The organism is Nocardia sp. NPDC003979 (genome assembly GCF_053605015.1).
Window position 1 is genome coordinate 1 of sequence record NZ_JBSGIJ010000017.1, and the last position, 55,596, is coordinate 55,596.

58 protein-coding genes and 4 pseudogenes (1 of these 62 only partly in view) are annotated in these 55,596 nt (G+C 65.9%); 30 read left to right on the forward strand and 32 right to left on the reverse strand.

Going from position 1 to position 55,596, the window contains the following annotated elements; all coding sequences use genetic code 11:
- Positions 1–663 precede the first annotated feature (663 nt).
- Together ACWEVR_RS26925 and ACWEVR_RS26930 are read right to left on the reverse strand one after the other, a co-directional pair.
- The gene (locus ACWEVR_RS26925; protein ID WP_452469218.1) at positions 664–1,473 is read right to left on the reverse strand and encodes a hypothetical protein; all 810 of its coding nucleotides are present in this window, start codon (positions 1,471–1,473) and stop codon (positions 664–666) included.
- Between the two features lie 101 nt (positions 1,474–1,574).
- Positions 1,575–1,838, reverse strand: a complete 264-nt coding sequence (locus ACWEVR_RS26930) for a hypothetical protein (RefSeq protein ID WP_378666709.1) — start codon at positions 1,836–1,838, stop codon at positions 1,575–1,577.
- A 426-nt stretch (positions 1,839–2,264) separates the two neighbouring features.
- On the opposite strand from ACWEVR_RS26930, the gene ACWEVR_RS26935 reads away from it, so the two are divergent.
- From ACWEVR_RS26935 to ACWEVR_RS26950, 4 genes are all read left to right on the forward strand, one after another.
- Positions 2,265–2,885 carry an endonuclease domain-containing protein gene (locus tag ACWEVR_RS26935; RefSeq protein WP_452469286.1) on the forward strand — a complete coding sequence of 207 codons (621 nt, stop codon included), beginning with the start codon at positions 2,265–2,267 and terminating at the stop codon, positions 2,883–2,885.
- A complete protein-coding gene (locus ACWEVR_RS26940; protein WP_378666705.1) occupies positions 2,839–3,351 on the forward strand; it encodes a GNAT family N-acetyltransferase in 513 nt (170 codons plus the stop codon). Before ACWEVR_RS26935 ends, ACWEVR_RS26940 begins: the two co-directional genes overlap by 47 nt.
- A gap of 943 nt (positions 3,352–4,294) precedes the next feature.
- Complete coding sequence (locus ACWEVR_RS26945; RefSeq protein ID WP_378666704.1) at positions 4,295–4,579, forward strand: PNPOx family protein; 285 nt, start codon at positions 4,295–4,297, stop codon at positions 4,577–4,579.
- Entirely contained in the window at positions 4,576–4,767 is a 192-nt protein-coding gene (locus tag ACWEVR_RS26950) for a hypothetical protein (RefSeq protein ID WP_378666702.1), read from the forward strand. The genes ACWEVR_RS26945 and ACWEVR_RS26950 overlap by 4 nt, the downstream gene beginning before the upstream one ends.
- 22 nt (positions 4,768–4,789) lie before the next feature.
- Here ACWEVR_RS26950 and ACWEVR_RS26955 read toward each other — a convergent pair whose 3' ends face one another.
- From ACWEVR_RS26955 to ACWEVR_RS26980, 6 genes are read right to left on the reverse strand one after another with little or no spacing between them, the layout of a single operon-like run.
- On the reverse strand, positions 4,790–6,526 hold the full coding sequence (locus tag ACWEVR_RS26955) for a GAF domain-containing sensor histidine kinase (RefSeq protein ID WP_452469219.1): 1,737 nt from the start codon (positions 6,524–6,526) through the stop codon (positions 4,790–4,792).
- Positions 6,527–6,585: 59 nt separating this feature from the next.
- A complete protein-coding gene (locus tag ACWEVR_RS26960; RefSeq protein WP_378666698.1) occupies positions 6,586–7,218 on the reverse strand; it encodes a response regulator in 633 nt (210 codons plus the stop codon).
- A 16-nt stretch (positions 7,219–7,234) separates the two neighbouring features.
- On the reverse strand, positions 7,235–8,164 hold the full coding sequence (locus tag ACWEVR_RS26965) for a universal stress protein (RefSeq protein WP_378666697.1): 930 nt from the start codon (positions 8,162–8,164) through the stop codon (positions 7,235–7,237).
- On the reverse strand, positions 8,161–8,820 hold the full coding sequence (locus ACWEVR_RS26970) for an SRPBCC family protein (RefSeq protein ID WP_378666695.1): 660 nt from the start codon (positions 8,818–8,820) through the stop codon (positions 8,161–8,163). The genes ACWEVR_RS26965 and ACWEVR_RS26970 overlap by 4 nt, the downstream gene beginning before the upstream one ends.
- A gap of 41 nt (positions 8,821–8,861) precedes the next feature.
- Positions 8,862–9,311, reverse strand: coding sequence for a hypothetical protein (locus ACWEVR_RS26975; protein ID WP_378666694.1), 450 nt, complete (start codon positions 9,309–9,311; stop codon positions 8,862–8,864).
- Positions 9,312–9,328: 17 nt separating this feature from the next.
- The gene (locus ACWEVR_RS26980) at positions 9,329–9,592 is read right to left on the reverse strand and encodes a hypothetical protein (protein WP_378666693.1); all 264 of its coding nucleotides are present in this window, start codon (positions 9,590–9,592) and stop codon (positions 9,329–9,331) included.
- A gap of 255 nt (positions 9,593–9,847) precedes the next feature.
- Here ACWEVR_RS26980 and ACWEVR_RS26985 point away from each other — a divergent pair.
- A pseudogene (locus tag ACWEVR_RS26985) lies at positions 9,848–10,736 on the forward strand (universal stress protein).
- Positions 10,737–10,815: 79 nt separating this feature from the next.
- Here ACWEVR_RS26985 and ACWEVR_RS26990 read toward each other — a convergent pair.
- The 3 genes from ACWEVR_RS26990 to ACWEVR_RS27000 all read right to left on the reverse strand — a co-directional run bounded on the left by ACWEVR_RS26990 (position 10,816) and on the right by ACWEVR_RS27000 (position 13,680).
- On the reverse strand, positions 10,816–11,733 hold the full coding sequence (locus tag ACWEVR_RS26990; RefSeq protein WP_452469220.1) for an Acg family FMN-binding oxidoreductase: 918 nt from the start codon (positions 11,731–11,733) through the stop codon (positions 10,816–10,818).
- A 73-nt stretch (positions 11,734–11,806) separates the two neighbouring features.
- Entirely contained in the window at positions 11,807–12,748 is a 942-nt protein-coding gene (locus ACWEVR_RS26995; RefSeq protein ID WP_452469221.1) for a universal stress protein, read from the reverse strand.
- Positions 12,749–12,804: 56 nt separating this feature from the next.
- Positions 12,805–13,680, reverse strand: a complete 876-nt coding sequence (locus tag ACWEVR_RS27000) for a universal stress protein (protein WP_452469222.1) — start codon at positions 13,678–13,680, stop codon at positions 12,805–12,807.
- A 204-nt stretch (positions 13,681–13,884) separates the two neighbouring features.
- Between ACWEVR_RS27000 and ACWEVR_RS27005 the strand changes: the two genes are divergently transcribed.
- From ACWEVR_RS27005 to ACWEVR_RS27030, 6 genes and pseudogenes are all read left to right on the forward strand, one after another.
- Positions 13,885–14,838, forward strand: a complete 954-nt coding sequence (locus ACWEVR_RS27005) for a CHAD domain-containing protein (RefSeq protein ID WP_452469223.1) — start codon at positions 13,885–13,887, stop codon at positions 14,836–14,838.
- A 23-nt stretch (positions 14,839–14,861) separates the two neighbouring features.
- A complete protein-coding gene (locus tag ACWEVR_RS27010; RefSeq protein WP_378666688.1) occupies positions 14,862–15,764 on the forward strand; it encodes a universal stress protein in 903 nt (300 codons plus the stop codon).
- A 37-nt stretch (positions 15,765–15,801) separates the two neighbouring features.
- A complete protein-coding gene (locus ACWEVR_RS27015; protein ID WP_378666687.1) occupies positions 15,802–16,347 on the forward strand; it encodes an Rv1733c family protein in 546 nt (181 codons plus the stop codon).
- Between the two features lie 19 nt (positions 16,348–16,366).
- The gene (locus ACWEVR_RS27020; protein WP_378666686.1) at positions 16,367–16,969 is read left to right on the forward strand and encodes a hypothetical protein; all 603 of its coding nucleotides are present in this window, start codon (positions 16,367–16,369) and stop codon (positions 16,967–16,969) included.
- A 464-nt stretch (positions 16,970–17,433) separates the two neighbouring features.
- Positions 17,434–17,691 carry an SHOCT domain-containing protein gene (locus ACWEVR_RS27025; protein ID WP_452469224.1) on the forward strand — a complete coding sequence of 86 codons (258 nt, stop codon included), beginning with the start codon at positions 17,434–17,436 and terminating at the stop codon, positions 17,689–17,691.
- 31 nt (positions 17,692–17,722) lie between these two features.
- Positions 17,723–18,720: pseudogene (locus ACWEVR_RS27030) on the forward strand (zinc-binding alcohol dehydrogenase family protein).
- A gap of 157 nt (positions 18,721–18,877) precedes the next feature.
- Here the strand turns inward: ACWEVR_RS27030 and ACWEVR_RS27035 are convergent.
- Both ACWEVR_RS27035 and ACWEVR_RS27040 read right to left on the reverse strand, forming a co-directional pair.
- A complete protein-coding gene (locus ACWEVR_RS27035; RefSeq protein WP_452469225.1) occupies positions 18,878–19,243 on the reverse strand; it encodes a glycosyl hydrolase family 65 protein in 366 nt (121 codons plus the stop codon).
- An 80-nt stretch (positions 19,244–19,323) separates the two neighbouring features.
- Positions 19,324–19,461: pseudogene (locus tag ACWEVR_RS27040) on the reverse strand (hypothetical protein); the annotation flags it as partial.
- 140 nt (positions 19,462–19,601) lie between these two features.
- Here ACWEVR_RS27040 and ACWEVR_RS27045 point away from each other — a divergent pair.
- From ACWEVR_RS27045 to ACWEVR_RS27080, 8 genes are all read left to right on the forward strand, one after another.
- Positions 19,602–20,600: an Acg family FMN-binding oxidoreductase gene (locus tag ACWEVR_RS27045; protein WP_067488129.1), complete on the forward strand. Its 999-nt coding sequence runs from the start codon at positions 19,602–19,604 to the stop codon at positions 20,598–20,600.
- Complete coding sequence (locus ACWEVR_RS27050; protein WP_378666683.1) at positions 20,554–20,793, forward strand: YgaP family membrane protein; 240 nt, start codon at positions 20,554–20,556, stop codon at positions 20,791–20,793. The genes ACWEVR_RS27045 and ACWEVR_RS27050 overlap by 47 nt, the downstream gene beginning before the upstream one ends.
- A 29-nt stretch (positions 20,794–20,822) precedes the next feature.
- Complete coding sequence (locus ACWEVR_RS27055) at positions 20,823–21,230, forward strand: DUF302 domain-containing protein (protein WP_067488334.1); 408 nt, start codon at positions 20,823–20,825, stop codon at positions 21,228–21,230.
- Between the two features lie 246 nt (positions 21,231–21,476).
- Positions 21,477–22,487: an Acg family FMN-binding oxidoreductase gene (locus tag ACWEVR_RS27060; RefSeq protein WP_067488131.1), complete on the forward strand. Its 1,011-nt coding sequence runs from the start codon at positions 21,477–21,479 to the stop codon at positions 22,485–22,487.
- 254 nt (positions 22,488–22,741) lie between these two features.
- The gene (locus ACWEVR_RS27065; RefSeq protein ID WP_378666679.1) at positions 22,742–23,239 is read left to right on the forward strand and encodes a hypothetical protein; all 498 of its coding nucleotides are present in this window, start codon (positions 22,742–22,744) and stop codon (positions 23,237–23,239) included.
- 409 nt (positions 23,240–23,648) lie between these two features.
- Complete coding sequence (locus tag ACWEVR_RS27070) at positions 23,649–24,608, forward strand: universal stress protein (protein ID WP_307656709.1); 960 nt, start codon at positions 23,649–23,651, stop codon at positions 24,606–24,608.
- A gap of 192 nt (positions 24,609–24,800) precedes the next feature.
- Positions 24,801–25,091: a spore germination protein GerW family protein gene (locus ACWEVR_RS27075; RefSeq protein WP_452469287.1), complete on the forward strand. Its 291-nt coding sequence runs from the start codon at positions 24,801–24,803 to the stop codon at positions 25,089–25,091.
- Positions 25,092–25,386: 295 nt separating this feature from the next.
- Positions 25,387–26,361 carry a hypothetical protein gene (locus tag ACWEVR_RS27080; RefSeq protein ID WP_133734196.1) on the forward strand — a complete coding sequence of 325 codons (975 nt, stop codon included), beginning with the start codon at positions 25,387–25,389 and terminating at the stop codon, positions 26,359–26,361.
- On the opposite strand, the gene ACWEVR_RS27085 is transcribed toward ACWEVR_RS27080, so the two are convergent.
- Together ACWEVR_RS27085 and ACWEVR_RS27090 are read right to left on the reverse strand one after the other, a co-directional pair.
- Positions 26,334–26,960, reverse strand: coding sequence for a hypothetical protein (locus ACWEVR_RS27085; RefSeq protein ID WP_452469226.1), 627 nt, complete (start codon positions 26,958–26,960; stop codon positions 26,334–26,336). The genes ACWEVR_RS27080 and ACWEVR_RS27085 overlap by 28 nt on opposite strands.
- A 99-nt stretch (positions 26,961–27,059) precedes the next feature.
- Positions 27,060–27,314, reverse strand: coding sequence for a hypothetical protein (locus tag ACWEVR_RS27090; RefSeq protein WP_133734197.1), 255 nt, complete (start codon positions 27,312–27,314; stop codon positions 27,060–27,062).
- Between the two features lie 1,411 nt (positions 27,315–28,725).
- Between ACWEVR_RS27090 and ACWEVR_RS27095 the strand changes: the two genes are divergently transcribed.
- From ACWEVR_RS27095 to ACWEVR_RS27120, 6 genes are all read left to right on the forward strand, one after another.
- Entirely contained in the window at positions 28,726–29,940 is a 1,215-nt protein-coding gene (locus ACWEVR_RS27095) for a nitrate/nitrite transporter (protein WP_067488338.1), read from the forward strand.
- 24 nt (positions 29,941–29,964) lie between these two features.
- Positions 29,965–33,660: a nitrate reductase subunit alpha gene (locus ACWEVR_RS27100; RefSeq protein WP_452469227.1), complete on the forward strand. Its 3,696-nt coding sequence runs from the start codon at positions 29,965–29,967 to the stop codon at positions 33,658–33,660.
- A gap of 49 nt (positions 33,661–33,709) precedes the next feature.
- Positions 33,710–35,380 carry a nitrate reductase subunit beta gene (gene narH / locus ACWEVR_RS27105; RefSeq protein WP_067488143.1) on the forward strand — a complete coding sequence of 557 codons (1,671 nt, stop codon included), beginning with the start codon at positions 33,710–33,712 and terminating at the stop codon, positions 35,378–35,380.
- A complete protein-coding gene (gene narJ / locus ACWEVR_RS27110; RefSeq protein WP_067488145.1) occupies positions 35,377–36,081 on the forward strand; it encodes a nitrate reductase molybdenum cofactor assembly chaperone in 705 nt (234 codons plus the stop codon). Before narH ends, narJ begins: the two co-directional genes overlap by 4 nt.
- Positions 36,068–36,799: a respiratory nitrate reductase subunit gamma gene (gene narI / locus ACWEVR_RS27115; protein ID WP_067488147.1), complete on the forward strand. Its 732-nt coding sequence runs from the start codon at positions 36,068–36,070 to the stop codon at positions 36,797–36,799. Before narJ ends, narI begins: the two co-directional genes overlap by 14 nt.
- Before the next feature lie 573 nt (positions 36,800–37,372).
- Complete coding sequence (locus ACWEVR_RS27120) at positions 37,373–37,666, forward strand: hypothetical protein (RefSeq protein ID WP_067488149.1); 294 nt, start codon at positions 37,373–37,375, stop codon at positions 37,664–37,666.
- 259 nt (positions 37,667–37,925) lie between these two features.
- On the opposite strand, the gene ACWEVR_RS27125 is transcribed toward ACWEVR_RS27120, so the two are convergent.
- The 5 genes and pseudogenes from ACWEVR_RS27125 to ACWEVR_RS27145 all read right to left on the reverse strand — a co-directional run bounded on the left by ACWEVR_RS27125 (position 37,926) and on the right by ACWEVR_RS27145 (position 41,497).
- Complete coding sequence (locus ACWEVR_RS27125; protein ID WP_378666676.1) at positions 37,926–38,126, reverse strand: hypothetical protein; 201 nt, start codon at positions 38,124–38,126, stop codon at positions 37,926–37,928.
- Positions 38,127–38,410: 284 nt separating this feature from the next.
- Entirely contained in the window at positions 38,411–38,875 is a 465-nt protein-coding gene (locus ACWEVR_RS27130; protein ID WP_067488151.1) for a pyridoxamine 5'-phosphate oxidase family protein, read from the reverse strand.
- Between the two features lie 498 nt (positions 38,876–39,373).
- Positions 39,374–39,722, reverse strand: a pseudogene (locus tag ACWEVR_RS27135) (transposase); the annotation flags it as partial.
- A 203-nt stretch (positions 39,723–39,925) separates the two neighbouring features.
- Entirely contained in the window at positions 39,926–40,216 is a 291-nt protein-coding gene (locus ACWEVR_RS27140) for a hypothetical protein (protein WP_133734198.1), read from the reverse strand.
- Positions 40,217–40,228: 12 nt separating this feature from the next.
- Positions 40,229–41,497 carry a saccharopine dehydrogenase family protein gene (locus tag ACWEVR_RS27145; protein ID WP_378666672.1) on the reverse strand — a complete coding sequence of 423 codons (1,269 nt, stop codon included), beginning with the start codon at positions 41,495–41,497 and terminating at the stop codon, positions 40,229–40,231.
- Between the two features lie 915 nt (positions 41,498–42,412).
- Between ACWEVR_RS27145 and ACWEVR_RS27150 the strand changes: the two genes are divergently transcribed.
- The 3 genes from ACWEVR_RS27150 to ACWEVR_RS27160 all read left to right on the forward strand — a co-directional run bounded on the left by ACWEVR_RS27150 (position 42,413) and on the right by ACWEVR_RS27160 (position 45,677).
- Positions 42,413–43,417: an alpha/beta hydrolase family protein gene (locus ACWEVR_RS27150; protein ID WP_067488339.1), complete on the forward strand. Its 1,005-nt coding sequence runs from the start codon at positions 42,413–42,415 to the stop codon at positions 43,415–43,417.
- 42 nt (positions 43,418–43,459) lie between these two features.
- Entirely contained in the window at positions 43,460–44,689 is a 1,230-nt protein-coding gene (locus ACWEVR_RS27155; RefSeq protein ID WP_378666671.1) for a saccharopine dehydrogenase family protein, read from the forward strand.
- 115 nt (positions 44,690–44,804) lie between these two features.
- Positions 44,805–45,677, forward strand: coding sequence for a PaaX family transcriptional regulator C-terminal domain-containing protein (locus tag ACWEVR_RS27160; RefSeq protein WP_452469228.1), 873 nt, complete (start codon positions 44,805–44,807; stop codon positions 45,675–45,677).
- Between the two features lie 15 nt (positions 45,678–45,692).
- On the opposite strand, the gene ACWEVR_RS27165 is transcribed toward ACWEVR_RS27160, so the two are convergent.
- The 9 genes from ACWEVR_RS27165 to ACWEVR_RS27205 form a co-directional block, all read right to left on the reverse strand.
- The gene (locus ACWEVR_RS27165; protein WP_378666670.1) at positions 45,693–46,145 is read right to left on the reverse strand and encodes a hypothetical protein; all 453 of its coding nucleotides are present in this window, start codon (positions 46,143–46,145) and stop codon (positions 45,693–45,695) included.
- Positions 46,145–46,891 (reverse strand): flavin-containing monooxygenase, encoded by a 747-nt coding sequence (locus ACWEVR_RS27170; RefSeq protein ID WP_452469229.1) that lies wholly within the window; start codon positions 46,889–46,891, stop codon positions 46,145–46,147. Before ACWEVR_RS27170 ends, ACWEVR_RS27165 begins: the two co-directional genes overlap by 1 nt.
- Positions 46,891–47,670 carry a flavin-containing monooxygenase gene (locus tag ACWEVR_RS27175; protein ID WP_452469230.1) on the reverse strand — a complete coding sequence of 260 codons (780 nt, stop codon included), beginning with the start codon at positions 47,668–47,670 and terminating at the stop codon, positions 46,891–46,893. Before ACWEVR_RS27175 ends, ACWEVR_RS27170 begins: the two co-directional genes overlap by 1 nt.
- Before the next feature lie 65 nt (positions 47,671–47,735).
- Positions 47,736–48,092, reverse strand: a complete 357-nt coding sequence (locus tag ACWEVR_RS27180) for an alpha/beta fold hydrolase (protein ID WP_452469231.1) — start codon at positions 48,090–48,092, stop codon at positions 47,736–47,738.
- Positions 48,093–48,159: 67 nt separating this feature from the next.
- Positions 48,160–48,540 carry an alpha/beta fold hydrolase gene (locus ACWEVR_RS27185; protein WP_452469232.1) on the reverse strand — a complete coding sequence of 127 codons (381 nt, stop codon included), beginning with the start codon at positions 48,538–48,540 and terminating at the stop codon, positions 48,160–48,162.
- Positions 48,541–49,244: 704 nt separating this feature from the next.
- Positions 49,245–49,685, reverse strand: coding sequence for a hypothetical protein (locus ACWEVR_RS27190; protein WP_067488167.1), 441 nt, complete (start codon positions 49,683–49,685; stop codon positions 49,245–49,247).
- A 376-nt stretch (positions 49,686–50,061) separates the two neighbouring features.
- The gene (locus ACWEVR_RS27195) at positions 50,062–50,487 is read right to left on the reverse strand and encodes a hypothetical protein (RefSeq protein WP_067488169.1); all 426 of its coding nucleotides are present in this window, start codon (positions 50,485–50,487) and stop codon (positions 50,062–50,064) included.
- A 129-nt stretch (positions 50,488–50,616) separates the two neighbouring features.
- The gene (locus tag ACWEVR_RS27200) at positions 50,617–51,840 is read right to left on the reverse strand and encodes a globin domain-containing protein (RefSeq protein WP_378666665.1); all 1,224 of its coding nucleotides are present in this window, start codon (positions 51,838–51,840) and stop codon (positions 50,617–50,619) included.
- Between the two features lies 1 nt (position 51,841).
- On the reverse strand, positions 51,842–52,315 hold the full coding sequence (locus ACWEVR_RS27205; RefSeq protein ID WP_067488172.1) for an RrF2 family transcriptional regulator: 474 nt from the start codon (positions 52,313–52,315) through the stop codon (positions 51,842–51,844).
- A 272-nt stretch (positions 52,316–52,587) separates the two neighbouring features.
- Between ACWEVR_RS27205 and ACWEVR_RS27210 the strand changes: the two genes are divergently transcribed.
- Both ACWEVR_RS27210 and ACWEVR_RS27215 read left to right on the forward strand, forming a co-directional pair.
- Positions 52,588–52,920 carry a cupin domain-containing protein gene (locus ACWEVR_RS27210; RefSeq protein ID WP_067488174.1) on the forward strand — a complete coding sequence of 111 codons (333 nt, stop codon included), beginning with the start codon at positions 52,588–52,590 and terminating at the stop codon, positions 52,918–52,920.
- Positions 52,921–53,164: 244 nt separating this feature from the next.
- Entirely contained in the window at positions 53,165–53,680 is a 516-nt protein-coding gene (locus tag ACWEVR_RS27215) for a ClbS/DfsB family four-helix bundle protein (protein ID WP_452469233.1), read from the forward strand.
- 207 nt (positions 53,681–53,887) lie between these two features.
- Here the strand turns inward: ACWEVR_RS27215 and ACWEVR_RS27220 are convergent, their stop codons facing one another.
- The 3 genes from ACWEVR_RS27220 to ACWEVR_RS27230 form a co-directional block, all read right to left on the reverse strand.
- On the reverse strand, positions 53,888–54,799 hold the full coding sequence (locus tag ACWEVR_RS27220) for a universal stress protein (RefSeq protein WP_067488178.1): 912 nt from the start codon (positions 54,797–54,799) through the stop codon (positions 53,888–53,890).
- Positions 54,800–54,847: 48 nt separating this feature from the next.
- Positions 54,848–55,297, reverse strand: a complete 450-nt coding sequence (locus ACWEVR_RS27225) for a CBS domain-containing protein (RefSeq protein WP_067488180.1) — start codon at positions 55,295–55,297, stop codon at positions 54,848–54,850.
- A 147-nt stretch (positions 55,298–55,444) separates the two neighbouring features.
- A protein-coding gene (locus ACWEVR_RS27230) for a zinc-binding dehydrogenase (RefSeq protein ID WP_133734200.1) crosses the window boundary here: on the reverse strand, positions 55,445–55,596 show its end. The gene runs 394 nt beyond the window's last position; the window shows 152 of its 546 coding nt (coding positions 395–546); its start codon lies beyond the right edge, outside the window — the gene reads right to left on this strand; it ends in the stop codon at positions 55,445–55,447.

Below are 55,596 nucleotides of genomic sequence, written 5' to 3' on the forward strand. Positions count from 1 at the left end.
TGGTGGTGTCAGAATTCGCGAACACGAAAATCTCGCTCGCGCAGGTGGTGTCGAGATTCACGCACAACTGGTGTCCAGGTTCGCGACCAAAACCAGCCGTCTTGTCCTCGGCGCCGGTGATCACGTGGGGATCGGTGCGGCTCGGAGTCAGGACCGTGCACGGGCCCCAGCCGTGGATGCTACTCCGCCGCAACCGGCCGATCCCCGACGAGCACACCCTGATTCACGGTGCATCCCGGGGTCCTGTGACCGATCCGGTGCTACGTGATGGTCGTCGGCTTTCTGTTCGTTGGGTGAGCGAGGCGGGCACCAGGCCGGAGAGGAATGTCCATCGCTCCCGCCGCGATTGCGGGCGTGGGTGTGGGCGTGGGGAGCCGAGAAGTTTCCGGGCCCACTGCTCTGGGTCGAACAGTTCGTCTTCGGACAGCCCGGTGGCGTGCTGGAGGGCCTGCGGATTCACCCGGTCGTAGGCACGGTTCACCCCGGTGGCGGCGTGTGGGCTCATGAGCATCCACTCTGCGCATATGCGCGTCGGTGTCCGCCACTGCATGTCAGATCCGGGGTGCTCGGCGACATCGAGGAGTCCCAGGTCCCGCAGCCCGCGCCACAACGATGCCCATTGCCCGAATGGTTCGCTCTCGGATTCGGGGTAGTCGAACACCATCAGCGGTCGGGCAGGGGGCTGGTGCGCACCAGCGCCAGCAGGGGAAGACCGAAGATGCGGGCGAAGTGGACGCGATGGTTGCCGTCGCTGCCCACGCTATAGATTGGCCCGGCCGAGCCTTCGACCCGTACGAGTTTCACCGGCTGTGCCCCGCCACCGATCCAGCGCCGCTCGATCCACGCTTCCAATTCCGCCGGGGTCGTGGCCTGATGTAGGGCCACGAAGACCTCGGCCAGTGAACGCCGAGTTGGGTCTGCGCACTTGAACATGCCCCACTCGAGATCGGCGGTGGACACGATCGGGGTTGGATCGATCCAGTCCAGGTATTCCGCTCGCGCGGCCGATCCAGAGTCCTTCTGCGGCACCGCTGCTGAACCGAACACGGCGATCTGGCCCACTTGCGGCGCTGAGGCGTTCACACCGGCGGCCCGTTCGCTGAGCCACGCCTGCAGTTCGGCGCCCGGGTCGGGGTCGGGGACGAACTTCATCCGCGCTGCGTGTGGGCCGGGTGTTGGCATGGTGTCGCGCAGTTCCACCAGGGCCTCGCGCAGCAGGGCACGCTGCGGCCCGTCGGCGGCGGCGCGCAGTTGGTGCATCCGTTGGTCTTGGGGAAGCTCGAGCTCGCAGTCCGTTGGCGCCGATTTGTTGTCGGCGATGATTTCCCGCGATATCGCCGAGCCGGCGTCAGTGGCGTCGAGCCCGAACCTGCCGAGGATGGCCTGCATCTCTTCCACGGTGGCGGACCAGCCGCGGATGTCGCGGGCGCCGATCCGCGCGGTGAACAAGCCCCTGGTCGTACGTTGGATCATGAAATGCCCGCCCCTGCATTGTCGTTCGATGGACGCGCTCGAGTATTCCCTGGTCCGGTGACAGCCGGACCAGGGACGTGTCGTCTGTGCAGGTCGGGTGGCTATTGGCCCTCGACGGTGGACGGCTCGGGTGTCGGGGCCGGCGGGCTTGTCTGGTTGGTGATGATGGTCCAGAAGATCAGGACGCCGAGCGCGCCGGCGCCGAAGAGGATCGCGCGGTTGCGGTACGTCCTGCGCTGAGGTGATGGTTGTCGGGAAAGGCAGATGAACAGGGCGCTCACCGCGGTGCATGCCACGATGATCAGGACGGGGACGAACGTGAGGGCGTTGGTGATGTCGGTGATGGATACCGTTGTTGTATTCACGTCGCACACGATGACGTAGGGGTTCTCCACCTTCCCCTGACCGTGGTCGGCGGTCGAGACATCGGAGACGGTTCCATGTGGGATGCGCGGGGTGAACGAGAGTCGTTGCCGAGCGACTCGACGATCCGCGTGATTGCGGATTCGGCCGAGGTCCCTGAGTCAGTGGCTTTCGCGGCCGCCGAACAGCCCACCCGGGGTCCGCTGGCGTTTCGTGCCGAAGTGCCGACAGAGGCCGACAAACTCCCCCCGAGCGCCAGGCGTATGACGCCTGAATTCGTGAACCGAGTTCTTGCGGCGTGGTCGTTGGTCCGGGCCGAGCTGGAAGCGAAGTGTGATCGGGGAGTTGATTGCATCGGCCGTGCGGCCGTCGGGACACCGGCGTGCTGCCGACACCTGAGTAAGCAGGAGCGACAGACAGCTGAGTTCATGCGGGAGGGAGCGCGTGTTTTCGTCGATCGGTGGCTACCCGCTCTGTGGCCCGCATGCTGGTTCTGGTCGGTGCCGGACGGCGGATACTGGGCAACTCCGACAGCGATCTACCAGTGGCAGAACGGCAAGTGTGCGATCTGCGCGGGCGCCGGGGACAAGGGCGGGCACTGGGGCATGGTGCTCGACCACGACCACAGAACCGGGCTTGTACGTGTTTGGCTTTGCCGCAATTGCAATGCCGTTGAGGGGCATTCGACCACGGACGGCCGATGGTTGAACTACCGCAACCGCCACAATCCTCGGTGTGCGCCGCTTGTACAGCAAACGCGGGTCCAAGACCCGGCGAGTACCGGGCCCCGGACAACTGACCCTCGAAGAACTGTAGACACTCCACCGCGCACGTCGAACTGGCGCCCGAATTTGCCATGCAGACCAGACCGAAGCCAGGCCGGGGCGATGACGCTGAAAGGGCAGGCTTCACAGGGGGTTCGAGGCTCTGACGTCGAGAGACTGGAGGTCACTGTGCCGAAATCGGTTGCCCGCGATGGGTCACGGACTCAGCATCGAAACCATGACCACAGCCGAGCACTTGATCGTGCGCCCGATCGGTCCAGGTGACGAGAGGGAATTTCTCGAACTCCGGTCGGCGATCACGCAGGACGGCACTGTCTTCGCCAAGGACTACCGACCAGGTATGGCCTGGTCGGAGTACCTTCTCGTTCAGGACCGTGCCCGTGCGGGGGAGGGCTTGGCCGAAGGCTCGGTGCCCTACACGTTCCTCGTCGCCGCCCTCGACGGCGTGTTCGTGGGCAGCAGCGATATCCGCCACCGGCTCACCGAGAAACTGGCCCGGTGGGGTGGGCACATCGGCTATATCGTCGCTCCGCGCTACCGCAGACTCGGACACGGGACAGAAATACTCCGCCAAACCCTCAGAATGGCAGCGGGTCTCGGTATCAGTCCGGCTTTGCTCACTTGTCGCATCGACAACGTCGGGTCGCGCGGGGTCTTCTCTGAACTATCAAGGCTGCGACTGGCTGTGACTCCGGCGCGCCTCCGTGGAACTGATGAACGGTTAGGCTGAGCTGGTAGCTGATGGGGCCGTAGGAAGTTCAGGCACGGTCATTCTCGGCGTTATTGGTGAGCGTGGAGGTGCGGCGCCTGGGAGTCCAGATCCACGAAAAGTCGCACCACACAACGAATCCTTCCCTCGCCGGACACACCCTCACCGGTGACCATCTGGATGGTGTGAGTTCCCACTGAAATATCAGTAGGTCGTTCCCGCTTCGGTGTCAGTACCTCGTCAGGGCTGACAGGCTGGGTTACGCTGCCGGGCAGATGGTTTTGCGTTCCAATGCTCTGACGTGGTCTGGTGTGCGTTGGGCGGGAGGTTGTGGACGGGGGACGCAGCTTCGCGGGCGCTGCGCCGAGCTGCTGCGGACCGGTTAGCCGAGCTGTCGCGGGTGGGTCGTTGACCAGCGGCCATGTGCGGTTGAGCGCAGAAAAACTGGGGGTTTCGGGGCGGCCAGCCGAGTAAGTCGGCGTTGTATCGGGCGGTCACGGCGAAGGTGAGTGCGGTTGATCGGGCAGGGCTGCGGGGTGGGGAGCGTGAGCGGTGCCGCTACAACGTGTTCCTCAAACGGCCCGTGCGACTTTGTGGACGACACGCCGAAAGAAGCGCAGTTTGCGCGCTGGTGAGACTGTGGAGGACGTGTCCGTGACGTCGAGTGCCTTTCGGCGTGTCACTGGCAGAAGATCTGGGAATACCGCTCACGCTCAACCTGTCTCGAACGCAGTTGGTGAAGGCTCTCAGCACGGCACATCGGCAGTCAGAGGCGGCCTGTGATGGAAAGGACCAGCCAGCAGAGCAGGCCGATCGGCCCACTACCTGTGGACCTTCGGCTTTAGGGGTGAGTGCGAGTCGACTGGTGGCATGGATGCTGGGCGGATAGTGATTGGAAAGCGAGGTCGGATTCGGTGCATACGGTCAACCGATTGGGTCGGGTCGTCGCCGACGGAGCGTTGTCGTGATCGATCTGGACGACGACGCTGAAGGGCGGTGCGAGGCGGTGGAGCTGAGCAGAGCTGAGGCGCTTCGGCTCTTGGCGGGAACACCGATGGGGAGAGTGGTCTATACGCGTGTGCGCCGCCCGCGATTCGCTTGGTCAACCCACCTGGTCGACGAGGACGGGCTGATCGTCTTTCACACGCGGCTGGGGTCTGCGATCGTCACCGGCCGCTCGCCTGTGGTGGTGACCTATGGTGCGGACGAGATCGACCCGCGACGTCGGATCGGTGGTCGGTGTCGGTGACCGGGCTGGCTCGCATTGTCGGCGACCCGAGCCGGGTGCAACGCTATGAGCGGCGCTTGCAGCCCTGGGTGCAGGGTTCCATGGACACCGTCATCACCATCGATCCCGACATCGTGTCCGGGATCAGACTGCTCGAGCGGCCGTCGGCCCCGTCGGATCAGCACTCGGGCCTGAGGGTTGGGCAGTAGTCGCCGCACGAGTCCGATTCGGTCACGGCAAAGGCACTGTCCAGCGCAGAACCGTTCCGCCTTCTGGGCGATTCTCGATACGGAACGTTCCCCCGGCGTTCTCGGCTCGGACGGCGAGGTTGGCCAGCCCGCTGCGGCGCGAGATGTCCTCGGCGACGCCGACGCCGTCGTCGGCCACTTCGATCGACACCTCGTCACCGACCCGCAGTTCGACCGAGACCAGGGTTGCCTGCGCATGGCGGACGACGTTGCTGACCGCTTCACGCAGGACCGCTTCGACGTCGTCGGACAGGGGCGGGGCCAGCACGGTGACCGGTCCGGCCAGCCGCACGGTCGTACGCAGCCCGGTGTCGGCGGTGGCCTCGACGATGATGCCGTGCAGGTGCTTTCGGTACTTCGAGGAGTCGGCGGTGTTGTTGCTCTGCAGATCGAAAATCGAGTGCCGGATGTCTTGGACGATGGATTGCACGTCGTCGATGGTCTCCATGAGCCTGGATTTGACCTCGGGTCCGCGAGCGCGCTGAACGCTGCCTTGTAGTGACAGTCCGACGGCGAAGAGCCGCTGGATGACGTGATCGTGCAAGCCTCGTGCGATGCGGTCACGGTCCGACAGCACGTCGAGTTCGCGCATGCGGCGCTGGGTGTCGGACAGTTGCAGGACCAGAGCGGCTTGATCGGCGAAAGCGGTGAGCATGGATGTGCTGGCCTCGTCCAGTGCTTGCGCATCGGCCGGACGGATGGTGGTCAGGACGCCGATGACGGTGTCTCCGACCCGCAACGGCACCACGACTGCCGGTCCGAACCGGGTCCTGGTGTCGGAGAAGAGGTTGTAGGGCAGCTTCTCACTGACCACCATCTTCTCTGAGCGGTAGGCGGCCCCGGACTGGGTGTCCTCCACGGCAAGACGCTGACCGATGATATCCGCGGCATCGACACCCGCCGCGGCAATCACGACCAGCTCGGTCACTTCCTCGTTCGGCACCTCCGGGTCCTCGGGCAGGGCGACGAAGGTGCACGCCGACTGCGTGAGGGTCAGTGCTTGCTCGGTGACCAACGACAGCGCTTCTTTCGGCTCCCCGCCGGCCAGGAGCGCGGTGGCCACATCCCTGGTCGCTTCGAGCCACTGTTGGCGCATGCGGGATTCCTCGTAGAGCCGGGCATTGGCGATGGCGATACCGGCCGCCGCCGCCAAAGCCTGCACGACGACTTCGTCGTCCTCGGTGAACTCCTGACCGCCAGCCTTCTCAGTGAGGTAGAGGTTGCCGAAAACCTCGTCGCGCACCTTGACGGGCACACCGAGAAAGGTGTTCATCGGGGGATGATTCGGTGGAAACCCGACCGAGGAGGGGTGCTCGGACAGGTCGGCCAGCCGGATCGGCTTGGGTTCCTTGATGAGCAACCCGAGCACCCCGTGTCCTCTGGGCAGGTCGCCAATGAGGACCCGGGTTCGATCGTCGATGCCTTCGTAGACGAACTCGGCCAGTTCGTTGCTGGTCTTGTCGTGCTCGCGCACGCCGAGGGCGCCGTATTGTGCATCGACCAGCTCGATGGCGGTGTGGACGATCGAGCGGAGGGTGTCGTCGAGGTCCAGGCCCGCGGTGACGACGAGCATGGCCTCGATGAGCCGGTCCATCCGATCCCGCACGTCGATGATCTGAGCGATGCGGTCTTGGACCTGGCTCAGCAGCTCACGCAGCTTCAGTTGTGACAGCGTCTCGGTGACCGGAATCTGCCGACCGGGCTGGCTCTGTTCATCCACGGCAGCATTCTTTCACGGCCGAGCAGGTTCGAGCGCCCTCTACGGAGGCCGCGAGAACGCTATTCCTCGAGCTTGGATGCCATCACCGCGGCCTGCGTGCGGCGTTCGACACCGAGTTTCGTCAACAGCCGGGAGACGTAGTTCTTGACCGTTTTCTCCGCCAGGAACATGCGCGCGGCGATCTGCCGGTTGGTCAGCCCTTCGCCGAGCAGAGCCAGCAAGGTCCGTTCCTGCTCGGTCAGGGTGGCCAACGGGCCGGTCTTCTCGGCAGCCTCGGCGCGGAGTTTGCTCATCAGCGCCGCTGCCGCGCGATTGTCCAGCAGCGACTTCCCGTCGCTGACATCGCGGATCGCGGCGATCAGTTCCAGGCCTTTGATATCTTTGATCACATAGCCGCTGGCTCCGGCCAGGATGGCGTTGAGCATGGCCTGCTCGTCGGTGAACGAGGTCAGGATCAAACACCGCAGGTCCGGGTTCGCCGAGAGAAGCTCACGGCACAACTCGATGCCGTTGCCGTCGGGCAACAACACGTCCAGGACGGCGACGTCCGGGCGCAGCGCGGGGATGCGGGCCAGTGCCTGGGAACAGGTCCCTGCCTCGCCGATGACCTCGAGGTCGGGCTCGAGGTCGATGAGGTCGGCTACGCCGTGCCGGACGATTTCGTGATCGTCGACCAAGAAAACCTTGACCATGAGTTCGGACCTTTCGTTAGCGTGACTGCTTCAGCCGACGATTTTGGGCCGCTCGCCGTTGGACGCTGTGTGCATGGCCACGGTCACCGGGCCGTGGGCGTGCAACAAGTACAGGCACCGACGCCTGGTCGAGGACCGCCCGGCACACCGACCCGAGGGCAAAGCCCGTCAGTGCGCTGCGTCCCCGGCTGCCCACGACGATCATTTGCGCGTCGATCGAGGCGTCGAGGATTCGTGTGGCCGGATCACCGTCGGAGAGGATCCGATGCACTGTGATCTGAGGGAATCTTTCGGCGTAACCGGCCAAGCTCGCCGAGAGCGTGGCCTGGGCCTGCTGTGCGGCGCTGTGCCCGGATTCGCGTTGGTCTGTTCGTGACCATACCATGAGGGCAAGGAGATCGACATTGCGTGCCGCAGCCTGCTCGAATGCGATGCCTACGGCGCGGACGCTGGCGGCGGACCCGTCGATACCGACCAGGATCGGGTGTGAGGGTGCCGGGGCGCGGCCGGGGGAGACCACGACGGCCGGGCAGCTCGAGCGCCGGACGAGCACGGCGCTGACCGAGCCGAGCACCGCTCGGTCGAACGCATCCATCCGCCGTGTTCCGAGTACGAGCAGACGCGCCGTGTGCGAGCGTTTGGCGAGCACAGACACCGGGGCAGGCCAGGCAAGCTCGGTCGTTATGTCGAGGGTGTCCGGCCCGGCGGCTTGCCGCGCTTGCTGCTCGGCCTCGGCCAGCGCGGTAATGCCTTCTTCTCGGTAGTGGTGGTTGTACAGCCTCAACTCGCCGAGTCGGCCGAGATCCCACCCTGTCCCGATGGCGTGCACCAGGTGAAGTGGCGCGCGGTGCAGCGCAGCTTCCTCGGCCGCCCACCGGACTGCGGACAGTGCGTGTGCGGAGCCGTCTACGCCGACGAGGACGGGCTTGTCACGGCGGGCCGTCATCGCCGGTGCTCCGCAACGACGTCTGTCGGCGCTTCGGCGCGCTGCTTGATGCCACGCAACATCTTGCGTTCCATCACCAGACTGGCCGGCACCATCACAACCGCATAGAGGCGCCGCAGCAAGCGCGAGGAGGGCCCGGTGAGCCGGTTCCGGCTGATCAACCGAGTGCCACCGGCGACGGGTGTCAGCAGGAACGTCCAGGTCCAGTCGCCCTCGTCAGAGGCCCACACAAGGGTGTGTGGTGGTTCGATGATCTGCGCCCGCATGGTCGGGCCCGAGTCGCCGAGGGTGAGCTCGTCACCGACGGCGAGGTGCTGGTAGGCAGGAACGATCTCATGGGAACTGTGCATGTCCAGGCCGAGGAGGTTCTCGATCCAATCGAAGGTGTACGCACCGGCCCGGCCCGGGCCCATCTGGACCAGCCACGGCCACACGGCCGCGGGAGGAGCGTCGATGGTCACCGCGCGGGTGGTCTGCAAGCCGGCGTCGGCAAGGAGGTCGTCGCCGGGCATCGCAGCGGTGGCCTCCTGCGACGTCGCGCCCCACATCGCATACCGCTGGGATCTGCCGAGCAGACACACACCCGCCACGATGGCTGCTATCGACACACCCCAGGCGGTCGTGGGCCAGGTGATCGTCGGTATCGGCTGTTCCATCGTCACTCCCAGGTTGTCGTTCACGCCCAGGTTGCGCGGCGCTAGGCCGGTGATGCACCGAAGGGGAAATGCGGGGTTCCCAGCCCCGAGGCCGGCCGGTGCAGCCGGTAGCCTAGCAGGCCTACCGCCAGGCCCAGCAGCCCGAAAACCGGCTGCAGCCAGTGGAACTGGCCGATCACCAACGGCTGGACGGCAACCCAGCCCGCCAGGAGCGCACCGCTGATCATCCCGGCGAGCGCGGCGCTCGGGCGGGCACGCAGAGCGAGTATCGCGGTCGTTGCCATCGGGACACCGACGATCGTGGCCAGCAGCAGCCCGGCCAGGACTGGGCTGCTGTAGGGAAGGCGGGGCGTGATCTCGGGGCCGAGGTCGGCTCCGCCGCTGATCAGGCCGAAGGCCCCGGCAAAGGCCCACAAGGCGACGAACGCGGCCGTGCCGATCAGGCCCGCGCGCAGGGCGCGCTGGGTCTTGCGCTGCTTGAAGGTAGACATGGTGTTTCTCCGGTGAGCTAGTCGATGCCGGCCGCGGCCGGGGGGCCTGCGGCGAATGCGGGTCGCACGCGCCATCCCCAACGCCCCAACCCCATCGCGAGGGTGGTGTAGAGAACGAAGGCGGGGTAGACCAGTGCGCTGCCGTAGTCGCGTGCCCATGGCCAGAGCCGGGGGAGTTCGACGACCGCGGCGGCCAGCAGCACACCGGCGACCGCGAGGGTCGGATGAGCGAGCGGGGCTGTTGTCGGGTCGGTCGAGCAACGATCACGTGGCGAGGGCATACATCGAGTCTGGCCGGGGCCTGCCCCTCACGGTGAGAGTCGCACTGCCCTTCCTCGCGGGACCAAAGTACGCCGGTGAGGGACTTAGTACTTCCCGGCTCGCTTCCGGCGGCCGCTCGCGTCGGCTCGGTGATGAAGGTCGTCCGGCCGGGCCGCGGTGACCTTGTTCCCTGATGCCGGGGGCTCTGTCCCGGTCATGCTCGGGGCTGATACCGGCGGTCCACCCACAGGAGCGCCACTACGGCAGAAACAATGATGTCGCACAACCGATCTCACTGCATCGAGCACCGGACACGGCCCGTGCTGGCCGCCGTTGACGGGTCACCGATCTCCTACCCGGCGGCCGCGTGGGCGGCCGGCGAAGCCGCGCTCCACCGTCGAGCGCTCCACATCCTGACCGCGGCACTGCCGACCCGGCCAGGACCGGCGTTGACCGCCACGGAGGCGGACCTCGAGCGATCGCGTGTCCACGCCGAGCGGGTGGTCGGTGAGGCCGCGCGGGCCGCGCGAGACGCGGGCGGTGACGAGCTGGCGATCACCACCGAGGTCAGTTTCGAGGCCGTCGTGGCGCTGCTGATCGAGCGATCGGTGACGGCGGGCATGCTGGTGGTGGGCAGCCATGGATCCGGCGGCCTGCATCGAGAGCCGCTCGGGTCGGTCGCCACAGCGGTGACGAGTCACGCGCAGTGTCCGGTCGCGGTCATCCACGGCATCACCGCCGCCGATCCGGTCTCGGCCGCCCGGCCTGTGCTGGTCGGCGTCGACGGGACCGCCAACAGTGCGCCCGCGGTGGAGCTCGCTGTCGAGGAGGCCTCCCGACGGCGAGTGGATCTGGTGGCGTTGCACGCGTTCAGCGACATCGATGGCCCGCTCACCCTCGGTCGGGAGATGACCATCGAGTCCGCCGCGGCCGAGCTGTCCGAAGCGCTGGCGGGCTGTGGCGAAGCGCTATACCGACGTGACGGTGCGGACGCTGGTGGTGGCCGATCGTGCCGTGCGGTGTTTGCTTCGCGAGTCGATGACGGCGCAGCTGCTGGCGGTGGGCAGTCATGGCCGCGGCGGATTTGCCGGCATGCTGCTGGGGTCCACGAGCGCGGCGTTGCTGCACGCGGTGCAGGTTCCGATGTTCGTGGTTCGCGGCTGATCGCGGCGAGGTCATGCCATGGTGAGGACGTCGGCCAAGGGCCTGCGGGGGGTTGCTGGTGGTCGGCGGTCATCGGGGGCTACCCGATGCGCACGACGACCTGCGGCACTCCGGGATGGCCGATCAGGCTGCTCAGCATGCGCCGTCCGGCGGTCGATTCGGTGATGTGGGTCAACGCGCAGGTCGACAGGCCCGACGCTGTGCATTCCAGCAGTGTTGCCGACAGCGCTTCCCCGGTCTGAAGCCAGGTCTCCGGTGTTTCATCGGTGGCGGTGAGGACCGCTAGCCGCGCGTGATCGCGCAGCTCGCCGCGGCGTGCCGAGGATTCCGCTCTCGGGAAATCGCGGGCGACACCGACGCGCTCGGCTTCGGACTCCGATGCCAGAGACGAGGCCGGGACCCCTTCGGTGAGGTCGGAATGGCCGGCCCACCACCGTATTTCGGCCTGGTAGTCCATGTCGTTTCGATGCAACGACCCGGACTGGTCCGAGGCGACCGTCAAAGGTGCTCGCGTGTCCTCGTCGAGCACGTCGAGGGTGAGACCGTGTGGGCTGACAAGGTCTTCCACGGCGAGCCTGACCGAGGCCCAGCCGCTGGGTTCGGCTATCGGCAGCCGGTCGGTGTATCGATACTCGATCGCCTCGGCCCGCCGGAACACGGCGGTGGGAGGGTCGGGCCACGGCGTGAACTCGATGTTCGCCAGGAGATCGGGCTCGTTCAGGTCGGGCAGCCGGGCGAGGTCTGTGGCCCAGCACAGGGACGCGAAGGCCGTGCGGACGTGGTGCAGTGCCGACCCGCAGCTGATTATCGCTTGGCGGCCGTGCGGGTCGGCCGAGGTCAGTTGCCTGTCGAGGTCGCGATGCAGACGCAATCGGGTGCCGTCGAAGACCCAGCGCCAGGGTTGAGTGTTGTGCACCGACGGTGCGCGGCACCCGAGCCCGATCGCCGCGCGGATTGTGGTCGGCCGGGGGACTAGGGGGGCTGGTGTGTGGCTCATATCACCCAGTGTGTTCCGTGTCGCAGGTGTGCCGAGACGGCCGTTACTCCCGTTCGGTGAGGACCTAAGGCCCCTACGTGTCCGCGGCTGTGGTGCCGGGAGCCGGGTGAACGACCATGACCGGACAATCGGCATGCTGGACCAGCGAATTGCTGGTCGATCCGAGCAATAGGCCGCGGAATCCGCCTCTGCCTCTGCTGCCGACGACGACGAGCTGCGCGGCCTTCGACCATGCGAGAAGGCGAAGCTGCGGCCCCGACAGATAGACTTTTCGCACGACTTCGACGTCGGGGAACTTCTCCTGCCAGCCGGCCAATTGTTCGGCAAGTACCGCCTCGGCTTCGACACGGACCTCCTCGTCGCGGATGATCTCGGGCATATCGCCGAAGCGATCGAAACTCAGATCGCTCCAGGTATGTACGGCGACCAGACGCGTCGCGCGTTCGGCCGCCTCGGCGAAGGCAACGCCCACCGCAGCCGCGCCCAGAGCGCTGCCGTCCACGCCGACGACCACCGGCCCCTCGCGGCGGGCGATCTTCGCCGGCCCGGCGCCCCGCACCACCACCACGCCGCTGTGACCGTGGCTGGCGACGGCCAGCAATGTCGAGCCGAGATGGGCGAGCGCGCCGTCGACACCAGATGCGCCGATCACCATCAGGTGCGCGGTGGACGAGCGTTCGATCAGCGCTCGCGCCGGGGACACGTCCGAGATCGACAGCTCGATGTCGAGTTGGGGGTCCACCTCGCGCGCCGCCGTGGCGGCGGTTGAGAGCAGTTCGGTGCCGTGGGCGCGGATCGTGTCCGTAAGAGGAGGAGCGATGAGGTCGTAGATGCCCAGGGCGCTGCGGGTGGCCGCGATGTCCAAGGCGTGCAGTAACTCGAGGCGCCGCTGGCGTTGTGAGGCCACCTCGGCTGCCCAGCCCACAGTACGGGTCGCACCCACCGAGCCGTCGATTCCGACGACGACCGGTGCCGATGCCCGTTGGTGTGGGTCGTTGCTGTCCTCGACAGTCATCGCCGGAATCCTTTCTCGACCGAACACGGGTATTCGAGGTGGTGGAGGGTCGGAGGTCAGGACTCGAGGACGGGGCGGGCGATGATCAACGGGCATTCGGCGCCGTGCAGGACGGCCTGGGCCACCGAGCCGAGCGTCATGCCCGCGAACCCACCGCGACCGTGGCTGCCCACGACGATCAGCTGTGCGTGTGCCGCGGCGTCGAGGATCGCTTTGGCGGCTCGTTCCTCGACGACGACTCGCTGGACCTGTACGTCGGGGTATTTTTCGGCGAAGCCGGCGATGCTCTCGGCGAGCACGGCCTCGGCTTCGGTCTGCATCGTGGAGCGGGCCTCGTATCGGTAGAACTCCGACCAGGCGTTCACCGCGATCAGCCCGGTGTTGCGGCGGGCCGCTTCGTCGAAGGCGATAGCGACTGCGTCGGTACTGCAGGCAGAACCGTCGACCCCCACCACCACCACCGCGCCGTCGGCGGGCGCCGTGGACTCCGGGATCACCGCCACGGGGCAGCCGGCGTGCCGGGCGATCGAGGTGCTCACCGATCCCAGCAGCGTGCGACGGAACGCGCCGAGTCCTCGGCTTCCGACGACGAGCAGACGGGCTGATTCGCTGTGGTGGCGCAGCACCGCTACCGCGGAACCGGCCACGACGTCGGTGGTGATCGTGATATCGGTGATCGGCGCGGCGACCGCGGCGGCTTGCTGTGCGGCATCGGAGACGATCGTTTCACCGTGGCGGCGCAGCTCATCGACGTCGTAGAGCGGGCCGGCCAGCCCCGGTCCGTAGTCGACGGGGACGTCGACGGCGAAGACGAGCCGCAGGGCGACCCGGTGATGTGCGGCGTACTCGGCTGCCCAACGCAACGCGTGGCGTGACTGCTCGGATCCGTCGACGCCGACAACGACCGGCTTCGGATTCGCGGGAGTGTTCATGTCGATCCCTTTCTGTCGTTGCCAGCGTGCGCCCGCCGCCGCACCCCCCGGCAGGGTCTCGAGACCCCCGCGGGCGGGTCTTTCGTCGTGACCATTCGTGATTTCGGCAGGGACTTTCACCGGCGAACGGCACTGTATCGCCGGTGCAGGAGCAGGAATCGTGAAAGACACACCTGTTCCGCCCAAGAGATCGAGGAAGTCCTGATGTCCATCGAGACCAGGCCCGACACCGCCCCGCCCAACGCGCCAGGGCACCTGAACGCCAGCGCGATGCTGGCCCGGTACCTGCATGCGCAGCGGGAAACGATCATGGACGGGCAGGTCGCGGCCGGTCACGATGATGCTGACGCGGTCGTGGCGATGGTCAAAGCCGCGCGTCGTGCCCGCAGCGCGCTCAGCGCGCACCCGCGGGCGGTCAGCCGCCAGTCCGACCTCCGTCGCCTCATCGAGGAACTGCGCTGGCTCGGTATCACCGTCGGCGCGGCCCACGAACTGCGGGCCCAGTCCGCGCGACTGCACGCCGCGGTCGAAGTCCTGCGCCCACGGTATGTCCGCGGACCGGTGCGCGACCGGATGAGCGAATACTTCGACACCCGGAGCCGCCCGGCATGGATCGCCGCGCGCGATCTGCTGTCCTCGCCCCGGTACCCGGCCCTGACCGAGGACCTGATGGCCGAGGAACGGTTGCTGCGGTCCGGGGTGGTGCCCGGCATCGACGACCCGGACAACGCCGCGGTCCTCGACGGACTTCTCGCCCGAATCCGGGCGCGGATGCGCGCCATCGGCAAGGCCCGCGACGAAGACGCCACCGACGCCGCCATGCACGATCTACGCAAAGCGGTCCGGCGCACTCGCTACTACCTGGAGTCGGTCCACGAGCTGAGTCCCTCCCGAAACGCCCAGGCAACCGAGGGATTGGTGGCGCTGCAGGATTTCCTCGGTGACTACCAGGACGCGGCGGTGGCCAAGCAGCACCTGATCCAGCTCACCCGAGAAGCCGAGAACGCCGGCGAGTCGAGCTTCACCTACGGACTGCTGCTGCAACGCGAAATCGACCGCACCGCCGACTACGCCGAGACGCTGCCGAGCATCTATTGGCGATCCCTGCGCGGCACACGGGTGATGGCCGAGGTGCACACGATGACCCAGACGAGCTGAATTCGACCCAGGAAGGCACGACGATGAGCACCAAGTCCCAACCCCGCGAGCACCACGTCCGGCCTGTGCTGGTCGCCGTGGACGGATCGGCGACTTCCTATCAGGCCGCGGCATGGGCCGCCAACGAAGCGGTGTTGCACCAGCTGCCCCTGCAAATCCTGACCTCCGGTGCACTCCAGACCGGGTTCGGGCCCGGCATGTCCCTGGGTGAAGCCGACCTGGAATGGCTGCGTGCCGACGCCGAACGCGTCGTCGGTGAAGCTCGGCGGGTAGCCGGCGCCGCGGTCCCCGACCAGAACCTGACCATCACCACCGAAGTCGCGTTCGAGCAGGCAGCACCCCTGCTGATCACCCGCTCCACCGACGCACAGATCCTCGTGGTCGGCAGCCGCGGCCTCGGCGCCTTCCAGCGCGGGCTGCTCGGCTCGGTCAGCCGCGCGGTCTCCCAGCACGCCGGCTGCCCGGTCGCGGTCATCCACGGCATCGCCGCCATCGACCCGGTCTCGGCGACCCTGCCGGTCCTGGTCGGTGTCGACGGCACCGCCAACAGCGTCCCCGCCCTGGAACTCGCCTTCGCCGAAGCCTCGCTCCGCAAGGTCGAACTCGTCGCGCTGCACGCGTTCAGCGACTCCAGTGCGCTGGATCTGCCGGCGTTCGGCTGGGAAATGGGCCGCCAGTCGGCCGAAGCCGATCTGGCCGAATCCCTCGCCGGATACGCCGAACGCTACCCCGACGTGCCGGTCCGCCGGATCATCGTGGCCGATCGACCGGTGCGGTCGCTGGTCGATGAAGCCGCCTCGGCGCAGCTGGTGGTCGTCGGCAGCCACGGCCGCGGCGGATTCTCCGGCATGCTGCTCGGGTCGACCAGTACCGCACTGCTGCACTCGGTGGAAACCCCGACCATCGTCGTGCGAGACAGAGGCTAGTCCGATGACGTCGTCGACCTTCCGTACCGATGCACTGATGGTGGCCACCGTGCGGTTGTGGCGATCGCGCCCCTGGAGCACCAGTCCGCTGATGCGCTGGCCCGAGCGACTGCAGTCCGCAGCCCGGTTGATCGCGGCGCTGATGCTGCTGGCTGCCGTGCCGCTGGCTGGTGCGGCGGGCACCATCACCTACACCGGCGAAGCCGCAGCCATTGATGCCGAGCAGCGCGACAGCACCGCGGTCGGAGCAGTGGTGGTATCGCGGCCGGACTACGGCCCGGGGCACGTGCGGCGGGCCCAGGTGAGCTGGCTATCGGATTCGGGCACCGTCGTCGCTAGGATGCCGGTCTCCTCGTCGGCCGACGAGGGTGAGCGGATTACGGTGTGGCTCAACAGGTCCGGCGAACCCGTGAAACCGCCCAGGGAGCCGGTCGTGGCGGTTTTCGCGGGCATCGGCACTGCGGTTGTCGTGTTGGTGTCTGCTGGCGTGGCCGGTTGGGGCCTGATCGCGGCCACCGAGGCGTTCGTGGGCTGGCGGCGCAGCACGGTCTGGGACCGCGAAGCGTCCGAGCTGAAACAGTAGACCGGACATACCGATGTGGTTGCGGTGGACCGTTCTCGTCACCATCGGCGAGTTCCTCGGCTTCTCGATACCGGCGCTGGTCGCGACGTCGATGTGGGATCGCGCGGGAATATGGCCGACTGCGTTATTGCTGGTAGCGGGTATGGGTGAGGGTGCGGTGCTGGGCTTGTTCCAAGCCCGGGCGCTCCGTCCGGTGATTCCCGACCTGGGCTACCGTGCCTGGATCGTGGCCACGGCGCTGGGTGCTGTGGTTGCCTGGTCGGTGGCGATGATGCTGGCACGCCTCGACGCTGTGCGCGCATGGCCCACCAGCGTGGCGATCTCGGCGCTGTGCGTGGGCGCGGCCGTGGTGATCTCGGCTCTCGGGGTGGCCCAGTGGGTAGTCCTGCGCCGGTATCTCAGCCGAGCAGGCTGGTGGATCGCCGCGACCGCGGCGTCGTGGGCGGCTGGGCTGATCTCATTCGCTGTGTTCACCAGCCCGCTATGGCACCAAGGCCAACCGGCGGCACAGATCGCCGCGATCGGCGTCGCGGGAGGCTTACTGATGGCAGCGGTCATGGCCGCGGTCTCCGGACGCTTCCTGGTGTGGCTGTTGCGCTCCCAGACCAACGGCGGGGACTGAGCTCTGCACCACGCACGCATCCCGGGGGCAAACGGCCTGGCGCCGCTGAAGGACTCTGGGGCACCGGCCGTGCGGGTGGGAACCACCGGCGGCCCCTCATCCACCCGGCGGGTCGTTGCGGTCTCAGCGACGCCAACCCCGGCTGTGACTTCGCCGGCGCCAGCTCAGCATCCCCCCGGCGAGCCTAGGCACACCCTCGCGTTCGGAAACCGATACCGTGATGGCGGCCGTAGCACAAATAATCGGTCGCCACAGCAGGCCGATGCGTTTTCCGCGGTGGTGTTATCGCGGTCGCCAACCGCAGTCCCGGTCGTGAGAGGCTTGGCCTCCGGCGGGTCCGACTGCGGTCCGGAAAGGGCCTTGGTACTCCCGGATGGTGGCTCTCGGCCCTTCTGCCGTCAGCTCCGCTCGGCGCATTGTGGAAAAGCGGTCGAAGGACCGCGGTCCTGGTAGGAGACGTGACGATGCACTGGTATGACCATGATGTCAATAGTTGGGGATATGCGTGGATGGGCTTGGGCATGCTCCTGTTCTGGGGCATGCTGATCGTCGGTTTCACTCTCGCGCTGCGCTACCTGTTTCGCATGGAGGGCGCTCAACGATCCCATCCGGGGCCGCCCGGACCGGAGCATGTGCTCGCAGAACGATTCGCCCGCGGCGAGATCGACGCGCAGGAGTACACCGATCGGCTGGGTGTCCTGCGTTCGACTCCACAGCGATGACTCGCAGGCGACTGACGGGACCACCGAGGTGATGTGGGCGTGGCGAGTAGTGCGCCCCGGCCCGGTCGGGTCCTCGGCGCTGCGGCTCGGAGAGGAACCGGTTCCGGTTCCCGGCCGTGACGAGCTTCTGGTGCGAGTGCTTTGCTGCGGGGTGTGCCGCACCGATCTGCACGTGGTCGAAGGCGACCTGCCGGTCCATCGCGCATCCGTGACACCAGGCCATGAGGTCGTCGCCGAGGTCGTTTCCGTGCCGGAGGGATGCAGCAGCATTGCTGTCGGTGACCGGGTCGGGATTCCGTGGCTGCGTGAGACCTGCGGGGTGTGCCGGTGCTGCCTGCGCGGGGCGGAGAATCTGTGCCCGCGGTCGCGCTACACCGGCTGGGACGCCGACGGGGGATACGCCGAGTTCGCTACTGTCCCGGTCGATTTCGCGTTGCCGCTGCCGTCTGGGTACCTCGATCAGGAGCTTGCCCCGCTGCTGTGTGCCGGGTCATCGGATACCACGCGTTGTTGCGGTCCGAGCTGCCCGACAACGGTGTCCTGGGGATCTACGGATTCGGTGGTAGTGCCCATTTGACCGCCCAGATCGCGCTCGGGCGCGGCGCTCGGGTGCACGTGATGACCCGTGATGCGGCGGCAAGGGACCTGGCGTTGGAACTCGGGGCCGACTCGGCCCAAGGTGCGGCCGACCCCGCACCGGAACCACTGGATTCGGCGATCCTGTTCGCCCCGGTCGGGGATCTGGTACCGCCGGCGATGGAGGCGCTGGATGCGGGCGGCACGCTGGCGATCGCGGGGATCCATCTCACCGATGTTCCGGCGCTGAACTATCAGCGACATCTGTTCCGGGAGCGCCAGATTCGCAGCGTCACGTCCAATACCCGCGCCCAGGCGCGGGAATTCCTCACCTTGGCCCAGGAGCACCGGCTGCGCGTGTCGACACACCGCTACCCGCTCGACCACGCCGACTACGCGCTGCGCGACCTGGCACTCGGCCGATTCGACGGTGCCGCCGTGCTGGTGCCCTGACGCAGGGCCATCGGCTGCCGCTGCGTCGCCGCGGACGGGAGGCCTGCGCCGCTGCTGGTAGTTCGCCCGCTGTCGGTTTCCGGCGGCTGTCAGCGGCGTGGCGCAACGGGATCCAACCGCGGTAGCTGAGAAACGATCAACATTCGCGCGACCGCGGTCATGGCCGAGCAATTCCGCGATGGCCCGTCCGGCCTCGCTGCCGGCAGTGTGCTGGAGCCGGGGGCAGGTCAGTGCGCCTCCTGGTGCGCGGGATCGGAGTTGATCGCGACGTCGCAGGTCTGGCTTGGTCCCAGGGTACGTTCGATGTCCTCGACACAGACGCGGATGGGAGCTGCGGAGCTCGGGTGCAGGCGTAGGGTGACCGGCTGTGGGTGACGGTGACGGTGACGGGTTGTCCCCGGTAGGAGATGGTGAGCTCACCGCTGCCGAGTTCGGCGGGCAGGACCGGATGGAGTCGTAGCGTGTCGTTGCGGGTTTCGATGCCGCTGTAGCAGCGCAGCCCCATGTCGGCGGTCCCGGCCATGGCGCCGATGTGGACGCCTTCTCGGTGGTGCCGCGTTGGGTGTCGGCTACGTCAGCGCGCAACGCTTGGACGAACAGGCCCCAGGACCGTGCCCGGTCGGTGCGAACGAGTACCCAGGTGTGTGCGAGGCGGCTCAATGTCGAACCGTGGCTGGTCCGGGCGATGTAGTAGTCGACGGTGCGGGGGATGAGCTCCGGCGACAGTGCGAAAGTGCCCAAGGTCCGCGGTGCACCGGCCGAAGGTCAGGGGACAGGCCGTAGTGATAGCCGAAGTCACCTCAGGTTGGGCCCTCCTGCCCTAATCAGCGGCCCTGCCGCAGTGCCAGTGTGGTGAGAACAACCAACGAAGGACGGACATCATGGACCGCGGATTGCCTGACGACAACACTGTCAAGGCGGTGCTCGCGCTCGCTGGGCGGGCACCGTCGGTTCACAACGTACAGCCGTGGCGCTGGCGCATCACCGATCGCGGCGTCCACCTGTATCTCGACCAGCAACGGGCACTGCCGGTGACCGACCCCGATCAGCGCGACCTGCTCCTGAGTTGCGGTGCCGCGTTGCATCACCTGTCGGTGGCATTCGCGGCGACCGGCTGGGCGACGGTGGTGCACCGGCTGCCCAACCCGGCCGACCCGGACCACCTCGCCTCGGTGACCTTGGTGGCCCATAGGCCGATGGATCAGGAGATCGCGATGAGCTCGGCGATCCGGTACCGCCACACCGATCGCAGGCACTTCAGCTCCTGGCCGATCCCGCCGGGTTGCCTCGGCTTGCTGACCGAACGGGCCATGGCACTGGGTGCGATCGTACGTCCGGTGGATGACGCCGACCGAGTTCGGCTCGTGGATGCCGCGCGGGCAGCCGCGCGCGCCCATGCCGCTGATCCGGCCTACCGATTCGAGACGGCGGTGTGGTCTGGCAGGCATGCCAGCCTCGATGGGGTACCCGCTCGCAACACCCCGGCGCCGCGACCGGGCGACGAGCTGCCCGCACGCACGTTCGCCGGCGCCGAACTGGCTGATCCCGCCCACGGGGACGATCACGCCGAGGTGCTGATGCTCGGCACGTCCTCCGACGACAGGATCTCGCGGCTGCGCGCGGGTGAAGCGATGAGTGCTGTCCTGCTGACCGCCACCAACATCGGATTGGCCACCTGCGCGTTGACCGAGCCGCTCGAGATCCCCGCCCAGCGGGACCAGCTCAGGTCGGCCATGCTCGGTGGCACCAGCTACCCACAGGTCTTCATCCGGGTCGGCTGGGCTCCCACGAGCAACGAGCCGATCGCCGAGACGGCGCGCCGCCCGGTCGAGGATGTGCTGCTCGGCGCCGAAGCCGACGGAAGAAACGGCGCCAGGTAGGCGCTGGTGTGCGGACGGAAGGACTTCGCTGGTTCTGCTCGGCGCAGTAGCTGAGCGCGACCCCTGGTGGCTGATCCTGACCGCCCTGGTGGGGCTGAACCTGCTGCTCTACAGCGCCCTGGGCTGGTGCCCGGCCACCCTGGCGCTGCGCCAGCTCGGCCTCGCCGACACCACCTGCCTCACCCCCACCTGAGAACCAACAGTCCCGGATCGGAGCACATGATGGACCTCGCCTTGTCGACCACTCTGCACACCACCTTCGAGGACGCGATCGAACGCACCGCAACAGCGCTGGCCGAGCAGGGATTCGGCGTCCTCACCGATATCGACATGCAAGCCACCCTCAAAGCCAAGCTCGGCCACGACATGGAGGACTACCGCATTCTCGGCGCCTGCAACCCACTGTTGGCCCACCGGGCAGTCGATATCAACCGCCAGATCGGGCTACTGCTGCCCTGCAATGTCGTGGTTCGCCGCGACCCCACCGACATCGACACCATCATCGTCGAAGCCATGAATCCCCAACTCCTGGTCCAGGTCACCGGCCAGCCCGCCCTCGACCCCGTCGCCGACGAGGCCACCACCCGCCTGCGCGCTGCCCTGGCCGCGCTGGACTCCACCCGGAATTGAACCGCCCGACTCCATACCGCACCCGGACAGAACCCACCGCGACGGCTCGGAGTTCCGACGTCACCGCCCCAAGGGGATCACTGACGACCGGACCCCGTTGACTTCTCTCGTGCCTGTGACGTCGGCACTGCGAGGGGCACGCAACGGTGTGTCGTTTCGGGGTCAGCAGCACCGGTGACTATCGGCCCTCGATGAAGAACCAAATTCCCGTTCACCGCAGGTCCGGAAGGGGAGAAGACTCGCCATATGACTGACAGCAACGCGAACATGACCTCCCCGGCGGTCGATCGGTCGACCATCCAGATGGCGCTGCAGCAAGCCTGCCGCGCCCCCTCGATCCACAACACCCAGCCCTGGCGCTGGGAATTCGACGGCACGAACCTTTTCCTCTGTCGCGACAACACCCGGCTCCTGACCGCCGCGGACCCGACCGGACGCCAGCTGGTGATCAGCTGTGGCGCCATCCTGGATCACCTGCGCACCGCGCTCGCCGCTCGCGGTTGGCGCACCGATCTCGAGCGCCTTCCCGATCCTGGGCGCCCTGACCTGTTGGCTCGTCTGGTACCCCGACCCTGGACCAACCCGCCCGACGACGTCGTTGCCCGCGCAGCAGCGATCCAGGATCGACGCACCGATCGTCTTGCACTGCTGGCACCCGCGGGTTTCGAGGACGTAGCCCGATCGGCACGGACGCTGGCAAACCCCCATGGGATCGAGCTCGATGTGCTGGCCGACAGTGCCCGTCCGATCCTGGCCGAGGCATCGCAGGAGGCCAGCGCCAAACGCCGATACGACATGGATTATCAAGCGGAACTGCACTGGTGGACAGGGCATTCAGCCCAGCACGAGGGAATCCCGCGCACGGCGCTGCCACCCGATGACGCCATTACCCACGTTCCGATTGCCCGGACATTTCCTGCCGCGCCGGGAAACGGGCGCCGCCTCGACATCGAAGACCGAGCCGAACTGATTGTATTGAGCTCGTCAGGCAACAGCGTCAACGACTGGCTACAGGTGGGTGAAGCGCTCTCAGCGGTCTTGCTGGAATGCACCCGTGCAGGTCTGGCCACCTGCGCCTTGACCCACATCACCGAGCTGGTCAGCGCCCGTAGGGCCCTGGAAGGTCTCATCACCGGCAACGGGGTTCCGCAAGTCCTCATCCGCGTCGGTGCCGCACCAGCCGATGACGCCCCGCCCCAGCCGATCTCACGTCGACCGGTCGAGGAGATCTTGACGATCGCCGCGCATCCGGGCTGAGAGCGAGAACCACTCATCGCCCTGGCAGGCGAGCCGTTGGCCTGGATCGCCGCGCCGACGTCGCTGCTGACCGGAGGGGTAAATCCGCGGTGTGTTCGGTCTGTCCCCTCGCGATCCCGCGGTCGCCGCAGCGGCCGCGGCGTCCCGGAGAGCGCGCGCGTGCGGCGTCTGCTCTCGGAACGAGTCGCCGACGGCACACTGCCCTTCCACCCTTACAACGCGAAATGGCGTGGCGCGCATTGGGTGCTTTCGCCTTGGCCGAGCTCGGGTATCCCGCGGGTGACGCGTCCTTGGTGCCGTTGCGCGAGCAGGCGCTGGAGTGGGTGCTGTCGCAGGAATACGAGCGGCGGCATATGGGTCGGGTCCGGGGAGAGGATCTGCCGACACTGCACGCCTCGATCGAGGGAAACCTGGTCTGGTCGCTACTGCGGTTGGGACTGGCCGACGAGCGGATCGATCGCCTTGTCGCTCGCCTGCTCCGTGCCCAATGGTCCGACGGCGGCTGGAACTGTGATCGGCGAGCGAGCGGCCGCGTGTCGTCATTCGGGGAGAGCGTTGTCCCGCTTCGGGCACTGAACGCCTATACCCGCACCACCGGAGATTCCGATGCCCGCGAGGGGGTCCTTCGTGCTTCCGAACTGTTTCTCCGACGTCGGCTGTTCCGCCGCCGCACCGACGACTCCGTCATCGATCGGGCGTTTCTCGAGCTGCACTTCCCTGCTATTGGCACTACGACATCCTGTTCGCGCTGACGGTGCTGGCCGAGTCCGAGTTGATCGACGATCCACGCTGCGCCGAGGCACTCGACGTGCTCGAGGCGAAGCGGTTGACCGATGGCGGCTTTCCCGCAGAAGCGAAGTTCTCTCGTGTCAGCTCTGCGCACCCCGGCGGTGGATCTTCACTGGTCAGCTGGGGACCGACCAGTCGCCGGTCGTCCAACGAGTGGGTGAGTTGCGCGTCGCTCGCCGCGTTGACGGCGGCCGGGCGGTCACGGTCAAGCGTAACGACCTGACGTCGGCCCCCAGTCGTGGTCGCAGATGTGCGCTGGTCTGATCGGGACCGCCCACACGCCGCGTTGAGGGACCACGCAGCGAGATCTGGGGCCGATCGGCCGCCGCGACAATGACTTTGTCCCCTGCTCGAGGTCGGCCGATCACGGGAATGCTCGAACTCGACGTCGGCGACGACGAGCTGGTGACCCCGAGGAAAGGCACAACGATGAGCGAGAAGAAGGCGCGGCCCACCGAACACCGAATCAGGCCCGTGGTGGCCGCGGTCGACGGATCGGCCAACTCCTATCAGGCTGCCGCGTGGGCAGCCGCCGAAGCGGTGCTGCACCACCTGCCGCTGCACATTCTCACCTCGGCCGGGATACAGACGGGCTTCGGGTCGGGGATCACGCTCGGTGAAGCCGACCTGGAATGGCTGCGGGTAGACGCCGAGCGGGTGGTCGGTGAAGCCGCGCGGGTCGCCCGCGCTACGGTGCCCGACGAGGATCTCACGATCACCACCGAGGTCGCCTTCGAGTTGCCCGCGCCGCTGCTGATCGACCGCTCGACTGGGGCGGAGATACTCGTGGTCGGCAGTCGCGGCATCGGCGCCTTCCAGCGCGGGCTGCTCGGCTCGGTCAGTACGGCGATGACGCGCCACGCCCACTGCCCTGTGGCGGTGATCCAAGGTATCGTCGCGTCCGATCCGGTGTCAGCCGCGCTGCCGGTCCTGGTCGGCGTCGACGGGTCCGACAACAGTGTGCCCGCGGTGGAACTCGCGTTCGAGGAGGCCTCGCGTCGCAAGGTCGATGTCGTGGCGGTCCACGCGTTCAGTGACGCCAGCGCCGATCTGCCGACGCTCGGGTGGGAAATGGGCAAACAGACCGCCGAAGCTGAGCTCTCCGAGGCGCTGGCCGGCTACGGCGAGCGCTACCCCGACGTGGCTGTGCGCGGCATCGTCGTGGCCAACCGCCCGGTCCGTGCGCTGCTGGAAGAGTCCACTTCGGCACAGTTGCTGGTGGTTGGCAGTCACGGCCGCGGCGGATTCGCCAGTATGCTGCTCGGCTCCACGAGCAACGCTCTGCTGCACTCGGTGGACATTCCGATGATCGTCGTACGCGACAGGAAGTAGCAGTGACGACAGGGGCGTCCGCCTGAGACGGGGCACCAAAACTGTTGGTGCGCTGCGACGAGCTGCTCCGAGGCCTGGCGGTGAATCCCGCCCACCGGTCGTGGCGACGTCCCCCGGTTTCGAGTTCTTGACCAGATCATCAGGAGTAGGACGATAAAGATCGATGATGTTTTCCGCACCGTGAAAGACGTGATGGCTGTCGAGCGCGTCTACGCCGAACCGATCGAACGTGACGGCACCACGCTGATCGGCGTCGCCGCCGTCTCCGGTGGCGCCGGGGGCGGTGGATCGGAGACCAATGGCGACGCGGGATCGGGTGCCGGCTTCGGGGTCGGGGCGAAGCCGGTCGGCGCGTTCGTCATCCGTGACGGAAACGTGCGGTGGCAGCCGGCGATCGATATGAACAGGCTGATCACCGTTGTCGGGGCCGTTGTCCTGGCAGCGCTGATAGTCGGCGGCATCCGCTCCGCCGGCGGGCGGTGATCATCTCGCCGTCGACCCGACTGCGTCCTCGTCGCTGATCCGGCGGCGCGACGACCCATGTGGCAAAAGCGGTTCAGCCGTGCGCGGAGCGCTGCTCGGGTTGGGGCTGATCGGAGCTGTGCATGCCTCGTGCTCCTCGTCGCGCGACCCAAGGTCGCCTCGGCGCGGCATTCGGTACTTGCCAGGCATCGCTTCGCCACGTAATTCGACGGACCGTCGGCACTAGCAGGTGGGCGCCCGTCGGCGATGTATGCGCGGGTTGGAAACGAGCGAGCACCTGGATCAGGGAGTAACAGTGGCAGACGAGTTGTCTGACAAGGACTTGATCGACCGCTATGTGTACGCGGTCCTTGCCCATGTCCCGCGCTCCAGCCGCGGTAAAATCGGCGCGGAATTGCGGACCCGGATCGCCGAGGAGGCGCCCGCGCGTGCGGTGCGAGCGGTCCTGGCCCAGTTGGGGCCGCCCGCGGATCAAGCTCGACGATTCCGCGGCGCGCCCCGACAGCTGATCGGCCCTCACCTCTACGACACCTATCTACAGGTTCTGTGGCCGGCGATGCGGGCGATGGCGATCGCCGTGGGCGGAGTGAGTCTGCTGACGACCTCGCTCGGCGGAGAAGCCGCGCCGACCGTCTTCGAGGTACTTCAGGACGGGTTGACCTCCGCGTTCGCGGGCGCGGTGTACACCGCGTTCTGGGTGACTGTCGCGTTCGCGGTGCTGGAGCGCGTCGCGCCGGGCGTGGTGCTGCACGAGTGGCGGCCCGAGGACCTGGCGCCGGTGCCACACGGGCGAGAGATCCCACTCGGCGAGGCCATCGGCGATCTGGTGTTCGCGATCGCCGTGCTGGCCGTGGCGTTGTGTTTCTTCCCGGCGCTGGCGCCGCCGTTTCTCGCCGAGATCGCCGACGGCCTCGATCCTGGTGTGGTGAGCCGGCTACTGCCTGCGGTGGCGGGAGTTGCTGTGCTGTGGATCGCGGTCGCCGCCGCGCAACTGCTCGTTCGTGCCTGGACGTTGCCGGTCACCGCGTTGTCGGTCGCGGCCGATCTGTTCGCCATCGCGACCGCGGCCGCCGTCTTGGCGCACCGGCCCTATTTCTCCGACGTTTTCCTTGCCGAGCTGCGCGGTGAGGGCGCTGATGTGGGCAGGGGCCTCGACATCGGGATCGGAATCAGTGCAATCGCGGTGGTGCTGGTCTGCGCCGCCAGCGTATTCACCGTCACGCGCAAGTATCTCGGTCACCGTCAGGACCGCTCGGACGGCGTTGCCTGAGCCGGTGGATCGGTGCTGGGCGCTGCTTTCGCGATCGGCAAATACTTGGTCCAGTCGACCCGGGTGAGCATGAAGACACCAACGAGGAGACCGATCTGCACGGCGATGCCGTAGGGCGTGGTGAACGAGGAGGTCAGGGTCTCGCCGAGACTGCGCTCGGCGACTTCGGCCGCACCGATATAGAGCGAGAAGCTGACCAGTCTTCCCGCCACGTGCGCGGTGGTGAGCGGAACAAGAGGCAAGCCCAAGAGCCCGGCAGCCTCGAACATCTGCGCCGACGGTAACGGCGAGAACAAAAAGACTCCGATGGTGGCAAACCTGCGGTCACGACGCCGGGTGAGATATCCGCTGGCGGCTCGCAGGTTGGCTGTGCGTTGCGGGCCGAGTCGGCCACCGGCGGACCGGGTGGCGATGGCCAGGGCATACCGCCCGGCGCCTGAGGCGACAGCGGCGGCGATGACAAGTGGTACCGGATGGAGGTTCCAGGTCAGCCCGAAGAACACCACGAGCAGCGCGTTGGGCGGCCCGAACGCCGGCAACAAATTCCCCGTGAACACAACGGCGACAACAACGAGCAGTTGCGAGAGTGTCGTGATCATGCCGGCACTTTCGTCAGGGTGCTGAGAACCGTTTCACGGCCAGACATCCCAAACCGTCCGCTGCGCCCCGCGCGGCGGAGCTGGACGAACCCGGGCCGCTCAGCGGCGGCTGGCGAGTTTACGCAGCCGCTCGTGTTCGAGGACGAACACGGCGATGCTCGCGGTGAAGCTCAACGCTGTGGCGATCGCCCCGAGTGTGGTCCAGCCGCTGAACCCGGACCCTGCTGCTGTCAATGTCGATGCGAGTCCGACGATTCCGGTGAAGAAGAGCAGAATCCCGGGAATGTTGTAGGGATCTGCGAGGCTCTCGCCCGGCTTGCTGTGGTACGCCACGCTGGAAGTGCTGTCGCTCACGGTGATTCCTCCAAGGTTTGTGTGAACCGGGACACTTCCCCGGTCGCTCGAGAGAACTGTCCTCCAGCGTCTGGTTTGTGGTGAGAGGCGTTGGTCCTCGCCGGCCTCGACGAAAGTCATCTGGGAGGAGTAGGTAGTCCCCGATGGTGTCTGTCGGCCCTTACCTCGCCGCGACCGCAAGGGTCATGGTTACAGCACCGACAACCGCAGTGTCGCATGGTTTCGGAACACGGAATGAGGAAGACCGGAAATGTACTGGTACGACCATGATGTCAGTAGCTGGGGATACCCTTGGATGGGCTTGGGAATGGTCGTGTTCTGGAGTTTGTTGATCGTTGGTTTCGCGCTCGCCCTGCGATACCTGTATCGGACGGACAGCGAGCGCTGCGCGTATCCGGTGCTGCCGTTAGGCGAGCATGTGCTGGCGGAGCGGTTCGCTCGAGGTGAGATCGAGGCGAAGGAATACGCGGATCGGTCTATCGACAGGCGGTGGCGCCACGACACGAGGTGGCCGCGAAGGTCGTCTCCGTCCCGACCCGGTCACCGTCAGGGTCGGTGACCGGGTCGGCATTTTGTGGCTGCGACGGACAAGTGGTGCATGCCGGCACTGCCTGCACGGGGCAGAGCACCTGTGCCCGCGGTCGGGCTACCCCGTGGAACGCCGGGGCCACGGGGGCACCGAATTCGCCACGGTTCGCGCTGATTCCGCGTTGCCGTTGCCGTTGCACGTTCCGGCGAGGAGTCAACATCCACTGATGTGCGCTGGCACATCGGGTCCCACGCGCTGCCGCAGAGGCACCCCGCGAACGGCGCTCTGGACATCTACGGCTGCGGCGGCAGCGCCCACTCACCGCACAGATCGCGCTCGCCCGAGGTGCCCGCGTCCATGTCACGACGCGGGACCCAGCAGCCAGAGAGCTGGCGTTAGCGCCGAAGCGGTTCGGGTACTACGGCAATGGCGCAGTCGGCATGTCGCGCAGCGCCAGATGGGCCTGGCATACCAAGATCGCACATGAGCTACCCGCCGCTGCTCGGCGTGTGTGACAGGTTGCCCACTCGCGGCGGGCCGAAAGGCCCTATTGGGACACCGACCGGGCCCGTGAGGATGACGACGTATCAGCGATACGTCCCAGACAGGAGGCACGTGCATGCACGCCCAGCCAGATGAAGGGCCATTCTGCGAGGGACAGGTCTCGGCAGGGATTTCCGAGGACGCGCGTAGGTCGGAGCACCTGCGGCGCTGGCCCACACCGCCGGCCTACCAGAAAGAACCAGTCGGGACCGAGCGAAGCACGCCACCCCCGGCAGCGGCCGCAATGCACCGGTCGGCGCAGAGGCGAAACAGCCGGCCGCTGCGATCGGTAGCCGTACCCGGGGACCTGAGCAGGAAAGCGGATTGGCTGTGGTTTCGGTGACGCGGTCTGCTACCGGGATCGGCGCGAAACGTGGAGCCAACCTGGCGTTGGCGACCTGGGTGTCGGCGATCAACTTCTGGGCGTGGAACATGATCGGCCCGCTGTCGACGATCTACGCTGGTGACCTGTCACTGAGTAGCACCCAGACATCGATGCTGGTCGCCACTCCGATCCTGGTGGGCTCGCTGGGACGGATCGCTGTCGGCGCGTTGACCGACCGCTTCGGCGGGCGAGTCATGTTCATTGCCATCTGCCTCGCCTCGATCCTGCCCGTGCTCGCTGTCGGCGCGGCCGGACAGGCCGGCTCCTATCCACTGCTGTTGGTGTTCGGGTTCTTCCTCGGCATCGCCGGCACAGTCTTCGCCGTCGGTATCCCCTTCGCCAACAACTGGTATGAGCCCTCGCGGCGCGGGTTCGCGACCGGGGTGTTCGGTGCCGGAATGGTCGGCACCGCGCTCTCGGCGTTCTTCACACCGCGGTTCGTCAATTGGTTCGGTGTGTTCCCGACCCATGCGATCGTTGCGGTAGCGCTCGCGGCCACCGCCGTGGTGTGCTTTGTGATGATGGGCGACTCACCGCAATTCCATCCCAATACCGATCCGGTCGTGCCCAAACTCGTTGCCGCGCTGAAACTGCGGGTGACGTGGGAGATGGCGTTCCTGTACGCGGTCGTGTTCGGTGGCTTCGTCGCCTTCAGCAACTACCTGCCCACCTACATCAAGACGATCTACGGGTTCTCCGCCGTCGATGCCGGCGCGCGGACGGCGGCGTTCGCGCTGGCCGCGGTGATCGCCCGCCCGATCGGCGGCGCCCTGGCCGACCGCATCGCACCCAAATATGTGGTCCTGGCTTCCTTGGCCGGCACCGCGGTGATGGCCGCGATCGCGGTGCTGCAGCCGCCGCCGGATGTATGGTCGGCCACCGACTTCATCTTGCTCGCAGTCTTCCTCGGCATCGGCACCGGCGGCGTGTTCGCCTGGGTCGCGCGCCGCGCACCGGCCCGCTCGGTCGGCTCGATCACCGGTGTCGTCGCCGCGGCAGGCGGGCTCGGCGGCTACTTCCCGCCGCTGGTCATGGGCGCCACCTACGACCCCCTCGACAACGACTACACCGTCGGTCTGCTGCTGCTGGTAGCGACCGCGGTCATCGCGTTGATCTTCACAGCAACGAAATTGCATGCCAGGGAGCCGGTTTCGGCCACCGCGGGTTGACCGCACCGACCCGAAGGAGATTCTGTGACCCCACCACCCCACACCGGCGGCCGGCTCGAAGAGCTGCTGGTCAACACCGGCCAATTCTTCACCCCCGGGACGATCTCGACCGACGGGCGCACCGTGACCCGCGACGGCGGGCGAGAGGGCGACATCTTCTACCGCCAACGATGGAGCCACGACAAGGTGGTGCGTTCCACCCACGGGGTGAACTGCACCGGGTCGTGCTCGTGGAAGATCTATGTCAAAGACGGGATCATCACCTGGGAAACCCAGGAAACCGACTATCCCAGTGTCGGTCCGGATCGGCCCGAATACGAGCCCCGCGGTTGCCCGCGCGGCGCCGCGTTCTCCTGGTACACCTACTCACCGACGCGGGTGCGCTACCCGTACGCGCGGGGAGTGCTGGTGCAGATGTACCGCGAGGCAAAGTCGCGTCTGGGTGATCCGGTTCTGGCGTGGGCCGAGATCCAAAATGATCCGCAACGGCGCACCCGATATCAGCAGGCCCGCGGTAAGGGCGGGCTGGTCAGGATCGGGTGGGCCGAAGCGACCGAGATGATTGCCGCCGCTCATGTGCACACCATCAAGAAGTATGGCCCGGACCGGGTTGCGGGGTTTTCCCCGATTCCGGCGATGTCGATGGTGTCTTTCGCCGCGGGGTCGCGGTTCATCGAGCTTCTGGGCGGGGTGATGACCTCGTTCTACGACTGGTACGCCGATCTGCCGGTGGCCTCGCCGCAGGTGTTCGGTGATCAGACCGATGTCCCGGAGTCCGGTGACTGGTGGGATGCGTCGTATCTGATGATGTGGGGTTCCAACGTGCCGGTCACCCGGACACCGGATGCGCACTGGATGGCCGAGGTGCGTTATCGCGGTACCAAGATCGTCACCGTCAGCCCCGATTACGCCGACAACACCAAGTTCGCCGACGAGTGGATGCCGTGCGCGGCGGGTACCGACGGCGCGCTGGCGATGGCCATGGGGCATGTGATCCTCACCGAGTGCTTCGTCGCTCGCCGGGTGCCGTTCTTCGTCGACTACGTCCGCCGCTACACCGACCTACCGTTTCTGATCAAGCTCGAAGAACGCGACGGCACACTCGTCCCGGGCAAGAACCTCACCGCCGCAGACCTCGGACACGACGTGGACAACGCCGCGTTCAAACCCGTGCTGCTCGACTCGGCCACCGACACCGTCGCGGTGCCGCACGGTTCGCTGGGGTTCCGGTACGGCGATGCCGGGATGGGCAAGTGGAACCTCGATCTCGGCGATCTGGAACCCGCCCTCACCGTCAGACACGCCCAGCCTGATCAGGACGAGACCGCGCTGATCCACTTGCCGAGCTTCGACACCCTCGATGGGCACGGCACCAGCATCGCCCGCGGGGTGCCGGTGCGCCGTGTCGGTGACCATCGGGTGTGCACGGTTTTCGATCTCATGTTGGCCCAATACGGGGTGGCGCGACCGGGCCTGCCGGGGCAGTGGCCCTCCGGCTATGACGACCCGACCCAGCCCTACACCCCGGCCTGGCAGGAACCGATCACCGGCGTCTCGGCCAGCCAAGCGATCCGCGTCGCGAAGGAATTCGCCGCCAACGCCGAAGAGTCCGGCGGCCGATCGATGATCATCATGGGCGCCGGGATCTGTCAGTGGTTCCACGGTGACGCCACCTACCGTGCGGTGCTGGCTCTGCTGATCCTCACTGGGTCGATGGGCCGCAACGGCGGCGGGTGGGCCCACTATGTCGGGCAGGAGAAATGCCGCCCGGTGACCGGGTGGGCGGCGATGGCGATGGGCACCGACTGGTCACGCCCACCACGTCAGATGGCCGGCACCTCCTACTGGTATGCCCACACCGACCAGTGGCGCTATGACGGGTACCGTGCCGACGCGCTGGCCAGCCCGCTGGGCCGCGGCCGATTCGCCGACAAACACACGATGGATGTGCTGGCCTCGGCGGTCGCGATGGGCTGGACACCGTTCTACCCCCAATTCGACCGGTCGAGCCTGGATCTGGCCGACGAGGCCCGCGCCGCGGGCAAGGACATCGCCGGCTATGTCGCCGAAGGACTCGCCGCCGGCAGCGTCAAGCTCGCCGTCACCGACCCCGACGACCGCCGCAACTGGCCTCGTGTGCTGAGCGTGTGGCGGGCCAACCTGCTCGGGTCCTCCAGCAAAGGCAACGAGTACTTCCTGCAACATCTGCTGGGGACATCGTCGAACCTGCAAGCGGTTCCGGCCAGGCAGGGGATGGTGCCACGGCAGGTCGATACCTCCCGGCCGGTGCCCGAAGGCAAACTGGACCTGCTCATGTCGATCGATTTCCGCATGACCTCGACCACACTGCTCTCCGATGTCGTGCTGCCGGCGGCGACCTGGTACGAGAAAGCTGATCTGTCCAGCACCGACATGCACCCGTACCTGCACGCGTTCACCGCCGCCATCGACCCGCCGTGGGAGACACGCTCGGACTACGAGGCCTTCGGCGCGATCGCCCGCGCCTTCAGCACCCTGGCCGCCACCCATCTGGGCACACGCACCGACGTCGTGATGACCACCCTGCAACACGACACCCCCGCGGCGATGGCCTACCCCGGTGGCATCGAGCATGATTGGCGCGCCACCGGCGAGGTCCCGGTACCGGGGAAAACGATGGGACCGTTGACGGTCGTCGAACGCGACTACACCGCGATCGCCCAAAAATGGGCGGCTCTGGGCCCGCTCGTGGAGACCTTGGGGTTGAACACCAAAGGCGTGGTCACCACACCCACGCAGGAGGTCGACGAACTCGCCCGCAAGTTCGGGGTGATGGATTCCGGAGCGGCCCAGGGCCGTCCGGCGATCAACACCGCCGAACGGATGGCCGACACCATCTTGGCCCTGTCGGGAACCTCCAACGGCCGTCTGGCCGTGGAAGGGTTCCGTCAGCTCGAAAAGCGCACCGGGCGCCGGCTGGTGCACCTGGCCGAGGGCAGTGAGGAACGCCGCATCACCTACGCCGATACCCAAGCGCGGCCGGTGCCGGTGATCACCAGCCCGGAATGGTCGGGTAGTGAAACCGGCGGCCGCCGCTACGCCCCGTTCACCGTCAACATCGAAGAACTCAAACCGTTCCACACCCTGACCGGGCGCATGCACTTCTACATCGACCACGACTGGATCGAAGAACTCGGCGAACAGCTGCCCACCTACCGACCGCCCCTGGATATGGCGCGCCTGTTCGACGAACCCGCCCTCGGACAGTCAGGCCGAGACGGCCTCGGGCTGACCGTGCGGTACCTGACGCCGCATTCGAAGTGGTCGATCCACTCCGAGTATCAGGACAACTTGTTCATGCTCTCGCTCTCGCGCGGCGGGCCCACGATGTGGATGAGTATCGCCGACGCCGCGAAAATCTCGGTCGCTGACAACGACTGGGTCGAGGCGGTCAACCGCAACGGTGTGCTGGTGTGCCGGGCCACGGTCTCCCACCGCATCCCCGAAGGGGTCGTGTTCGTCTACCACGCCCAAGAACGCGTCGTCGATGTCCCCTTGACCGAAACAACGGGTCGGCGCGGCGGGATCCACAACTCGCTGACCCGCCTGCTCGTCAAACCCAGCCACCTGGCCGGCGGGTACGCCCAGACCGCATACGCCTTCAACTATCTCGGACCGACCGGCAACCAACGCGACGAGGTCACCGTTGTGCGCCGCCGCTCCCAGGAAGTGAGCTACTGATGAACTCCACGAGTATGGGCCCAGGTTCCGGGGACCGGGGGGACAGGTCATGAAGGTGATGGCGCAGCTGGCGATGGTGATGAACCTCGACAAGTGCATCGGGTGTCACACCTGCTCGGTGACGTGTAAACAGACCTGGACCAACCGTTCCGGTACCGAGTACGTCTGGTTCAACAACGTCGAAACCCGTCCCGGACAAGGATATCCCCGCACCTACGAAGACCAGGACCGCTGGCGCGGAGGCTGGATCCGTGACCGCCGCGGACGGCTGCGCCTGCGCGACGGCGGACGACTGGCCAAACTCGCCCGCATCTTCTCCAACCCGAAAATGCCGGCACTGTCGGACTACTACGAGCCTTGGACCTACGACTACGACAACCTGATCTCGGCCCCACTGGGCGAGCACATGCCCGTCGCGGCGCCGCGCAGTGTGATCAGCGGCAAACCGATGAAGGTGTCCTGGTCGGCGAACTGGGACGACGATCTGGGCGGATCAGCGGAAATCCTGCCCGGAGACCCGATCTTGAAAAAGATCAGCGAACAGGTCCGGCTCGAACTCGAGCAGACCTTCATGTTCTACCTGCCCCGCATCTGCGAACACTGCCTCAACCCCTCCTGCGTGGCCTCGTGCCCATCCGGTGCGATGTACAAGCGCACCGAAGACGGCATCGTGCTCGTCGACCAGGACAAGTGCCGTGGCTGGCGCATGTGTGTGTCGGGATGTCCTTACAAGAAGGTGTACTTCAACCATAAAACCGGCAAAGCCGAGAAATGTACGTTCTGCTACCCGCGGGTCGAAGTCGGCCTGCCGACGGTGTGCTCGGAAACCTGCGTAGGACGGCTGCGCTACATCGGGCTGGTGCTCTACGACCTCGACCGCGTCACCGAAGCGGCCTCGGTCGAAAACGACACCGACCTGTATGAAGCCCAACGCGACATCCTGCTCGACCCCCACGATCCCGGCGTCATCGCCGGGGCACGCGCTGCCGGCATCTCCGAGGAATGGATCGAAGCAGCGCAGAAGTCGCCGGTGTATGCGTTGATCCACACCTACAAAGTCGCGCTGCCGCTGCACCCGGAATACCGGACACTGCCGATGGTCTGGTACGTGCCGCCCCTGTCACCGGTCGTCGACGCCGTCAGCCGCGACGGCCACGACGGCGAAGACCTCGGAAACCTGTTCGGAGCCCTGGAAGCGCTGCGCATCCCCATCCAATACCTGGCCGAGCTGTTCACCGCAGGAGACCCCGAGCCCGTCGCCGACGTGCTGCGGCGCCTGGCCGCCATGCGCTCCTATATGCGTGACATCAACCTCGGACGAGAGACCCAGCCACACATCCCCGAATCGGTCGGGCTCACCGAGGAGCAGATGTATGAGATGTACCGGCTGCTCGCGCTCGCCAAATACGAGCAGCGGTACGTGATTCCCAGTGTCTACGCCGCCGAGGCCCACCGCCTCGAGGAGACCGCCACCGACTGCGCCCTGTCGTATGAGGGTGGCCCTGGCATGTATGACTCGGGACCGTTCGGCGAAACCAGCGGCGGGCCGGTCCCGGTCGCGGTCGAGACCTTCCACGCGTTGCAACAGCGTCAGACCAGCGAAGAACCGGCCGGCTCAGCGGCGCGACCTTCTCGGGTGAACCTGCTCAACTGGGACGGCAACGGTGTTCCGGAGGGAATGTTCCCCCGCACACACTCCGACGATGGAGCGAACACGTGAAGGCCTTGTTCCGAAGCAACGCCGACACCGATCGTAACCAGCTGCAGCACCGGCTGATTCGCCAAACAGCTTCCGTACTGCTGACCTATCCCGACGATCGTCTGCCGGACCGGCTCGCCGGGGTGCGATCGCTGCTCGACCACGTGGGTGGTCAGCCACGCCGGTTGCTGGACAGCACCGTGGACGCGCTGACCGGGGCCGACCCGTTCACACTGCAGGCCGACTACGTCGACACCTTCGACCTGCACCGCGGCGCGACCATGTATCTGACCTACTGGACCGACGGCGACACCCGAAACCGAGGGACAGCGATGCATGCCTTCGCCCAGACCTACCGCCAGGCAGGCGCCCCGGCCCCGGCCACCGAGGCACCCGATCATCTGACCGTCGTACTCGAATTCGCCGCCACCGTCGACCCGGCAGCGGGGGAGCGGCTACTGCGCGAACACCGCATCGCCCTCGATATCTTGCGGGGTGCGTTGAACGAGCGCGCATCGGTGTATGCCCCCACCGTCGAGGCGGTCTGTCTGACGTTGCCGCCGGTCACCGACCAGGACCAACGCCGCGCCCAGCGACTGGCCGCCGCCGGCCCGCCCGCGGAGGCGATCGGCTTACAGCCGTTCACCCTGACCGTGCCGCCACGCCGCGACGGTGCGGGCAATCCAGTACAGCGCGAAGGAGCCGATGATGGGCGCAGGTGAGATCTTCTGGGACATCGTGCCGTATGTGACCCTGGCGATCGTGGTGGTCGGCACCTGGTGGCGCTACCGCTACGACAAATTCGGGTGGACCACACGATCGTCGCAACTGTATGAGAATCGGCTGTTGCGCATCGCCAGCCCGATGTTCCATTTCGGGATCTTGGTGGTGATCGTCGGGCACGTGATCGGCCTGATCATCCCGCAATCGTGGACCGACGCGCTCGGGTTGAGTCAGCACGCCTATCACCTCCAGGCGATCACCCTGGGCACGATCGCCGGGGTGTCCACGCTGGTAGGGATCGCGTTGCTGATCTACCGCAGGCGCACCAACGGCCCGGTCTTCACCGCAACCACGACCAACGACAAGATCATGTACGTGGTTCTGGTCGCCGCCATCGTGGCCGGGCTGGCCACGACACTGATCGGTTCGGGGGTCGTCGGCGAGGAACACAACTACCGCCAGACCGTGTCCCCGTGGTTCCGGTCCATCTGGATCCTGCAACCCCGCGGCGATCTGATGATGCAAGCACCCCTGTCGTTTCAGGTGCACGCACTGATCGCGATGGCGTTGTTCGCGCTGTGGCCGTTCACCCGCCTCGTACACGCGTTCAGCGCGCCCATCGGCTACCTGTTCCGGCCCTATGTGGTTTACCGCAGCAGAGAAGCCGCTACGGCTGATCAGCTCGTGGGGTCCCAGCCGCGCCGACGCGGCTGGTAGCGACGCGAAGCGGTAGATCCGAATCCTGAACCGCTGCCTTCTATTGCGAATCCACTGCATCCAGCGGTCAGGTTGACGGCGCGATTTCGGTGTAGTCATCGCCCGGCGCGGCGGCTACGGCATCGGCCCGACCATCGTAGATCCGTCCCACCGTCGAGGTGTTGGCGACACCGAAGGTGGCGCCTGACCGCTGTATCCCTGCGCAGCAGGGATGTGGCTGGTGAAAACAGCCCGACTCTATCGGGTGCCGGGCAATTGCCATCTGCTCCAGCCGGACCTTTCGCAGGGGCCTTCTGCCCTATTTGCCAGAGATTCGCAGTGGTGTGGTGCGAGTCGCGTTAGACTGCGTCGACCGTAAAGTTGTGAGGTGATCAGATGACCAGTTGTCGGCTGACAGGACCCATTTCGCGTACGGACGTAGCTTCGCTGGACGGTTCTCGTGTTCGCCCAGATTCGGATACGCCATACCGTTGCTGCATACATGGCAATGGGCGACCAGTGGACGCAAGGCCTGGCTGCTCCGCAAACGATCACGGGACCGTACGCACGGCCCCGCAGAACCGGGGCGAGGCTGTGGAAGCGACCTCGGCGCCGCATGGGGAGTTCTACGTCATTGCCCGCCTCGAGGTGGGTGGCAGCGCCGCCGATGTCTACAGCAGCGACATCGCCGGTGGCCCCGAATCCAGGACCTCAGGTTGGGCGCGGACTCTGCGAATGCAGCCCGGCACAGCCGCCGATCTCGATGGGCTCGATCGCACTCTGGCCGCGTCCGGGTATCGGCGAACCAGAAGCTGGCGCGAGCAGATCACGGCCAGCGGCGCCCTTCGCTATTTCACCGAGGCGACCCTCTCGCCTCGTACCCGGTAGCCGCGACCTGCCCGTCTTCCCGCCACCGAACACAGCAAGAAGTCGTTCTGCCCTCAGCGGCACTGCTGTGGTCCGCGGCGCAGTCCTCGAAGCGCTCCGGAGTTGCGGTCCCAGCTCGGCACGATCTCCGAGCGGCTGACCGATGATGTGGTGCGGGAACTCATGGTCGCGTCGACATCTACGGTGAAGGTCCTGCCGATGTCGCCCACGACTGGTTCAAGAGCGCGAACCTGATCGAGTAGGCGCAGGTCCGGCGAGGCTAGAGGCGGTCGAGTCCGACCATTTTGGTCGAGGCGATCATGGCCGCGGCCAAGCCGAGGGAGGCGGCGATCGCGAGGAAGAACGATCCGGTCAGGGCGGTCAGGCCGAACAGGAAGAACACGCAGGTGGCCAACATGATGCCGGTGCTGGTCAGATCCATGCTCGTCGTACTCGGTGTCCGATTACGTGAGTGGGTCATATTTGCAGAGTTGACCAGACCGGGGTCATTAACCGCTATTTTGGTGGTTTAGTTGCCATGCAAGCTGTTTTAGCTGGTCAGAGGCGCTTCGTTGAGGGCGGGGCTGTGGGTAGTTCGGTAGGGCACCCGACATCAGAAGGGCGGCCGAGATTCCGCGATCCTGCTGTTCGCTGCGCTGGCAGGGGCGTGCGAACGGTCCGGCAAGCAGGTGCACCCGACGCCCCAATCTCGTCGAACAGCACATTTTCGATCCTGCACGCGGGCGCCATCGCTGTGAATGTGCCTTACTCCATAGGAGACCGTCGCACACTCGAGAAGGGATTCTGCCAAGCGGACGGGTCGGCGACAACAAACCGGCGACCGGTCACCATGGTGGGTACGAGTCGGAGGAAGAAATCCTTCGCACCGCCCTGCCAGGGAAAGAGCGGAAGATCCACGGTGTCCATCAGATCCCCGATCTCCCGGATCCCTTCGGCACGTCCCTTGATCACCACGCTCCAGGCTTCGTGAGACTGAGAAATGTAGCCATCGACTTCCAGTGCGACGGGCGCATCCGACAACGCGGCGGACACCTTGGTACCGCGTGCGGATCGAAACACAATGGTTCCGTGATCGACCGCGTAGTTGAGGGGGAAGATGTCCGGGTGGTCATCCACCCATACGGCGAGGCGGCCTACCTCCGCGGTTCGGAGTAGCGCCCAACATTCGTTGACAGCGAGTTTCTTGACACTCGGGTCGTCGCTTCCCATTGTCTTCGCCTTCCTGTCGTGGACATCGGCCTGTCCGTACGCCCTCCATTGCGCCTACCCGTCGCTGTTCGGTGGCGCTCCCTGGTCAAAACGATCGCAGAAGGGAGCTCGTAGACCGTAAGGTGGGCGGCCCGCGACCGTCGGCCTCGGCTCTCTCGCCTTCCCGAGGTCCACCTTCAGAGCGCCCAGTCCTAATCTAACCGCTTTGCACCTGTGGAACCGCCGGTTGTTCGGCTCCTTCAGGCAGCGGTGAGATTCGTCGAATCGATCTCAGTTGGCGACCTGCGGATTCGTCACTGATGTCAGTAGCTCTCGTCATGGATTGTCAGTAGCGGCGCGTCACAGCTGACATTGTCGGTGGCGACTGTGAACAAGCCGTGCAGTTGCCGGGCGGGTCAGGCGCTTGCGTTGGGTGCGCGTTTTCGGATCGTGGCCAGTGCGGCGACGGCGCGGGTCGATTGCAGTGGTGCGAGACGAAATCGGAGTGATGCTTAGATGTCAAGCGACAGGAGCAAGTTCGTTGATGGCGCCGGATGGTGGGATCGCCGGTACGCAGTAGACCTCGCGAACGACTGCTCGCTTGAGGCAGCGCATGATCTCCTTCTTCGAAAGTCCTTTCCTTGGTGCGGTGTTCGACATAGGTACGGGTGCACGGGTCGTGGCGCACGCGGACCAGGATGAAGGTGTGCAGTGCGTTGTTCGCGGCGCGGTCGCCGCCGCGGATGAGGCCGTAGCGGTGGGTGCGTCCCGAAGAGGCTAGGATCGCGGCGCCGACCAGGTGCGCGAATGCGGGCTTCGAGCGCCTGAGTTCGAAGTTGTCGCCCGCGGTGGACAGCAATTGTCCGGCACCATCTCAAAGATTTATCGCGCACAACCTATCTGTTCAGGGTCGACTACAGGGCGGTGTTTCCGGTGAGGAAGTACGCGGTCGATCTACTCGCCCAACGGCCGGATCAGCTTGTGCACATGAGGTTCGACGTCGGTGCGGCACTGCCCTTCCATGCGGTACCAAGTACGTGTAGCCGCGGGCCCTCTTTCCGTGCCGACGCATCAGCATTTCTTGGCGCGGGGAGGGCACACTGTCCAGCCCGGGCCGTCGGGGCGCGGCACGCGTCGCCACTTGGGTGGGCGCGTCTTACTGGGCGTGGTGGTCGGTGCCGCGTGCGGTAGCCGCTGACTGATCGGATCGACCGTGCGGGTCTCCACAGTTGCCGTCGACCGCGCCATGGCGGAGGCCTCCGGGTCGGTGCAGGAACTGATCGCGACACCGAATAGCGAGCCGATCAGAATTGTCGCGATCGCGGTGACGCGGGTTCGGGGTGCGGTGATGTGTAATGACATGGTGCTCCTTGATCAGCGGATCGGGGATGAGCTGGCACGTCCCATGCGGCCGATTCGGTCTCGGGGCGTCGCTGCGGCCTGGTCGGGTGTGTGCTCGACGCCGAACAAACTCACAGCCGGGCTCATTCCGAGGCGGGTAGCGAGGTCGCCGAAGAAGCGGTCGGCGTCGATGATGGCTTCGGGTGGGTACACGCCGGGTTTTCGGGCTGTGCCGTCGATGAGCTGAGACAGTCCTAATGCCAGGGAAATTCCCGTGGCTCTGGCCCTGTCTGCGAGCAACCGCGCTGTTTCGCCGGTGTCGGCGAGGTAGGCGATGGTGGTGCGGTCGTGTGTGCCGGTGTGGCCGGTTGCTGCGGCGAAGAACGGCGGCAGTGTGCCGTGGGATGTGCGCGAGCTGATCCGGGTCAGCGACCGGAGTATCCGCGACAGGCTGGGTTTGGTGACTTCGTGCGCGGCGGACTCGTTGGTGAGTCTGCCGCTGTCGATGTCTGTGCGCAGCACTTTGAGGAAGGCCGCAGTTCCTGGTGTGACGACCATCAGGTTGGCTGCCTCACCGTGAGGAAACAGGGTGCGGTGCATAGTGATCGGTTCTGGGTGACCGACCGTGTAGGCATCGCCACCGCGACCGCCGGGTAGGTCCAGGGTCACTGCGCGCAATGGCGGCTCCTCGGCCAGCTCGCCATTGCGCACGACCGTGATGGTGCCGCTGATCTGTTGCATCCAATGAACCGCTGCGGCCTCTGCTATGCCGTCTGGTCCTGGCGGACCCACGGTTCCGGCAGATTCGGGAACGTCGACGGGCCAAGCCGTGTAGAGGTTGTCGACCCGTTGCAAGCCGCGTGTTGCGGTGAGCGCGAGCAGATTGCTGACACCTGGGCTTGCCCCCATCCCCACGATCGCGCACACGCCCGTGGCTTTGGCGGCATCGTGCAGATCGAGCATGCGCGTGGTGGGTTCACCATCGTCGCAGATGTCGAGGTAGTGAGTCCTGGTCAGGATCGCTGCCTGCAGCACCGTCGGCCCGAACCGGTGATAGGGGCCCACGGTGTTGAGCACGACGTCAGCGGTGTGCATGGCGCCGTTGAGTGCATCGGGGTCGGTGATGTCCACCCGCAGAGCGCGGACGACGACACCGCGCCCGGCGAGCTCGACAGCCAGTGCCCGGGCGGCTGCGAGATCCTGGTCGGCTACGACGATTTCAGTCACGGTCAGCAGTGTCGCTGCAGCTCGAACAGCGGCGGCTCCCATCGCCCCCGCTCCGCCTAATGCAAGAACACGCACACGATCGATCTCCCCAGCGTTAAACGTTCGTTCCAGATACGATCGACTCTATCATGATCGAATCGGGTTGGCTTCCCTGAGGAATGAACACGAGAGCCCACTGCGCTGACCACGAATGAGAACTGCCGCCGGGCAATCCGGCGGCGGCCGCCCAGCGCGAGTGATGGCAGCCGGGGAGGCGTGGTGACGGCATAGGAATGACGCCGCCTTTCATGACCCGGGCACGGCCGTCGCGCCGGAAGAAGTGCAGCTATTGGGCCTTTCGTTGTTGATGGCAGCCCCCGCGCTCAGGCTCGCCTGCTGGCGCCGGATGATCGCGGACGGTTTGATGTCATCGGAACTGCCAGCGTCGACTCGACTGCGCGAGCAGCGCCGCGACGAATGTCGCGTCCGCTTCGGCGCCGCGCTGATCGTCGGCGCGACCGTGGTGTTGATGCCGCCCCGCCGAGGTAGGTGGAGTTCTGGTTCGCCCCGGCAGTGGCGACGACCTCGCTGGCCCTGGTCACGCTGACATCTCGACACCGGCGGTCAGCTGCCCGTCTGCGGGCGCGATGCCATCGGTCCGGGGAGTCGCCGACTGTGCTCACCCGCCGGATGACATCGGCGTAGCTGTGAAACATCCAAGGTCAGGCATGTAGCAGCGTTTCGCGGTGCATCAATTGCGTCCAGCATGCGGCGAGGACGACCTGGGCCTGCGTGCCAGGCCCCGTTGACTGTTCCAGTGATGTATGTCGTCATCGGACCTGCGCGCCGCTCAGCCTGTCCGGCCACGGTGAGTCCGCATCCTCGTCTTGCTATTACGTCGTCAACGTTCGTTGCTGCTACGATAGTTTTGTGATTTCCTACGGCTTGGAGCGCGGCAACTCGATCGACCCGGACACGGCCTACAGGCCGCGGCGTAGTTGGATGCGGCGATTGGTGATCGCAACCGGCTGTGTCATCGCCCTGCTGGGGTCCGCGGTCGTGTGGGTGTTCGTTGGCAACGACTTCGCTATCGAAGAGCAGCGCGTCACCATCCCCGGCTCCGTTCAGCCCTTGCATGCCACGCTGGTGTTGCCAAAGAACAAGAAGGGCCCCTACGGGCTGGTCGTATTCGTGCACGGCGACGGCCCCGCCGACGCCACCCGGGATTCGTTCTATCGCCCGATCTGGGAGTCCTTCGCGAGCGCTGGATATGCCTCGCTGTCCTGGGACAAACCTGGCGTCAATGAGGCGCCGGGCAACTGGCTGGACCAGAGCATGCATGACCGGGCGGTCGAAACCGAAGCCGCCATCGCTTGGGCACGCGGCCGCGACGACATCGACCCGCGCCGGCTCGGAATGTGGGGCATCAGCCAGGCGGGCTGGGTGATGCCCGAAGTCGCCTCCCGCCATCCAGACCTGCAGTTCATGATCCTGGTCGGCGCGGCGATCAACTGGCAGCGCCAAGGCGAATACAACACCGCGGCCGAACTACGACACCGCGACGCCCCCGCCGCCGATATCGACTCGGCCTATCGACGACGCAACGACACCCTCCGATTGCTCCGCGAGAACGCAACCTACGAGCAGTACATCGCCTCCGGAGTCGACTCCTCGCCCATGTCAGAGGATCGCTGGCGCTTCGTCGGCAAGAACTACCTCTCCGACGTGACCGCATTCCTACCGCAGGTCAAGATCCCCGTCCTCCTCGTCCTCGGCGAACAAGACCTCAACGTCGATGTCTCCGAGACTGCCCAGGTCTACGAAGACTTGGTGCCGCGCGACCTACTCACCATCGAGAAGTACCCCGACGCGTCCCACAACATCGTCAAGGCGGACCTCGACAACGACCAGGGACTGCGCACCGTCGCGGTCGCCCTCTTCGCCCCACGCGCACTGTACGCATCCGGATACCTCGACAACCTCCGTCGCTACGTCGAGCAACAGCCCGCCCGCTGATTCAACACAGGTCATGAGAAACCAACAGTTAGGAATGCGACGATGAGAGTCCTCGCCTTAGGTGGCCCTGGTGCGATGGGAGCGGTTGCGGTACACACAGCGCTCACGCTGCCGGGAGTCGAGGAGATCGTGATCGCCGACCGCGATCTCGGTGCCGCCCGACTGCTGGCGCGTCGACTGGCACGGTCCTCGGTGCCGGTACGAGCGATCGAAGTCGATGTCACTGACGACGTGACACTGAGCAAGGCGCTCGCCGAAGTCGATCTGGTCCTCAATGCTGTCGGCCCCTACTACCGCTTCGGCCTGACCGTGCTGAGGGCGGCAATCGAGACTCGAACCCATTATCTCGACATCTGCGATGACTGGGAACCGACACTGCAGATGCTCGAACTCGACAGTGCCGCAAGGGATCAGGGCGTGTGCGCCGTCGTCGGCATGGGCGCGAGCCCTGGAATCAGCAATCTGCTCGCGGTCACCGCCGCCGCCGAACTCGACACCGTGCAGAACCTGTACACCGCGTGGCCGGTCGATGTCGACGGGGCGGGTAATGACACCGAGGGCGATGACCTGTTCCTCGGACCGGACGGCAGCCCGACCGCTGCCGCGGTGCACTGGATGCAGCAATCCAGCGGGACGATCACCGCCGTTCGTGACGGGCGACTGGCCGACCACCGCCCACTGAGCCCAGTCACCCTCGCCCTGCCGGGCGGTCGGCGCGGTACCGCGTACACCGTCGGCCATCCGGAGCCGATCACCCTGCACCGCACCGTCAAACCTCGTGGCAGCGCAGTCAACTTGATGATTATCAAGCCGTGGACTGTGGCTTACCTAGACACCCTGCGCCGCGATATCGACAGCGGTAAACTCACCAACGAAACCGCTGCGATGGAAATGGCCCAGCCCAACGCATTCCGCGGCCTCCGGGCGATACCGACGGCCCTGCGAACCAAAGGGCCCGGCACGCTGCCGCCGTTCTTCGCTGCCGCCACCGGCACCAAACAGGGCCGCGACCACAGAGTCCTCGCGCACCTCGACTTGACCGGACCCAGCACGGATCCGGTTCGAAGCCTCCTCGGAGATATGGCTCGCGCAACCGGAATCCCGTTGGCGTTGGGCATGTCTCAGGTCATCGACGGCACCGCACGCACCCCGGGGGTTCAGGCCCCCGAAGCGGTCATCGATCCGCACCGGTTCTTCGACGATCTGAATAGTGTACTCGGCCGCGACGCCGGATCGCCGATCTACCTGGTCGAGCAGGAATCGATCGCGTAATCGGTCGTGCGCACGAAACCCGACTTCGTGCGCACGACCGACGATCGCAAAGTCCGCGAGAGTACACTGAATGAACGAGTACAGTGCGGTGCTGTGCACGGAGACGAGGTGAGCGATGGACAACGGCAACGAAACCGAGATTTCCACCCGGGTCCTCGTCGAAAGCATGATCCGCGAGGACGCGACGATCGATGCCGGCGAACTGTACGACGTCGCCAATGCGCTCGGTATGAGTGATCAACAAGTTCGGCTGTGCATCAAACGTCTGAGCGCGGAAGGCCGGTTCACACAGGACGGTCGCGGACGCAAAGCAGTCCTGCGCGCCACCGAACTCACCCGCGCCACGATCGAACCCGATCTCGAATTCGTCCGGTACATGTACGACCAGGACCGCGGGCAGGTCTGCTGGGACGGGCGGTGGCATCTGACCGCGTTCGGCGTTCCGGAGTCCGCGAGACAGGCCCGCGATGCGATGCGCGATGCCATCGTGCGCCTAGGCGGTGTGCCGATCCAGGGCGGGCTCTACGTCTCGGCGAATCCATGGGAGGACCGGATACGGTCCACCGCGACAGAACTCGGTATCGTCGCCCACGTCACCATGCTGACCAGCTCCGGTCTCGAGATCGGTGGTATCAGCGACCCTCGTGGCCTCGCCGAGCAGCTGTGGCCGCTGGAGCAGATCGCCGACGGCCATCGCCGCCTGCTCGATACCGCCGAACGCGTCCTGGTGCAATTGCGCACCGCGTCACACACCGAGCGCCTGACCAGCGCCGTCGCTCTGGCCGTCGAATTCACCCGTGCCATGGAACCGGATCCGCTGTTGCCACCCCAACTGCTTCCCCAGCCCTGGATCGGCACCGCCGCGCGGGCCATAGCCGCTGCGTGCTGGGCCGAGCTACTGAAATCGGAACCTACACAGCCCATTCGCTTGTTCCGCTGGTACGCCGACGTGATCAGCGGTGCCGCGGACCCGACACTACGCCGCTGACCACCCGAGCCGTTCCTACCGACGACGTACGTCGGCTTGCCATATTCGCAGGAGCGCCACAACGCTCACCGCCGTGGCGATGATGGTGAGGATGAACCAGAACCACAGCCACGCTGTGGGCAGTGGGACGAGTACGAAGATCGCGACCGGGTACATCACCGCTGCCCTACGCAGTCGCTGCTCGTCGGCCATCCGCTGACGCAGCTGTTGTGCAGCGGAGACTTCACCAGCGTCTGGTATCAGCTCGCTGACAATGATCCCGCGCCACACATGGAGATTCGCGGCGAAGGCTCCCACCAGGAACGTCAAACCCAACAGCTGCACCAATATCGGCGGTTCACCAGCGCCCGGGTACGAGAACGACAGGGTAATCACCCCCAGGACCACGGCGCTCACCGTCTCGATGAAGATCAGCCGCCGGGCTGGCCGCAGTTCCTGCAGACGGCGACCAGCCGCACCGTTGTTCATCAGACCGGAGTCACTGCGTCCGCTCGGATCAGCTCGTAGGCCTGCGGATCGAATGCCGCGGTCTCGCGCCGATACCGCCAGGTATGGCCCGGCCAGATCGTCGTGACATTGCCCCGGTGGTCCTGGTACCAACTGACACAGCCTCCACTGGCCCAGACCGATGGCTCGAGCGACTGCTGCAACCCGGCGTTGTATGCCGCCTGGACGCCCACGCGTACGTCGACGGCGGCGACACCCTGGCTCCGCATCATCGTCAAACAACTGATCAGATAGGCGATCTGCGATTCGATCATGTAGATCAGGCTGGTGTGGCCGACTCCCGTATTCGGTCCCGCCATCAAGAACAGATTCGGAAAACCCGAGACCGTCGTGCCCTTGTATGCCTGCTGACCGTCGCGCCACGCCTCTTCCAGGCTCCGCTTGTCGGTGCCGAAGACGATGCGCTGGAACGGACTGTCAGTGACGTGAAATCCGGTGCCGAAGATCAGTACATCCACGTCGTGGATTTCGGCATTCGCGCCATTCGTTACCACGCGCCCGGGCTCGACCCGGTCGATCGGTTGGGTGACGATACTGACGTTAGGCTGCGTCAACGCGGGGTAGTAGTCGTCGGAGAGCAGTACACGTTTGCATCCGAAATCGTAGTCGGGAGTGAGCGCGGCACGCAGTATCGGATCCGACACCTGTTTCCGCAGATGCTCTTGGGCCTCACGTCGACCGATCTCGAGCCAGGTCTTGTTGCCCATCAGCCCCGGCATCGATAGTCGCGCAGCCAGTACTCCCAGGCGCGCGAGATTCTGTCCAGCACCGGCAGCAGCCCGTTCAGCCGCTGCCGCCAGGCGGGAATCGCACGGTCGCGACGGGGCGTGATCCATGAGGGCGTCCGCTGGAACACCGTGACCTGCGCGGCCTGCCGTTGCAGATGTGGGATGAACTGCACAGCGCTGGCGCCGGTACCGACCACACCGACGCGAAGCCCCGCGAGGTCCAACTGGTGATTCCATCGCGCGGAATGAAACACAGGGCCACCGAATGATTCCAGACCTGACAACCTCGGGACGACGGGTTCGGACAAGGGCCCCTGGGCCATGATCAGAACGTTCGCGATCAGTGGCCCGGCGCTGGTCTGCACGTGCCACAGCTGGCGTTCGGTGTCCCAGTCTGCTCGCTCGAGAGCGCGATCGAAGTCGATATGCCGGCGCACGCCGAAGTCGTCGGCGCAATCGTTCAGGTAGTCGAGAATCTCTTGTTGTGGCGCGAACCGCCTGCTCCAGTCCGGCTTCTGCGCGAACGAATACGAATACAGCCGCGACGGTACGTCGCACGCGCAGCCGGGGTAGACGTTGTCGCGCCATGTGCCTCCGACCTCAGCGTCCCGTTCGATGACGAGCAAGTCGTCGAATCCGTTCTGCAACAACCCGATAGCAGTCCCGAGGCCGGAGAAGCCCGCGCCTACGATCAGAACTCCGACGTGGTTGGTCTCCGCCCTCCGGGGGCCTGTGGTTCGCGTGCTGTTCGGTGTCATTCGAATTCCTCACTAGTCATCTGCATTGAATCGTTCACATCTCGGGCTGTCGCGCCCTCATTGATCTATTGCAGGTCATCGATCCAATCTGTGAGCAGGCGCTTCACAAGATCTGGCTCATCGATCATCGGCACGTGGCCGACACCACCGATTTCGACCCAGCGGGCATCGGGAACCAAGGCGCGCCAGCCCATCCCATGCGGACGCAGCGGAATGATCAGGTCTTCTTCGGGCCATGCGATCAGAACCGGCGCGCCGAGCTCGCCATAGGACCGGGCCACCACCACGCCGGTGATGCGTTCGAAGATCGTCGCCGCGGCAGTTGCTTGCAACGAGGTGACAGCCGCTGCAGGACTGAGCTTGTCCGCTCGAAGTGCCACATCCCGAAATGCCTGCCGCCGTGCCCATTCGAACCGCATCATGAACGGAATCAGCCGATGGACTCGGCGGGTGAGCCACTGCTGGTTGGCGACCTTCCGGCTGATCGCCTCACCGTCCGCAGGAGTCCAGCCGCCGGCTGGGGAAATCGCGAAAACCGAACGCGCGCGCCCCCCGCCGCGCCAACTCCATCGCCACCAGCCCTCCGAGGGAGTTCCCAGCGATATGCGCGGTGCCGAACCCTGCCCGATCCATCTCCACCTCTACCGCATCCACGAGATCGTCCAGCGTGACGACAACGGTGAGCGCGGGGTTGCCGATGTGCGCCAGCAAGTTCGGAGCCAATACGCGATGCCGCTCGACCAGCGACGGAAGCAACGGTTCCCAGACCCGCCACGACATCGTCGCGCCATGTAACAGCACAACGGGTTCGCCGTCGCCTCCGAGAAAGACCGGTGCATCCGCTGAGCGCTGCGACGTCCAGCTCAGCATCGAACAGTCCTGCCGCGACAGGCCGTCCAACCCCTGCCATCAAGACCGTCGTTGCCGCCAAGCTCCAGCGTGCCCTGCCCGCCGTGGTGATCACCCACGGACTCGACGCCAGCAAATTCCGGCGTCACGACCCACCGATACCAATCGCGCCGATCATCAACGCGGCCATCGCCCCCTTCGAAAATGGACCCACAGCTATATCTATCGTAGATCGTACTCTCGTTAATCATACGAACGATAATACTGTGATACTTAGTTCCTGAGGTGAGAGGTACGTCTCACCGAAGACTCGCCGCGCAGTCACCTGACAACTGCCAATAAGTAGGGGTTACTCGCCAGCTGAACGAAGTAGGAGCATCCGATGCACCTGTTTCCCGAGAAGTTCGACGCTCTCGTCATCGCCGCCGCTGTCGCGGCCGCCGCCGCGACGCCGTCCGAGGACGAGGTCCGCCGGTACACGGACCGCGTCCTCGGACCAAGGCCGCCGATATCGCTGGAGATCCGGTCCTGCTGGCTGAACACGATCGCGACTGGGCTGCGGTCCCGGCCGCCGAGCAGGCATTGGCGGTGGGCCGAGATGCCGAAGCGCGTGGCGCGATCGCCGCTGCGGCGGAACATTTCAAGTCAGCCCGGCAGGTAGGCGACGGCGTGCCGCGAGCGGCGCTGTGCCATGCGCAACTGGGCCGCTACCGTCAAGCGCTGCACTACTGCGAGCTTGCGGCCGCCGAGGGGTTCGCCGAGCGGAGGACCGCCTTGGCCACTACCCGCACCCTTGCTGCCGCGTCGACTTCGCGCAACGGCGTCGGGCACCGCGCTACACCCATGCCCAGACTGGGATCAACGGTGCCCGAGTCGATCCCGACGACTCCGAGGACCCGAACCGGGAGTCGATCTCGGCTTGCGCGCTTCGATTCTGCGGTCACCGCCGCACCCATGATCACGCAATACGCGGTGTCGACGAACCAGGCCACCCACGGTTTCATCAACCGGCCATCGACATCGACCTCTACCGCGGCGTCCACATGATCGGTTTCCCATGCCGCATTGCGGTACTGGCCAGCGCTGGGCCGCCTGAGGAACACATCGAAGTTGCGTCGCGACCGCTCACCTTCGCGCAGACCTGCGATGTCGCCGCGTGTCCTCACGGATCGCACGATGGATCGTCGACAGACTCGGTGCCGGTGCGCCGCCGTCGGGTTGACGTTGACGCATTTCGCGGTGCAGTGCAGAGGCATTCCCACGCCACTAGGCCAACCGAACGCGTAGCTGGGCGTCGATCCGGAACCGTTCGCTCTCCGGTGACGTCGAGGCAAGCGCGCTACCGACCATTCGATCACGACTCAGGTTGTGTCGGTGTGCTCGTATTTACTGACACGAAGTGACGATCCGGTACTGACAGTTCAATGACGAGTCCCAGACAGCAGTAACCTCGCTGCTTGCAGTCCGCGCCCACAGCAGCAGCGCCGACACGGAGTTGACCGTCGATAGTGGCTGCTTGTGTGCGCGGATCGCCAGAGTCCCCTACCCACCAAGGAGGAGGACGCCGGTTGCGAGGAGCGCAAGAACCTTCACGGTTTCCAACCCGACGTAGACGTGATGCGCGCGTGAACGGGGAGCATCTTCGCCGTCCAGGACACGATTGGACCGACGCGTCAGCCAAGGACGAACACCTGCCATCTGCACGATAAGCACCACGACCGCGGTCATCGCGGCAGCTACTGCCGCGGCCCGCGCACCGCCGACGATGACGGTGAGGACCAGTATTGCCGCCCAGGCAATCTCGACGCGGTTCAGGGCACCGAAGACAAGTCGCCCGATTCCTAGCCCTATTCGCACCGTCACGTCGGGTGCCCGGAATTTCAGCGGCGCCTCCAGGAACGAAATGGCCAACACCATTCCCAGCCATAGGAAGGTCACCGCGATCGCGACCGCGTGCATGGTTGTCATGTGGGTCCTTCCGATCTACGCGCCGAGACGGTGAGGGCTCCCCCCAACCGTGGTGGCACGCTGTCATTCAGGGAAATTCAGCTCGGTCGCACCCCGAGTCGAGGAGTCGGGGTGTGAGCGGCGCGCTGCTCACACCGGGGCAGCCGCCCAGCTGTCCGGCCCGAAGACCTCGTAGTGAATGTTCTCCGGTGCCACGTCCTTGGCGAGTAGTGCCTCGCGCATGCCGAGCATGAACGGCAGCGGACCACACAGGTACGCCCTGGTGCCTGGCGCGATGGTGATCTCACCGAGGTCGGCGCGGCCCTGCCGAAGGCTTCCTTCGGGGCGGCGGGCGCCGAGGTCCTCGTACCAGCGGTGCATGACCGCGAACGGCAAACGCTCGACCAGTTCGGTCAGTTCGGCACGGTGAGCGTGGTTGCTGGGTGAGCGGTCGGCGTGCAGCACCGAGATCGGACGCGAGTCATTGGTTTCGGCGAGATGGCTGAGCATGCCCATCATCGGCGTGCAGCCGATACCGGCGGAGACAAGGAGCAGTGGCGCGTCGTCGTCTTGGAGCACCAGGTCACCGAACGGTGTGGTCACGTTCAGCATGTCGCCTTCGAAGACGTTGTGGAACAGGAAGTTCGATACTTCGCCAGCCGGGATAACTGACCCGTCCGCCAGCGTCTGGGCGTCGACGCGCTTGACGGTAATGCGCCAGTCATCGCGCGAGGGTGCAGAGGACAGGCTGTACTGACGGATCTGCCGCGCACCATCCGGCAGATGCACACCCACCGACAGATACTGCCCCGGAGCAAACGACGGCAGGGGAGCACCGTCTACCGACGTGAGCACGAAGGAGACCGTGTCAGCCGACTCGTGGCGGCGGTCGCGGACACGCACCTGACGCCAGACATCGCCCACCGCGACACCTGCAGCCTGGTAGAGCCCGGCTTCCATCGAGATCAGCGTCTGCGCCATCAGCCAATACACTTCGTCCCAGGCGGCAGCGACCTCGGGGGTGACGGCGTCACCGAGCACCTCGACGATGGCTTCGAACAGGTGCGTGTGCACGATCGCATACTGTGCGGGCTCGATTCCCAGCGACGCGTGCTTGTTGGCGATTCTGGACAGGATCAGATCGACACGGGCCTGATCGGGCTCCAACTGAAGAGCCGCGAAAGCGGCGATGGCCCCGGCGAGAGCCTTCTGCTGGCCGCCCTGTTTCTGGTTTCCGCGATTGAACAGGTCGCGTTCGAGTTCGGGATGGGCGGCAAACATCTTGCGGTAGAACAGCGTCGTGATGTCCTCGATGGCAGCACCGACCGCAGGCAGGGTGGCGCGGATCATCTCGGTCGCGGTGGGCGAGAGCATGTCATTCTCCGATTGTTGACGAAATGTGGGGGACTGCGCCGACCGGCGGAGGCAGGGCGAGCAGGACGGCTCGGGTGGGAGTCTGGGTGAGGTCGTCGATGGTGAGGGTGTCCAGCGACTCGAAGAACGCCTCCTGGGCGCGGCGCAACGCCGAGCGCAGCAAGCATCCCGAGCGCAGCGGGCAGGGATTGGCGCCGTCGCATTCGACCACTTCCGCCTCACCTTCGAGGCGCCGCGCGAGCCATCCCACCGAGGCGGTGTGACCGAGTTCGGTGATGGCCAGGCCACCCCCGCGTCCGCGTCGCGCGTCGACGATGCCGAGCTCGGAGAGCCGGGTGATCACCTTCGTGGCATGTGTGTAGGACACCGACAGCTCGTCGGCGATGCTTCGGCTTCCGGGGCGCTCACCATCGGCTGCCACAGCCAGGCGCATGACGATCCGCAGTCCGAGGTCGGTGAACCGGGTGAGCTGCATGACCAGACCGTACTTTAATTCGCAGATGCGATACTAGTTTTGTGACGGGTGTTACGCGCCGGCTCAATGTGTGCACGGGCCAAGTGATCCGGGGTGCTACCGGCCCCGCACCCCAACCCCTGAGCAAGGTTGCGGACACCACCTGCGGAGACGGTCGGAGAAGCGCTGGACTCGGTAGCGTGGTGGCGGTACCTCGAAGTGGTTGGGCTGCAGGTGAGCTTCGCCGGCGAGGATCGGTTTGAGCTGAAGACCCATGAGGAAGGTTGTGCACGATGGAGAAGATGTCCCTGACCGCCTTGGCGCGCCAGCAACTCGAGCTTGCCAGCGCCGCGTCGAGTGGCCGAAGCGCGCGCACGATTTACGGCGGTCATGAGCACGTTCTGCGCCAAACCTTGATCGCACTGGCGGCGGGACAACGTCTCGACGAGCACGAAAACCCGGGCGAGGCCACTGTTCAGGTCCTGCACGGACGGGTCCGGCTCACTGCCGGTCAGAACAACTGGGAAGGTCGTTCCGGAGACGTGTTGATCGTGCCCAACATGCGGCACTCGCTGGAGGCCCTCGACGCTGCGGCAGTGTTGTTAACCGTGGCGAAGCTGGGCTAGGGACCGAACGCATCCATCGTGGGCCAGCTCCGCGGCGTCTCGGCGCGGATGATGCGGGGCACCTCCTCCGACGATCGAATGCCTCGGCTGCGTGCTGGCGAGGCGATGGGTGCAATACGCACTTGGCAGGACATCGCCAGGCTTCGGCGTCGCGAGCTTGGTTACGGTGTGGTCTGGGTCAGGTCGAGTGTCGCTGACTGGCCTGCGACTCGACTGGTGTGGGTCCACGGAGGTGAGGAACTCAATGGCGGTGCCGAAGTCCAAGGCCGCGTTGCTCGATGCCATCGTCGACTGCTATCAGAAGCTGACTCTGGACCTCGGCCGCGTTGCGCCGCAACGGGCGCGGGAGTTGTCGTTGCCCGGGCATGCGGCGGGAACGATGATGAGCCCAGCTGACCTTGTTGCGTATCTGATCGGGTGGAACGAGCTGGTGCTGTCGTGGTTCGAGTTGCGCGCGCGGGGTATCGAACCAAGCTTTCCCACACCAGGATTCACCTGGACCCAACTCGGGGAACTCGCTCAGAAGTTCTATCGCGACCACGCCGCGGAGTCGTGGATAGATCTGCTGGCACGTTTCGCGGCGGCCGAAGAGCAGGTTGTCGCACTGGTCGGATCCATGAGCGACGACGAGCTGTACGGTGCGCCGTTCTATGGCAAGTACACTGCCGGCCGGATGATCCAGTTCAACACCTCCTCGCCTTACACCGACGCGCGCAAGCGTATTCGTGCATGGCTGCGCGAGCATCCAACCGTGCACTGATCAGGTTCGGCGGTCACCGCGACCGTCAGCCCGACACCCGGCAGGGACGGGGGTATCCGAGCACAAAGGGCCGAAACCGCAAGAGCGGCGCTGATACTGGCGATGGTGATCAGCCGATGCACTGCGGGTGATCAGCGGTTCGGTACTGACATCAGTTCGCCGGCTGCCAGCGCGGCCGTCGTGAACCGGCTTTCCAACTCTGCCGACTCACCCGGACCGAGGGTGAACGATCATGATCGGGCACTGGCCACATTGGATCAGAGCGTTGCTGGTGGAGCCGAGCTGCAGTCCGGGGAAGCCGCCGCGACCACGGTTGCCCACAACGACGAGCTGCGCCGATCTGGACCAGTCGATCAAATGATGGGATGGACCCGACAGGTAGACCTTCCGTTCGACGGCAATGTGCGGATACTTGTCGGTCCAGCCGGCCAGCTGCTCGGTGATCAGCTCGTGCGCGTCGGCTTGGGCGCTGCGGCTGTCGAGCAGGTCGGGTAGCCCAGCGAACCATCCGAACCGCAGGTCGCTCCAGCAGTGGACTACCACGAGTTCGGTGTGGCGTTCACAGGCTTCGGCGAACGCGGCTCCTACCGCAGCGTGGCTGGAGTCGCTGTCGTCGATTCCGACGACCACGGGCCCGGAGTCTCGGCTCGGCTGTTCGGGTTCGGAGCCGCGCACGACTACCACGAGGCCGTGTGCGTGGGCGGCGACGGCGAGCAGTGTGGAACCGAACAGGCCGCCTCCGCTGAGCCCCGCAGCGCCGAGAGTGATCAGGTGCGCGGTCGTGGATTCCTTGACCAGCACAGGGGCGGGGGTGCCGTCGACGGTTGCGGTTTCGATGACCAGCGCGGGATCGACGGCCTGGGCCAGCCGTCGCGCCGCGGCCAGGCAGTCGGCGCTGAAGTCGCGCATGGCCTCGGTGACCGAGGCCATCGGCAGTTCGTAAGGGTCGAGCAGGATGTGGGCGGCGGTCAAGTCGACAGCGTGGACGATTCGTAGGCGGCGATTGCGTGCGGCGGCTGTCTCGGCAGCCCATCGCACGGCCGGTGCGCCGACTTCGGAGCCGTCGATACCGACTACGACCGGAGCCTCTGTCGGCGGGTCGATGTGATGGGTGGTCATGACCTTGGTCCCTTCGACTGTTGGGCTGGCAGTGGTGCCCGGCAGGCCTCAGGATTCGCCGTTGGTGGTCGAGGGCAGGTGCTTGGCGCAGATGGCGTCGACGAATTCACCGACCGTGTGATCGGGTAGGCGACGGGCGAGGTCTGCTTCGGTGATGATGCCCACCAGTTTTCCCTGGTCGGTGACCGGTAGCCGCCGGATTTGGTGCTGTTCCATCACCGCCAGGGCATTCTCGATGTCGGCGCCGGTTTTGATGGTGATCAACTGCTCACCTTGGGCGAGTTCTCCGGCGGTGGTGGTCTTGGGGTTCTCGCCGTGGGCGATGACTTTGAGGACGATGTCGCGGTCGGTGACGATGCCGACCGGGTGTCCTTCGCCGTCGCAGATGGGTAGTGCACCGATGTCGAGTTGGTGCATCCGTCTGGCGGCGGTCTCCATCGTGTCGCGCACACTGATGAACGTGACGTCGGCGTGCATTACAGCGTCGGTCGTTGTCATGGGGCGCCTCCTGGATTCGGTGTTGTCCTCGGTTCCATCATTCGACCGGTGGCGGGTCGTCTACGAGGGCATATGGTCACCACGTCAGAGGAACTTCAGACAGTGGACGTTTCGGCCTGTGCAGACTCGCGACGAGGCCGATGCCGCTCATCTACGCGTCTCTCTGATCATCAGTACCGCCTTACCTGGCTGAATGCCTTGATTGATGCGATCGAGGGCTGCGGTGGTGTGCGCCCAGTCTTCGATCGAGCCGATATGTGGCGTCAGGGTTCCGGCCGCGGCCAGTTGGACCAGTTCCT

Bases quoted from the DNA above. Each gene is read 5' to 3' on its own strand.
- ACWEVR_RS26925 (WP_452469218.1), bottom strand. From the start codon at position 1,473: ATGATCCAACGTACGACCAGGGGCTTGTTCACCGCGCGGATCGGCGCC.
- ACWEVR_RS26935 (WP_452469286.1), top strand. From the start codon at position 2,265: ATGCGGGAGGGAGCGCGTGTTTTCGTCGATCGGTGGCTACCCGCTCTG.
- ACWEVR_RS26940 (WP_378666705.1), top strand. From the start codon at position 2,839: ATGACCACAGCCGAGCACTTGATCGTGCGCCCGATCGGTCCAGGTGAC.
- ACWEVR_RS26960 (WP_378666698.1), bottom strand. From the start codon at position 7,218: ATGGTCAAGGTTTTCTTGGTCGACGATCACGAAATCGTCCGGCACGGC.
- ACWEVR_RS26965 (WP_378666697.1), bottom strand. From the start codon at position 8,164: ATGACGGCCCGCCGTGACAAGCCCGTCCTCGTCGGCGTAGACGGCTCC.
- ACWEVR_RS26970 (WP_378666695.1), bottom strand. From the start codon at position 8,820: ATGGAACAGCCGATACCGACGATCACCTGGCCCACGACCGCCTGGGGT.
- ACWEVR_RS26975 (WP_378666694.1), bottom strand. From the start codon at position 9,311: ATGTCTACCTTCAAGCAGCGCAAGACCCAGCGCGCCCTGCGCGCGGGC.
- ACWEVR_RS26980 (WP_378666693.1), bottom strand. From the start codon at position 9,592: ATGCCCTCGCCACGTGATCGTTGCTCGACCGACCCGACAACAGCCCCG.
- ACWEVR_RS26990 (WP_452469220.1), bottom strand. From the start codon at position 11,733: ATGAGCCACACACCAGCCCCCCTAGTCCCCCGGCCGACCACAATCCGC.
- ACWEVR_RS26995 (WP_452469221.1), bottom strand. From the start codon at position 12,748: ATGACTGTCGAGGACAGCAACGACCCACACCAACGGGCATCGGCACCG.
- ACWEVR_RS27000 (WP_452469222.1), bottom strand. From the start codon at position 13,680: ATGAACACTCCCGCGAATCCGAAGCCGGTCGTTGTCGGCGTCGACGGA.
- ACWEVR_RS27005 (WP_452469223.1), top strand. From the start codon at position 13,885: ATGTCCATCGAGACCAGGCCCGACACCGCCCCGCCCAACGCGCCAGGG.
- ACWEVR_RS27010 (WP_378666688.1), top strand. From the start codon at position 14,862: ATGAGCACCAAGTCCCAACCCCGCGAGCACCACGTCCGGCCTGTGCTG.
- ACWEVR_RS27015 (WP_378666687.1), top strand. From the start codon at position 15,802: ATGGTGGCCACCGTGCGGTTGTGGCGATCGCGCCCCTGGAGCACCAGT.
- ACWEVR_RS27025 (WP_452469224.1), top strand. From the start codon at position 17,434: ATGCACTGGTATGACCATGATGTCAATAGTTGGGGATATGCGTGGATG.
- ACWEVR_RS27035 (WP_452469225.1), bottom strand. From the start codon at position 19,243: ATGGCCGGGACCGCCGACATGGGGCTGCGCTGCTACAGCGGCATCGAA.
- ACWEVR_RS27045 (WP_067488129.1), top strand. From the start codon at position 19,602: ATGGACCGCGGATTGCCTGACGACAACACTGTCAAGGCGGTGCTCGCG.
- ACWEVR_RS27050 (WP_378666683.1), top strand. From the start codon at position 20,554: ATGTGCTGCTCGGCGCCGAAGCCGACGGAAGAAACGGCGCCAGGTAGG.
- ACWEVR_RS27055 (WP_067488334.1), top strand. From the start codon at position 20,823: ATGGACCTCGCCTTGTCGACCACTCTGCACACCACCTTCGAGGACGCG.
- ACWEVR_RS27060 (WP_067488131.1), top strand. From the start codon at position 21,477: ATGACTGACAGCAACGCGAACATGACCTCCCCGGCGGTCGATCGGTCG.
- ACWEVR_RS27070 (WP_307656709.1), top strand. From the start codon at position 23,649: ATGCTCGAACTCGACGTCGGCGACGACGAGCTGGTGACCCCGAGGAAA.
- ACWEVR_RS27075 (WP_452469287.1), top strand. From the start codon at position 24,801: ATGGCTGTCGAGCGCGTCTACGCCGAACCGATCGAACGTGACGGCACC.
- ACWEVR_RS27085 (WP_452469226.1), bottom strand. From the start codon at position 26,960: ATGATCACGACACTCTCGCAACTGCTCGTTGTTGTCGCCGTTGTGTTC.
- narH (WP_067488143.1), top strand. From the start codon at position 33,710: ATGAAGGTGATGGCGCAGCTGGCGATGGTGATGAACCTCGACAAGTGC.
- narI (WP_067488147.1), top strand. From the start codon at position 36,068: ATGGGCGCAGGTGAGATCTTCTGGGACATCGTGCCGTATGTGACCCTG.
- ACWEVR_RS27125 (WP_378666676.1), bottom strand. From the start codon at position 38,126: ATGACCCACTCACGTAATCGGACACCGAGTACGACGAGCATGGATCTG.
- ACWEVR_RS27130 (WP_067488151.1), bottom strand. From the start codon at position 38,875: ATGGGAAGCGACGACCCGAGTGTCAAGAAACTCGCTGTCAACGAATGT.
- ACWEVR_RS27140 (WP_133734198.1), bottom strand. From the start codon at position 40,216: ATGTCATTACACATCACCGCACCCCGAACCCGCGTCACCGCGATCGCG.
- ACWEVR_RS27155 (WP_378666671.1), top strand. From the start codon at position 43,460: ATGAGAGTCCTCGCCTTAGGTGGCCCTGGTGCGATGGGAGCGGTTGCG.
- ACWEVR_RS27160 (WP_452469228.1), top strand. From the start codon at position 44,805: ATGGACAACGGCAACGAAACCGAGATTTCCACCCGGGTCCTCGTCGAA.
- ACWEVR_RS27165 (WP_378666670.1), bottom strand. From the start codon at position 46,145: ATGAACAACGGTGCGGCTGGTCGCCGTCTGCAGGAACTGCGGCCAGCC.
- ACWEVR_RS27170 (WP_452469229.1), bottom strand. From the start codon at position 46,891: ATGGGCAACAAGACCTGGCTCGAGATCGGTCGACGTGAGGCCCAAGAG.
- ACWEVR_RS27175 (WP_452469230.1), bottom strand. From the start codon at position 47,670: ATGACACCGAACAGCACGCGAACCACAGGCCCCCGGAGGGCGGAGACC.
- ACWEVR_RS27180 (WP_452469231.1), bottom strand. From the start codon at position 48,092: ATGATGCGGTTCGAATGGGCACGGCGGCAGGCATTTCGGGATGTGGCA.
- ACWEVR_RS27185 (WP_452469232.1), bottom strand. From the start codon at position 48,540: ATGCTGAGCTGGACGTCGCAGCGCTCAGCGGATGCACCGGTCTTTCTC.
- ACWEVR_RS27195 (WP_067488169.1), bottom strand. From the start codon at position 50,487: ATGACAACCATGCACGCGGTCGCGATCGCGGTGACCTTCCTATGGCTG.
- ACWEVR_RS27200 (WP_378666665.1), bottom strand. From the start codon at position 51,840: ATGCTCTCGCCCACCGCGACCGAGATGATCCGCGCCACCCTGCCTGCG.
- ACWEVR_RS27205 (WP_067488172.1), bottom strand. From the start codon at position 52,315: ATGCAGCTCACCCGGTTCACCGACCTCGGACTGCGGATCGTCATGCGC.
- ACWEVR_RS27210 (WP_067488174.1), top strand. From the start codon at position 52,588: ATGGAGAAGATGTCCCTGACCGCCTTGGCGCGCCAGCAACTCGAGCTT.
- ACWEVR_RS27215 (WP_452469233.1), top strand. From the start codon at position 53,165: ATGGCGGTGCCGAAGTCCAAGGCCGCGTTGCTCGATGCCATCGTCGAC.
- ACWEVR_RS27220 (WP_067488178.1), bottom strand. From the start codon at position 54,799: ATGACCACCCATCACATCGACCCGCCGACAGAGGCTCCGGTCGTAGTC.
- ACWEVR_RS27225 (WP_067488180.1), bottom strand. From the start codon at position 55,297: ATGACAACGACCGACGCTGTAATGCACGCCGACGTCACGTTCATCAGT.